This window comes from Paraglaciecola hydrolytica, from assembly GCF_001565895.1.
Classification (GTDB): domain Bacteria; phylum Pseudomonadota; class Gammaproteobacteria; order Enterobacterales; family Alteromonadaceae; genus Paraglaciecola; species Paraglaciecola hydrolytica.
Map to the genome: position 1 here is coordinate 244,308 of NZ_LSNE01000006.1, position 57,671 is coordinate 301,978.

48 protein-coding genes (2 of these 48 cut by a window edge) are annotated in these 57,671 nt (G+C 42.7%); 26 read left to right on the top strand and 22 right to left on the bottom strand.

Annotated elements, in window-relative coordinates:
* On the top strand, positions 1 to 909 hold the final stretch of the coding sequence (locus AX660_RS13125) for an efflux RND transporter permease subunit (protein WP_068377679.1). The gene continues 2,199 nt to the left of window position 1, outside the view; the window shows 909 of its 3,108 coding nt (coding positions 2,200-3,108); the start codon falls outside the window, past its left edge; it ends in the stop codon at positions 907 to 909.
* Positions 910 to 1,056: 147 nt separating this feature from the next.
* Here AX660_RS13125 and rpoD read toward each other — a convergent pair whose 3' ends face one another.
* The 4 genes from rpoD to rpsU all read right to left on the bottom strand — a co-directional run bounded on the left by rpoD (position 1,057) and on the right by rpsU (position 5,691).
* Positions 1,057 to 2,952: an RNA polymerase sigma factor RpoD gene (gene rpoD, locus AX660_RS13130; protein WP_268801382.1), complete on the bottom strand. Its 1,896-nt coding sequence runs from the start codon at positions 2,950 to 2,952 to the stop codon at positions 1,057 to 1,059.
* A gap of 92 nt (positions 2,953 to 3,044) precedes the next feature.
* Positions 3,045 to 4,811, bottom strand: a complete 1,767-nt coding sequence (dnaG, locus tag AX660_RS13135) for a DNA primase (RefSeq protein WP_068377680.1) — start codon at positions 4,809 to 4,811, stop codon at positions 3,045 to 3,047.
* A 135-nt stretch (positions 4,812 to 4,946) separates the two neighbouring features.
* Entirely contained in the window at positions 4,947 to 5,393 is a 447-nt protein-coding gene (locus AX660_RS13140; RefSeq protein WP_068377681.1) for a GatB/YqeY domain-containing protein, read from the bottom strand.
* Positions 5,394 to 5,475: 82 nt separating this feature from the next.
* Positions 5,476 to 5,691, bottom strand: a complete 216-nt coding sequence (rpsU, locus tag AX660_RS13145; protein WP_006991319.1) for a 30S ribosomal protein S21 — start codon at positions 5,689 to 5,691, stop codon at positions 5,476 to 5,478.
* 214 nt (positions 5,692 to 5,905) lie between these two features.
* Here rpsU and tsaD point away from each other — a divergent pair, with 214 nt between their 5' ends.
* Positions 5,906 to 6,919 carry a tRNA (adenosine(37)-N6)-threonylcarbamoyltransferase complex transferase subunit TsaD gene (gene tsaD, locus AX660_RS13150; protein WP_068377682.1) on the top strand — a complete coding sequence of 338 codons (1,014 nt, stop codon included), beginning with the start codon at positions 5,906 to 5,908 and terminating at the stop codon, positions 6,917 to 6,919.
* A gap of 6 nt (positions 6,920 to 6,925) precedes the next feature.
* On the opposite strand, the gene plsY is transcribed toward tsaD, so the two are convergent.
* Positions 6,926 to 7,519 (bottom strand): glycerol-3-phosphate 1-O-acyltransferase PlsY, encoded by a 594-nt coding sequence (gene plsY, locus AX660_RS13155; RefSeq protein WP_068377684.1) that lies wholly within the window; start codon positions 7,517 to 7,519, stop codon positions 6,926 to 6,928.
* Between the two features lie 76 nt (positions 7,520 to 7,595).
* Between plsY and folB the strand changes: the two genes are divergently transcribed.
* From folB to AX660_RS13175, 4 genes are read left to right on the top strand one after another with little or no spacing between them, the layout of a single operon-like run.
* On the top strand, positions 7,596 to 7,952 hold the full coding sequence (gene folB, locus AX660_RS13160) for a dihydroneopterin aldolase (protein ID WP_068377685.1): 357 nt from the start codon (positions 7,596 to 7,598) through the stop codon (positions 7,950 to 7,952).
* Entirely contained in the window at positions 7,949 to 8,464 is a 516-nt protein-coding gene (gene folK, locus AX660_RS13165) for a 2-amino-4-hydroxy-6-hydroxymethyldihydropteridine diphosphokinase (RefSeq protein ID WP_068377687.1), read from the top strand. Before folB ends, folK begins: the two co-directional genes overlap by 4 nt.
* 2 nt (positions 8,465 to 8,466) lie before the next feature.
* On the top strand, positions 8,467 to 9,267 hold the full coding sequence (locus AX660_RS13170; RefSeq protein WP_068377689.1) for an undecaprenyl-diphosphate phosphatase: 801 nt from the start codon (positions 8,467 to 8,469) through the stop codon (positions 9,265 to 9,267).
* A 19-nt stretch (positions 9,268 to 9,286) separates the two neighbouring features.
* The gene (locus tag AX660_RS13175) at positions 9,287 to 9,655 is read left to right on the top strand and encodes a histidine triad nucleotide-binding protein (protein ID WP_068377691.1); all 369 of its coding nucleotides are present in this window, start codon (positions 9,287 to 9,289) and stop codon (positions 9,653 to 9,655) included.
* 78 nt (positions 9,656 to 9,733) lie between these two features.
* Here AX660_RS13175 and AX660_RS13180 read toward each other — a convergent pair whose 3' ends face one another.
* The gene (locus AX660_RS13180; protein WP_068377693.1) at positions 9,734 to 11,422 is read right to left on the bottom strand and encodes a dipeptidyl-peptidase 3 family protein; all 1,689 of its coding nucleotides are present in this window, start codon (positions 11,420 to 11,422) and stop codon (positions 9,734 to 9,736) included.
* 344 nt (positions 11,423 to 11,766) lie between these two features.
* Here AX660_RS13180 and AX660_RS13185 point away from each other — a divergent pair, with 344 nt between their 5' ends.
* The gene (locus AX660_RS13185) at positions 11,767 to 12,603 is read left to right on the top strand and encodes an HDOD domain-containing protein (RefSeq protein WP_068377695.1); all 837 of its coding nucleotides are present in this window, start codon (positions 11,767 to 11,769) and stop codon (positions 12,601 to 12,603) included.
* 72 nt (positions 12,604 to 12,675) lie between these two features.
* On the opposite strand, the gene rdgC is transcribed toward AX660_RS13185, so the two are convergent.
* Together rdgC and AX660_RS13195 are read right to left on the bottom strand one after the other, a co-directional pair.
* Positions 12,676 to 13,578, bottom strand: coding sequence for a recombination-associated protein RdgC (rdgC, locus tag AX660_RS13190; protein WP_068377697.1), 903 nt, complete (start codon positions 13,576 to 13,578; stop codon positions 12,676 to 12,678).
* Positions 13,579 to 13,703: 125 nt separating this feature from the next.
* Positions 13,704 to 15,425 carry an ATP-binding protein gene (locus tag AX660_RS13195; protein ID WP_068377699.1) on the bottom strand — a complete coding sequence of 574 codons (1,722 nt, stop codon included), beginning with the start codon at positions 15,423 to 15,425 and terminating at the stop codon, positions 13,704 to 13,706.
* Between the two features lie 213 nt (positions 15,426 to 15,638).
* On the opposite strand from AX660_RS13195, the gene phoB reads away from it, so the two are divergent.
* From phoB to AX660_RS13255, 11 genes are all read left to right on the top strand, one after another.
* Complete coding sequence (phoB, locus tag AX660_RS13200) at positions 15,639 to 16,328, top strand: phosphate regulon transcriptional regulator PhoB (protein ID WP_068377701.1); 690 nt, start codon at positions 15,639 to 15,641, stop codon at positions 16,326 to 16,328.
* Positions 16,329 to 16,394: 66 nt separating this feature from the next.
* Positions 16,395 to 17,711 carry a phosphate regulon sensor histidine kinase PhoR gene (phoR, locus tag AX660_RS13205; protein ID WP_068377703.1) on the top strand — a complete coding sequence of 439 codons (1,317 nt, stop codon included), beginning with the start codon at positions 16,395 to 16,397 and terminating at the stop codon, positions 17,709 to 17,711.
* Positions 17,712 to 17,932: 221 nt separating this feature from the next.
* The gene (locus tag AX660_RS13210; RefSeq protein ID WP_068377705.1) at positions 17,933 to 19,552 is read left to right on the top strand and encodes a hypothetical protein; all 1,620 of its coding nucleotides are present in this window, start codon (positions 17,933 to 17,935) and stop codon (positions 19,550 to 19,552) included.
* A gap of 69 nt (positions 19,553 to 19,621) precedes the next feature.
* On the top strand, positions 19,622 to 22,309 hold the full coding sequence (locus AX660_RS13215) for a TonB-dependent receptor plug domain-containing protein (protein WP_068377706.1): 2,688 nt from the start codon (positions 19,622 to 19,624) through the stop codon (positions 22,307 to 22,309).
* 336 nt (positions 22,310 to 22,645) lie between these two features.
* On the top strand, positions 22,646 to 23,431 hold the full coding sequence (locus AX660_RS13220) for a DUF3450 domain-containing protein (protein WP_068377708.1): 786 nt from the start codon (positions 22,646 to 22,648) through the stop codon (positions 23,429 to 23,431).
* A 12-nt stretch (positions 23,432 to 23,443) separates the two neighbouring features.
* Positions 23,444 to 24,823, top strand: coding sequence for a MotA/TolQ/ExbB proton channel family protein (locus AX660_RS13225; RefSeq protein ID WP_068377710.1), 1,380 nt, complete (start codon positions 23,444 to 23,446; stop codon positions 24,821 to 24,823).
* Between the two features lie 5 nt (positions 24,824 to 24,828).
* Entirely contained in the window at positions 24,829 to 25,386 is a 558-nt protein-coding gene (locus AX660_RS13230; protein WP_068377712.1) for a MotA/TolQ/ExbB proton channel family protein, read from the top strand.
* A 28-nt stretch (positions 25,387 to 25,414) separates the two neighbouring features.
* Positions 25,415 to 25,822, top strand: coding sequence for an ExbD/TolR family protein (locus AX660_RS13235; RefSeq protein ID WP_068377714.1), 408 nt, complete (start codon positions 25,415 to 25,417; stop codon positions 25,820 to 25,822).
* Positions 25,823 to 25,825: 3 nt separating this feature from the next.
* The gene (locus AX660_RS13240) at positions 25,826 to 26,434 is read left to right on the top strand and encodes an energy transducer TonB (RefSeq protein WP_068377715.1); all 609 of its coding nucleotides are present in this window, start codon (positions 25,826 to 25,828) and stop codon (positions 26,432 to 26,434) included.
* A 3-nt stretch (positions 26,435 to 26,437) separates the two neighbouring features.
* The gene (locus AX660_RS13245) at positions 26,438 to 27,802 is read left to right on the top strand and encodes a tetratricopeptide repeat protein (RefSeq protein ID WP_131811801.1); all 1,365 of its coding nucleotides are present in this window, start codon (positions 26,438 to 26,440) and stop codon (positions 27,800 to 27,802) included.
* A 645-nt stretch (positions 27,803 to 28,447) separates the two neighbouring features.
* The gene (locus AX660_RS13255) at positions 28,448 to 30,574 is read left to right on the top strand and encodes an ATP-binding protein (RefSeq protein ID WP_068377719.1); all 2,127 of its coding nucleotides are present in this window, start codon (positions 28,448 to 28,450) and stop codon (positions 30,572 to 30,574) included.
* Between the two features lie 50 nt (positions 30,575 to 30,624).
* On the opposite strand, the gene AX660_RS13260 is transcribed toward AX660_RS13255, so the two are convergent.
* The 12 genes from AX660_RS13260 to AX660_RS13315 all read right to left on the bottom strand — a co-directional run bounded on the left by AX660_RS13260 (position 30,625) and on the right by AX660_RS13315 (position 48,092).
* The gene (locus AX660_RS13260) at positions 30,625 to 32,562 is read right to left on the bottom strand and encodes a hypothetical protein (RefSeq protein ID WP_068377721.1); all 1,938 of its coding nucleotides are present in this window, start codon (positions 32,560 to 32,562) and stop codon (positions 30,625 to 30,627) included.
* The gene (locus AX660_RS13265; RefSeq protein WP_068377723.1) at positions 32,559 to 34,913 is read right to left on the bottom strand and encodes a hypothetical protein; all 2,355 of its coding nucleotides are present in this window, start codon (positions 34,911 to 34,913) and stop codon (positions 32,559 to 32,561) included. The genes AX660_RS13260 and AX660_RS13265 overlap by 4 nt, the downstream gene beginning before the upstream one ends.
* A complete protein-coding gene (locus AX660_RS13270; RefSeq protein ID WP_068377725.1) occupies positions 34,914 to 36,296 on the bottom strand; it encodes a BatA domain-containing protein in 1,383 nt (460 codons plus the stop codon).
* Entirely contained in the window at positions 36,293 to 37,147 is an 855-nt protein-coding gene (locus AX660_RS13275) for a DUF58 domain-containing protein (RefSeq protein ID WP_235594741.1), read from the bottom strand. Before AX660_RS13275 ends, AX660_RS13270 begins: the two co-directional genes overlap by 4 nt.
* A gap of 96 nt (positions 37,148 to 37,243) precedes the next feature.
* Positions 37,244 to 38,257 carry an AAA family ATPase gene (locus AX660_RS13280; protein ID WP_068377727.1) on the bottom strand — a complete coding sequence of 338 codons (1,014 nt, stop codon included), beginning with the start codon at positions 38,255 to 38,257 and terminating at the stop codon, positions 37,244 to 37,246.
* Between the two features lie 165 nt (positions 38,258 to 38,422).
* Positions 38,423 to 39,130, bottom strand: a complete 708-nt coding sequence (locus tag AX660_RS13285) for a DUF4159 domain-containing protein (protein WP_068377729.1) — start codon at positions 39,128 to 39,130, stop codon at positions 38,423 to 38,425.
* Between the two features lie 77 nt (positions 39,131 to 39,207).
* On the bottom strand, positions 39,208 to 40,551 hold the full coding sequence (locus tag AX660_RS13290) for a TldD/PmbA family protein (protein WP_068377731.1): 1,344 nt from the start codon (positions 40,549 to 40,551) through the stop codon (positions 39,208 to 39,210).
* 33 nt (positions 40,552 to 40,584) lie between these two features.
* A complete protein-coding gene (locus AX660_RS13295; protein ID WP_068377733.1) occupies positions 40,585 to 42,213 on the bottom strand; it encodes a TldD/PmbA family protein in 1,629 nt (542 codons plus the stop codon).
* 243 nt (positions 42,214 to 42,456) lie between these two features.
* Positions 42,457 to 43,074 carry a hypothetical protein gene (locus tag AX660_RS23500; RefSeq protein ID WP_068377735.1) on the bottom strand — a complete coding sequence of 206 codons (618 nt, stop codon included), beginning with the start codon at positions 43,072 to 43,074 and terminating at the stop codon, positions 42,457 to 42,459.
* 40 nt (positions 43,075 to 43,114) lie between these two features.
* Complete coding sequence (locus AX660_RS13305; RefSeq protein ID WP_068377737.1) at positions 43,115 to 44,449, bottom strand: hypothetical protein; 1,335 nt, start codon at positions 44,447 to 44,449, stop codon at positions 43,115 to 43,117.
* Between the two features lie 260 nt (positions 44,450 to 44,709).
* On the bottom strand, positions 44,710 to 47,064 hold the full coding sequence (locus tag AX660_RS13310; RefSeq protein WP_068377739.1) for a response regulator: 2,355 nt from the start codon (positions 47,062 to 47,064) through the stop codon (positions 44,710 to 44,712).
* Complete coding sequence (locus AX660_RS13315; protein ID WP_068377740.1) at positions 47,061 to 48,092, bottom strand: ABC transporter substrate-binding protein; 1,032 nt, start codon at positions 48,090 to 48,092, stop codon at positions 47,061 to 47,063. The genes AX660_RS13310 and AX660_RS13315 overlap by 4 nt, the downstream gene beginning before the upstream one ends.
* Before the next feature lie 388 nt (positions 48,093 to 48,480).
* On the opposite strand from AX660_RS13315, the gene AX660_RS13320 reads away from it, so the two are divergent.
* The 8 genes from AX660_RS13320 to AX660_RS13355 all read left to right on the top strand — a co-directional run bounded on the left by AX660_RS13320 (position 48,481) and on the right by AX660_RS13355 (position 55,302).
* Positions 48,481 to 49,344, top strand: a complete 864-nt coding sequence (locus tag AX660_RS13320; RefSeq protein WP_068377742.1) for a hypothetical protein — start codon at positions 48,481 to 48,483, stop codon at positions 49,342 to 49,344.
* Between the two features lie 140 nt (positions 49,345 to 49,484).
* Complete coding sequence (locus AX660_RS13325; RefSeq protein ID WP_235594748.1) at positions 49,485 to 50,573, top strand: helix-turn-helix domain-containing protein; 1,089 nt, start codon at positions 49,485 to 49,487, stop codon at positions 50,571 to 50,573.
* A 72-nt stretch (positions 50,574 to 50,645) separates the two neighbouring features.
* Positions 50,646 to 51,317 (top strand): response regulator transcription factor, encoded by a 672-nt coding sequence (locus AX660_RS13330; protein ID WP_068377747.1) that lies wholly within the window; start codon positions 50,646 to 50,648, stop codon positions 51,315 to 51,317.
* Positions 51,318 to 52,523, top strand: a complete 1,206-nt coding sequence (locus AX660_RS13335) for a sensor histidine kinase (RefSeq protein WP_068377749.1) — start codon at positions 51,318 to 51,320, stop codon at positions 52,521 to 52,523. It begins immediately after the preceding gene.
* Between the two features lie 82 nt (positions 52,524 to 52,605).
* A complete protein-coding gene (locus AX660_RS13340; protein ID WP_068377750.1) occupies positions 52,606 to 53,688 on the top strand; it encodes a type 1 glutamine amidotransferase domain-containing protein in 1,083 nt (360 codons plus the stop codon).
* 191 nt (positions 53,689 to 53,879) lie between these two features.
* Positions 53,880 to 54,128, top strand: coding sequence for a DUF3297 family protein (locus tag AX660_RS13345; protein ID WP_068377752.1), 249 nt, complete (start codon positions 53,880 to 53,882; stop codon positions 54,126 to 54,128).
* 211 nt (positions 54,129 to 54,339) lie between these two features.
* Positions 54,340 to 54,834, top strand: coding sequence for a GNAT family N-acetyltransferase (locus AX660_RS13350; protein WP_068377754.1), 495 nt, complete (start codon positions 54,340 to 54,342; stop codon positions 54,832 to 54,834).
* Between the two features lie 30 nt (positions 54,835 to 54,864).
* Positions 54,865 to 55,302 (top strand): RidA family protein, encoded by a 438-nt coding sequence (locus tag AX660_RS13355; RefSeq protein WP_082768904.1) that lies wholly within the window; start codon positions 54,865 to 54,867, stop codon positions 55,300 to 55,302.
* Positions 55,303 to 55,324: 22 nt separating this feature from the next.
* On the opposite strand, the gene AX660_RS13360 is transcribed toward AX660_RS13355, so the two are convergent.
* Positions 55,325 to 56,491: a dipeptidase gene (locus AX660_RS13360; protein ID WP_201027446.1), complete on the bottom strand. Its 1,167-nt coding sequence runs from the start codon at positions 56,489 to 56,491 to the stop codon at positions 55,325 to 55,327.
* Positions 56,481 to 57,671: the 3' portion of an amidohydrolase family protein gene (locus AX660_RS13365; RefSeq protein ID WP_157884338.1), read on the bottom strand. It continues 237 nt past the right edge of the window; 1,191 of the gene's 1,428 nt are visible here — the last part of the coding sequence; the start codon falls outside the window, past its right edge — the gene reads right to left on this strand; it ends in the stop codon at positions 56,481 to 56,483. Before AX660_RS13365 ends, AX660_RS13360 begins: the two co-directional genes overlap by 11 nt.

Genomic DNA, 57,671 nt, shown 5'->3' on the forward strand with positions numbered 1-57,671 from the left:
CGCAGAGTCTCAACCTTCCTTGATAGAGGGCAAGAATATTATGTCATCATGGAAGGTAAAAAAGAGGACTATCGCAGTCCACAAAGTATCGACAACATTTATGTGCGTTCAAAAACCACTAATAAACTGATCCCACTGGATAATTTAGTCACGGTTGAGGAACGTGCCACGTCGTCAACTTTAAATCGTTACAACCGTATGCGAAGCATTACCATCAGCGCTAACCTCGCAGAAGGTTACACCGTGGGTGAGGCTTTGGAATATCTGCGTCACCTTGTTGACACTGAACTTCCAAGTGAGGTGTCAATTGATTACAAAGGTGAATCCCAGATGTACCAAGAGTCTGGTAGCTCGATCTTATTTATCTTTGCTTTAGCTCTAGCTATTACCTATTTAGTGCTGGCTGCGCAGTTCGAAAGTTGGATCCATCCCTTGGTCATTATGTTGACCGTACCAATGGCACTGGTGGGGGCCTTGATCGGTTTATACTTTGCTGGCATGACCATGAATATTTACAGTCAGATTGGCTTGGTGATGTTAATTGGTTTAGCGGCTAAAAATGGCATATTGATTGTTGAGTTTGCGAATCAGTTACGTGATGCGGGTCTTGAGTTTGAAGAAGCTTTACGACGTGCTGCGACCCAACGTTTAAGGCCCATAGTGATGACGGGGTTTACCACGGTGTTTAGTGCGTTGCCTTTGGTATTGGCCACAGGCGCAGGCGCCGAAAGTCGTACCGTTATCGGTATGGTTATATTTGCCGGTGTATTACTGTCAGCGTTTATGACCTTGTACATCGTGCCAACCGCCTATTATTTATTGGCTAAAAATACTCGTTCACCAAATGAATTAGCGGATAAAATTGAAAAACTTGAAGCTACAATCGTTTATAAAAAAGGTGACATGTAAGTTATACCAATACGAATGATAAGTGATGGACTGCGCTAATTAGGGCAGTTCATCAATGTCTAATACCAACTTCATTAAATAAATTCATAGGCAAAAATTGTGTAAAAAAAGCCCCGCATTTGCGGGGCTTTTTGTATGGGCATTGACTTAATCGTCTAAGAAGCTTTTCAGCTGTTCTGAACGACTTGGATGACGCAACTTACGTAAGGCTTTAGCTTCAATCTGACGAATACGCTCACGAGTAACATCAAACTGTTTGCCAACTTCTTCTAGGGTATGGTCGGTGTTCATATCGATACCAAAACGCATACGAAGTACTTTGGCTTCACGAGCTGTCAAACCAGCTAATACTTCTTGAGTCGCATCTTTCAAACTGCCACCTGTAGCAGAATCCAGCGGCTGAATAATCGTACTGTCTTCGATAAAGTCACCTAAATGTGAATCTTCATCATCACCTATGGGCGTTTCCATTGAGATTGGCTCTTTGGCGATTTTCAACACTTTACGGATTTTATCTTCCGGCATCATCATGCGTTCTGATAATTCTTCAGGAGTGGGTTCGCGTCCCATTTCCTGTAACATTTGACGACTGATACGGTTAAGTTTGTTAATCGTTTCAATCATGTGTACAGGAATACGGATAGTACGGGCTTGGTCAGCAATTGAACGGGTAATTGCTTGACGTATCCACCACGTAGCATAAGTAGAAAACTTATAACCACGACGGTATTCAAACTTATCTACTGCTTTCATCAAACCGATGTTGCCTTCTTGGATCAAATCCAAGAATTGCAAACCACGGTTGGTGTATTTTTTAGCAATAGAGATAACCAAACGTAAGTTGGCTTCAACCATTTCTTTTTTAGCGCGACGAGCTTTGGCTTCACCAATCGACATGCGACGGTTAATATCTTTGATATCAGCAATACATAAACCAGTTTCATCTTCGACTTGGTTCATTTTACTGATACTACGCTCTAATTCTTCTTGATGAACTTTCATATCTTCTGCGTAAGGCAGAGTTGAATTCAAAATTTTGAACAACCACTCGGTGCTGGTTTCATTGCCAGAAAACGCTTTGATAAAGTCTTTTTTCGGCATTTTTGCGTTCATCACACAGTGTTTCATCACTATGCGTTCTTGCACACGAACGCGATCCATCATGCCACGCATGTTTTTAACCATGCGATCAAATTGTTTAGGCGTTAATCTAAATTCTTTAAAAATTTCACTCAGGTCGAAAATCTCGGCACGAGCATCTTTATGCGAACGGCCTTTTTTAGCGATGACATCTCGAGTTTTTTCATACTGATGACGTAAGGCTGTGAATTTCTCACGAGCTAGCTCAGGATCGGGGCCGGTATCTTCTTCATCATCGGCATCCGAATCTTCATCGTCATCACCATCATCATCTTCGTCATCCAATTCTTTTTCGGATAATTCAGAACCAATATGAGTGGCTGTTGGTGCGATGTCTTGCTCGTTTGGATCAACAAAACCAATAATGATATCGCTAAGACGAATCTCTTCGGCCTCAAACATATCCCATTGGTCGAGTAAATAAGTGATTGCTTCAGGGTATTCTGCAACAGAACACTGAACCTGATTGATGCCTTCTTCGATGCGTTTGGCGATGACAATTTCACCTTCGCGGGTCAAAAGTTCAACCGTACCCATTTCGCGCATATACATACGCACTGGATCAGTTGTGCGACCTATTTCGCTTTCAACCGTGGCCAAAGCCTGAGCAGCTGCTTCCGCAACTTCCTCATCGGTATCACTTTCTTGCATCAATAATTCATCGGCATCAGGGGCTGATTCAAAGACCTTAATACCCATGTCATTGATCATGCGAATGATGTCTTCAATCTGGTCCGAATCGACTATGTCTTGAGGAAGGTGATCGTTAACCTCCGCAAAAGTCAAATAGCCTTGTTCTTTACCTTTAGCAATGAGGAGTTTTATCTGCGACTGCTTGCTTTGCACCATATACCTTACACTTTTTGAATTGGTTGAAAACGCACCAAAATCAAAAGTGGAAATTGACTTGGCGCCAGTAATTAGCTGATTTGCTCGAGGGCGTTAGCGAATTAGCCAGTATAGCAGACTTCGCCTCTCTATCGCTATATGTTGGGTTACTTTTGTTCTTTTACAAGTAGATTGAACTCTTGTTTTTCTTCACTGGTTAAATTTCTTAGCCTAGATATTGACATTAGTTCGCTCATTCGGCTCTTTAAGTGCCAATCTAGCAGCCTAGTAAAACTATCTTGAAATACTTTAACCGGGTATTGTTCGGCAAAATCAGTATTGAGTAGTTTAGCTAAATGACTGCTTTGTGGATGATGGCGAAATTCTTCTAGAACCTGAGCTGTATTAGCCTGTGGGTGATTTTTGCAGAAGGCAAAGACTTCATTAAGCAGACTGATGCCGGCGATATTGGTTTCGGCTAAAAAAGCGGGATCAGCTGATGCACATTGCTTGGCTAAAGCTGGACTATCCAATAACAATCTAAGCATCATACGCACAGGCGACATGGTACTTTTATTGAGTGTAGACATATCCACTTTTTTAACATTACCATGGGAATTAGCTTTGGCTATGTCACGCTCTAGCTTGTGGCGATGATGTTCGCCCATGTGTGCACTAAGATCAGAAGTCAAAATAGCGCGCTGATTGTCACCCACAATTTGTTCAATCAAAGGCATAGCCTGAGCTTTTAAAGCGGCTTTGCCTTCTGTACTACTAACATGATGGCGCTGCAATAAATTTTCAAAAAAGAAACGTGAAAGTGGCATTGACTCGTTTTGCAGTTTGGCTTCAAAAGCGTCTTTGCCTATCTGGCGTACTAGTGTGTCGGGATCTTCACCGTCGGGTAAAAACAAAAACTTCATTTCAACCCCATCCTTAAGATAGGGCAGTGCATTTTCAAGGGCGCGCCAAGCAGCTTCACGACCGGCCCTGTCTCCATCATAACAACAGATAATTTCATTGGTGGCACGAAATAACATCTGAATATGTTCAGCTGTAGTTGCTGTACCCAGTGATGCCACAGCATAGTCAATGCCAAATTGGGCAAGGGCAACCACGTCCATATAACCTTCAACTATCATTACTCTAGCTAGATTGCGGTGTGCCTGTTTAGCCTGATAAAAACCATAGAGTTCATGGCCTTTATGAAAAATGCGAGTTTCAGGTGAGTTGAGATATTTCGGACCGCCGTCTTCTAATACTCGCCCACCAAAACCGACCACCCGACCACGTTTATCTCGGATCGGAAACATAATGCGATCACGGAAGAAGTCAAAACGTCGACGATTGTCGTTTTCGGTAATGAGTTTTAGATCTAATAATTGTTGTTGTGCCTGCGGATTAGTACCAAAAGCACGTAACATGCCGTCCCATTCGGATGGGGCATAACCAATACCAAAAGCTTTAACGATATCACCGCTAAGTCCACGACCTTTGAGGTAGTTAACCGCTTTGTCTTTTTCACCATGGATTTTGAGTTGTTGCGCAAAAAACTTGGCGGCTTTTTCCATTAACTCGTAATCGTCTTGAATCTGTTGTTTTTGCTGAGCAGTGGGAGCTGGGGCTGAATTCTCTTCGCGTGGAACCTCAATGCTATGATAATTTGCAAGTTCTTCAATCGCTTCAGGGAATTCTAAGCGGTCATATTCCATCAAGAATGAAATGACGTTGCCATGGGCGCCACAACCAAAACAATGATAAAACTGCTTATCTTGGCTAACAGTGAAAGAGGGACTTTTTTCGTTATGAAAGGGACAGCAGGCTTGGTAATTACGACCGGCTTTTTTTAAACGCACACGGCTGTCTATTACTTCGACAATGTCGCTGCGTGCGATCATATCGTCAATAAATTCGCGCGGGATACGGCCAGCCATTAAACCACTCTTTTTAATTCGAAGGGGTGAACATAATGCCACAGCAAGATGCTAGGACTAAGCCTAAAAACAAATAAACCGCAAAATAAGCTGAGTTATTGTTGCGGTTTATCGATGAATATTTGACTGTGGAGATTAAGCGTTTAAGGTCGCTTTAATTTTCCCACTTAACAGGCCCATATCAACTCGCCCTTGTACCTTTGGTTTTAACCAAGCCATGACTTTACTCATGTCTTGCATACCAGCTGCTTGGGTTTCGGTGACTGCTTGAGCGACTAAAATAGATAACTCTTCGTCGCTTAGGGCTTGAGGCAAGAAATCTTGCAATACCTCAATTTCAGCTAGTTCGATGTCAACTAAGTCCTGACGCTTGGCTTGTTCAAATTGACTGGCTGCATCTTTTCTTTGTTTAACCATTTTGGTTAACAAAGCGATAATGTCGCTGTCATTGAGCTCAATACGCTCGTCAACTTCTCTTTGTTTCACACCAGCTAGAGCCATACGAATAGTGCCAAGGCGAATTTTGTCCTTGGCTCGCATAGCTTCTATTTGCGCATTTTTTAAATTATCTAACAAAGACATGATATGACTCGAAGAAAATCTGAAAATGATCTAGAAATAAAATATCACGAGACGCGTTAGTTCTAACGCGCCATCGGTGAGATTAATATAATCTGATGCGGCGTGCGTTTTCGCGAGATAACTTTTTCAATAAACGCTTTTTAGCTGCTGCTTTTTTACGTTTACGTTCCCACGTAGGTTTTTCAAAAAATTCACGACGACGAACTTCAGAAAGAACTCCTGCTTTTTCACATGAACGTTTAAAACGACGTAACGCAACATCAAAAGGTTCGTTCTCTCTAACTTTAACGATTGGCATTAAAATCTCACCTCAAAATAAAAACTTGATTTGCCAGCTCATTTGTCAGCTAGCGCGGTTAAAAATGGTGCGGAATTCTAATCATATCCGCATGTGATGTAAAGGCTTGATAACTTAAATATTCTATTTCTACCAAGAAATTTAAGTTAAATTTTGTGCTTGCGAGGCAAATCAGTACAATAGCGCCCAATTTGAGCAGTATTGGATAGTGCAAATGCGAGTGTTGGGCATAGAAACCTCATGTGATGAAACAGGCGTGGCGATTTATGATGAGGCTTTAGGTTTAATGTCTCATAAATTATATAGTCAGGTGAAGTTACACGCTGATTATGGTGGCGTTGTGCCTGAACTAGCCTCGCGGGATCACGTACGCAAATTGTTACCTTTGATTAATCAAGCGATGGCTGAGGCCAATTGTCAGCCCAGTGATATTAATGGTATTGCCTTTACTAAAGGCCCTGGTTTAGTTGGCGCATTGTTAGTGGGGTCATCTGTTGCGCGTAGTTTAGCTTATGCGTGGAAAGTACCTGCGGTAGGTGTACATCATATGGAAGGGCATTTATTGGCACCTATGTTGGATGAGCCTGCGCCTGAATTTCCTTTTGTCGCACTATTAGTGTCGGGAGGTCATTCGATGTTGGTTAGTGTAAAAGGTATCGGCTCTTATGAAATACTCGGTGAATCTGTTGATGATGCTGCAGGAGAAGCCTTTGATAAGACCGCTAAATTGCTCGGTTTAGATTATCCTGGTGGTCCGTTATTAGCGAAATTAGCCGATAGTGGCGAAGCGGGGCATTACCAATTTCCTCGTCCGATGACCGACAGGCCGGGTCTGGATTTTAGTTTTAGTGGCTTAAAAACCTTTGCAGCTAATACCATTCGAGCTGCAAACGATGATCCTCAAACTCGCGCCAATATAGCCTACGCATTTCAAGAAGCGGTGGTTGACACCTTAGTGATTAAATGTCGTCGCGCACTTAAACTAACCGGGCTTAAACGTTTAGTCATTGCGGGTGGAGTAAGTGCTAATAAGCAATTACGTGAATCACTGCAAGAAATGATGGTAAAGATGCAAGGCGAGGTGTTTTATCCACGCATGGAATTTTGTACAGATAATGGCGCGATGATCGCTTATGCCGGTTTACAACGTTTATGTGCGGGCGAAAGGGAACCCTTGTCTACTAAAGCACAACCTAGATGGCCACTGGATAGCCTCAATCCACTTTAATTAATATTAACTGTATTTCTGCCTTATTTTTGGTTCTTGCCCCTTAACGAGGCGGATTAAATTATCTTTGTGTCTGACGATAATAAGTACGGCGAGCATGGCGACCGGTAAAGCGTATGCCGCTTTGACAAACCATGTAATAAATGGGGCTAGGCTGACAGTTATGACCGCGGCTAACGAAGAATAACCACTGCAAAATAGTACTATTAGCCAAATGACGATCAACATCAAGGATAAATCTAAACCTATAGGTAATAAGGCGCCAAAAGCAGTAGCTACGGCTTTACCACCAGAAAATCCAAAAAACACAGGGAAAATATGCCCTAGGCAAACCGCCACGGCCACTAGGCCCAACTCGATGGGATTTAAGCCCAAAAAATAGGCGCCCCAAACTGAAACTGTACCTTTAAGAATATCAAACACCAATACCAATGCTGCTGGCAATTTACCGGCTATTCTTAGTACATTAGTGGCGCCCGGATTATGTGAGCCTTGTGTACGTGGATCATCCTTGCCAAACAAGCGACAAACGATAATGGCACTGGAAACAGAACCCACTAAATAGGCACAGGCAATAATTAAAATTGTCATTGCTGTCATATACTTGTCTTGGGCAAAAAGGTTACAATTTAGCAAGAATATATTAAAGCTCAGTAAAATACAGCGCGGATCAGCTATGGATAAAATTTACATTGAGGGCTTAGAGGTGTTCTCGTTAATTGGTGTGTATGATTGGGAGAGGGTAGCTAAGCAAAGATTGTTAGTAGATGTAAGCTTATATACCGATCTGTCAAAGGCAGCCAGCTCCGATAAAGTCGAACACACAGTCAACTATGCCGAGGTCGCTAGTTGTATTGAATTGGTCGCAAGCAACAGTAAATTTGAGCTGATTGAAGCCTTAGCCAATGAAATGATCAACACCATCTTTATACAATTTCCGCTCCTAAAAGTTTGTCTTAAATTAAGTAAACCCGATATCTTGCCCAATGCGCGTAATGTTGCGGTAGAGTTCACGCGGGACAATCCAAATTGAAGCATTTAGCCTCTGGTCAGCACCTAATTTATATTAGTGTTGGCAGCAATATTGAACGTGAGAAACATACTAAAGCTGGATTACAGGCGATGTATGAGGTTTTTGGACATTTACAACTCTCTCGAGTGTATGAGAGTGAGTCAGTGGGCTTTGCCGGACATAATTTTTATAATCTAGTGGTTAAAGCTCAAACAAGCCTAAGTATTGAACAAGTATGCCTAGCCTTAAAACAAATCGAAGATCAAAACAAAAGACAACGTGGTACCGCCAAGTTTTCACCACGAACCCTTGATTTAGATTTATTGTTATTTGACGATGTTGTAAGCCGAGATCCTGTTGAATTGCCCCGTTCAGAAATCTTGTTTAATGCTTTTGTATTACAACCATTGGCTGAAATAGCTGGTGAGCAAATTCACCCTGTGGTTGGCAGTACCTTTAGCACCCTGTGGCACGAATATGATAAATCCCAACAACAATTATGGCCGATTGAATTTACATGGAATGAAAATTAAACATGACTTTATTTGAAATTATTATATTAGCGATAATTCAGGGTTTAACTGAATTTTTACCTATATCCAGCTCTGCTCATCTTATTTTACCTTCAGCTGTGTTGGGCTGGCACAATCAGGGTTTAGCCTATGATGTGGCCGTGCATGTTGGCAGTCTGTTGGCCGTGATGATTTATTTTCGTAATGACATTAGCAGATTGACTGTCGCTTGGTTCAAACATGGTTTAAGTAAACAACAAAGCACTGACAGTAAACTGGCTTGGTGGGTCGTACTTGCAAGCATTCCTGCTATTATAATCGGTTTTTTACTGAAAGATTTTATTGAAGTCTATGGCCGTAGTGCACTAGTAATTGCCACCACAACTATCGTATTTGGTTTGTTGCTGTGGTATGCCGATAGAAAAGCCACGCTCGCCAAAAATATTACCCAGATTACCTGGAAAAATGCACTATTTATTGGTATTGCCCAAGCTATTGCGGTTATTCCCGGTACTTCAAGGTCAGGCATCACCATGACGGCCGGCCTGATGTTAGGCCTTGATCGTGAAAGTGCCGCACGTTTCTCCTTTTTATTGTCTATTCCTGTCATTTTAGGCGCAGGTTTGTTAGCCACAGTAGATTTGCTGCAAAGCCCTGATCCCGTGCAGTGGTTGGAATTGTTATTAGGTGCGGCTTTTTCCTTTGTATGTGCCTATGCTTGTATCTACCTATTTTTAGCCTGGATTTCACGTATTGGCATGTTGCCTTTTGTGATATATCGCTTGATTTTAGGCTCGTTATTACTACTGTATGTATTTTTTTGATTAAGGTAGACCACTCAACATGACTACTATTTTTAGTAAAATTATCGATAAATCTATTCCGGCAGACATTTTGTATGAAGATGAACTTGCCTTGGCATTTAAAGATATTAATCCACAAGCCCCTATTCATTTTTTAGTTATCCCTAAAAAAGCTATCGCTACAATTAATGACATTGAAGAAGCAGATAAAACATTGGTAGGCCATTTATATTGGGTCGCGGCCAAGTTGGCTGCAGAGATGGGTTTTGCCCAAGATGGTTACCGTGCGGTCATGAACTGCAATGAACACGGTGGCCAGACGGTTTACCATATTCATTTACATGTGTTGGCGGGTAAAGCCTTAGGTTGGCCTCCTTATCAAGACAAGCTAAAACCTAAGCTGGTTTAGATAGAAAATAGATTAGCTAAATAAAAAGCCCCAACATATAGATGATGTTGGGGCTTTTTTAATATTAAATATTGAACTTTACAGCCCTAAGACTTGAATGCCTTGTTCAAAGTCAATATCCACCGGAATCGCGGCCTGGGTTAAACGTTCCAAGTCAGCCGCAAGCTGAGGCTTGATAATACCTTTATCGGCTACCAATTGATTTACGCCGTCATAATTACCATCACCTTGTAAGGTTAGGATCAAGTTAGACAGAGCATCAACCGCCTCACTCATTTTATCCATATTAACCTGATACAAGCCTTGCTCATTGCGGCTAAAAGCTTGATGTTCGTTAAAAAAGTTAAAACGGATCATATTGGCTTTACCGTGGGCGGAGCTAGCGCCAAATCTTACTGAGCGAAAGATACCTGCCATAAAGGTCACATAATAGTCTTCTAGTTGACCTTCAGTAATCACGCCTTTGGCTAACAGTTGTTTTACCATATAGATACCTAGTATGTCGGCTTTGCCTTCTTCCAACGCTGAAGCATGTTCTTTTAAGGCTTGTCTGACGGTTTCTTCACTGCCTAATACAGTTTTGATACCTAAACCGTGAGCCACTTCATGAAACATGGTATTGGCAAAAAAGGCGGTAAAGGTAATGTGTTTGCGTTGTTCTGCTACAATTAGTTCATCGGCAATGGGCAACATGATGTTGTCAAACTTGGCCTGCATGGCATTTTTAAGTTGCAGGCGACGTGTACCTTTTTGCAGTTGCACTTCTTCATCATTAGGCAGGTTGATGGCAATGGTTTTACTACCTGCATTGGAGTGACCTGCATAATAAATTACATCATAGGCATTTAAGTCGGCGTCGGTTCCGGGCATCTGTGCTTTATATTGTTCAGCGACAGGCAAGCCTGTTTGCAGTTCAGGTAAAAATGCGGCGTATTTACTGAGCCTCTCGCTCCAACTCAAATCTTTAATTAATACATAGGCTTCAAAGGCTGCACGATAACCAAATAATTGATCTTCATAGGTTTCAATAGGGCCTATCACGAGTTCAATAGGATTGGTTTTCATGTCCATCCAAGCAAAGTCTGAGGCCTGATAGTCATTAGTGAGTAAGGCTTTTGCCCGTAATTGCAGATACTGCGCAAAACTCTGATCTTCTGCGAGTAAAGCGGCTTTTTCTAATAATGCAGCGACTTCTGTTAATTCTGCTTTAAACGCTTCTGAATAGGGAAGGGCGAATAGCTTGCCTGCTGCATCGCGTTTAACCATGGAATACAAGCCTTTTTTGTCGGTAAAATTAGCTTGTTCGAATTCAGCTTTAGTCATATCTGGCGGATAAAACTGCGCTCCAAGTGACTTTTCTGCGGTGTCGGATAAAAAGACATCATCACCGTCGAGTCTGTCCCAAGGACCGTAGTTGATGTCGGCAAACTGACGTGTTTTAGGATCGGCAATAGTCGCTAAAAATGCCTCTTTATTATCTCCAAAAGCTTGGCGCCAAAAAAGGTCATCCATGATGCTGGAAGCTTCGATTAACAGTTTAAGCATATCCCGTTGGGCTTGGCTGAGGTGGCTCAAATCAGTGTTTAAGCTGACTTTTTTGTAGATATCTAAACGTGAACTTTTACTTGTCAGTAACGTCAGTTCTACTCCGCTTGGAGAATCACCGGGTTGCACTGCTGATTTGTCAGCGGGATTGCATGCTAGCAAGCCAAGGGTAAGTACCAAGGCCCATGGTTTGGGACTTAAAATAGTGAGGGATATTGTCATATCTATACCTTGTAGTTATGGTGTTTTAACTGAATACCAATTTGATTTGTTTACTACCTGCAGTTAACGTTTCTGGCAGGCTTTGTCCAAGAATATAACAATTTTTTAGCAAAGAGCAGATTAAACCCCCATGGCTCGACATTAATTATGTGTTAGCATCTTTTTGCTTAACTTGTATTTACTATTTGTTGCATGGATAACGTTCGAACGGCAACATATTAATGAATATGGAAGATAAACAGGTCTTGGTTATTTAAAACCGTATTGACTAGCGTTACACTTAGCTTAATTCGATAAACTTTGCGCAACTGATTGATTTGTTGTGATTTAGAACAGGTAAATACATGTCTACAGAAAATGCTTTGCTGACAATATTGATAGAAAAGATCAATAACGATACCTTGGTTTTACCCACCTTGCCGGCAGTGGCTTTAAAAGTCAGAAAGGCAGCAGATGATCCCGATATCAACCTTAATGACATGGCAGATGTGATTGGACAAGATCCTTCACTTAGTGCGCGCATGATTAAAATTTCAAACAGTGCTTATTTAGGGCGTTCCGTTAAAGTAACCTCTACTACCCAAGCTGTCACACGCATTGGTTTACGCCAGATTAAAAATATTGCAACCGCATTGGCGATGGAGCAATTATTTGTATCCAAAAATGACATAGTTAAAGCGTATATGGAGCAGATTTGGTCTGACACAGTTGAAATTGTGGCAAGTTCCATGGCGGTATTACAAATTCATACTAAAGCGACTAAAAACCGTGCACTGAATTTAGATTCAATTATGTTGGCGGCGTTAGTGGCAAATATTGGTAGTTTACCGGTACTAACTGAAGCTGAGCGTCATGCTGATGTGTTTGGTAATCCAACCTTTTTGGATGTGGCGATCAGCAAGCTATCTGGCAAGATCGGCGAAAGCATAATGCAAGTGTGGGGTTTTGAGCCTGAGTTCATCATAGTAGCAAAGAGCTGGCGTGATCATAGTGTACAAACCGATGCTATCTCTTATTTAGATATAGTGCGTTTGGGCGCAGTGCTGTGTGGCAAATATGATAGTCGTAAAGATGCTTTGTTTGCCAACGCATTGGAAAAGAAAATTGTGCCTAGCTTGTCGTTGTTGTTATCCGATGAGTTTGATGAATATCGTGCTCACGCCAAACAAATTTTTGGCTAAGTGCTAATACAGATTGTTATATTTTAAGCCAGAGCTAACGAGAGCTCTGGCTTTATACTAAAACGTTAGTTTCTAGTCATCTGCATTTAACGTGAATATCTCTTTTAATCTTTCTGCAAATCTGACAATTTCACCTGACATTAAAGCAAAGTTAGCATCAAGTCTGGCTGCCACTTGATCCTTAGGGATATCAGCATTTTGCTCATGCATTACATCACTAAATTTGAGGCGTTTAATGGTCAAGTCTTCTTGGATCAGCGCAGATAAAGTTTCATCCCATTCCACTGCTAATTTTTGTACAACTTTACCACTTTGAATATGGTTAATGATTTCTTCACTGCCAAGATCTTGATTTTTACAACGCAAAACAGCGCCATCTTCTTCTAGCGCTTTTAACTCAGCCTCTTCAAGGATAACCACATCTTTTGGTAAGTCCTTACCTTGCAACCACTCAGTTAGGTGTGCTTGCACAGATTGGCGAGCCAAAGGCACGACAGGCAATGAACCCATTGCTTTGCGTAACATGGCCAAAAAGGCTTCTGCCTTGCCATCGGCCGAGGCATCAACTACCACTAAGTTATCCTTGGTAGAAATAAAACCGTGGATAAAACTATTTTTAGTAAAGGCCATAGGCAGCAAACGATGAATGATTTCCTGCTTCATATCTTGCTGGGCTTTTTTACCTACGGATGAGCCGGTTTCTGCTTCAATCTGCGCGACTTTTTCGGCTAGTTCAGCATTAACAACTACTGAAGGTAACAAACGCTCTTGTTTCTTAAGCGTAATCCAAATACGCCCATTAGCAGAATGTAACAAGGTCTTGCCTTGATTAAAGGGTGAGGTAAAGCCCATGGTGGCCATATCTTGACTACCACAAGGACGAAAAACGAACTCAGCCAGTTTTTCTTCTAAGTCTTCTTCTGTTATTTCCAATGCTTGGGTGAGAGCGTAAAGTTTGAGATTTTTAAACCACATAATAATTAAGTCCGATCAGATACAATGAATAACAGCCATCAGGCCATCGTCAAAAAGGGCTGTGAGACTAACAGTCTTTGTCCTTTTTGGCGATGCTGAACTTAAATTTTTATAACATAGAAGTACTAAAGTGGGATGGTAATTTTATAGCGTAAACCTTGGTGTACCTTGCTAAATGCTTGGATCTCACCTTTGAGGGTTTGGGTGACTAAGTTGTACATAATATGAGTGCCTAAGCCACTACCACCTTTACCACGGCGGGTAGTAAAAAAGGCATCAAAATGTTGTCCCAATGTGCCTTCGGGCAAACCTTGACCATCATCTTGATAGTCTATGATTAAATTATCTTCTTCACTATTGATATCTATTTTGATGGTGCCTTTAATTTTATTTTCAAAACCATGGATCAAAGAGTTCATGATCATGTTGGTAAAAATTTGTGCGATAACCCCTGGCGCACAATGAATAATCAAATTATCCGGACAATGAATTTCGATAGTGTGTTGAGTCTTTTTAAAGTTAGGCGCCAATGAATGCACTATCTCACCTAAATAGTGACGCATATTAATTTCACGCTCTGCTTCACTGGCTTGGTCAACTGCAACTTGTTTAAAGCTTGAGATTAAGTCTGAAGCACGATTAAGGTTGTTAGTCAGTAAGGTAATGGTTTGCTGTGCGTCAGTTAAAAAGGCTGTCATGGTGCTGCCGGTTAACGTTTTGTCTTCAAAGGCATGTTGTAAACTCACCACACGTTCCTGTAAAAAACTCGTCGCAGTAACACTTACACCTAAAGGCGTATTAACGTCATGGGCAATACCTGCAACCAAACCACCGAGAGAGGCCATACGCTCAGATTCTACCAGTTGATCTTTAGCTAACTGCAGGGTTTCCATTGATGTAGCAAGTTCTGAATTGCGCTTTCTTAATTCATCTTCGACAAATTGACGATTTTCATTTTCTTGGCGTAATTCACGTTGATTGATGAGCAGTTCATCTTTTTGTTGCTCTAAATCCAACATGATTTTACTGAGGGTCGCGGTTTTTTTGGCAACTTCTTCTTCGAGTGAAATATTTTGATCATCAAGGCGACGATTAGCAGCTTGTAATTCAGCCTGAGTGCCGGCCAGTTTAGACTGAAAACTCACTAAATCGTCGATTAAGTGGTTATATGAATCTTGTAACAGCTTTAATTCGTTGTCATCGTCAATGCTTAAATCGAGCTTTGATGATTCAGGATCATCGACATTAAATTCACTGATCTGTTGAGATAGTTCAGTGAGAGGTTTGGTTAACATATTACGAAAGGCGTTAATAAACAGAAACACCAAAAAAGCGGTTTTGATCAAGGCATTGCCAATTAAAAAGAAGATACCAACTTCAATACGACCAAAAATAATGGTGGAACTGGAATACAGGGTTACGTCACCAACTAATGAAGTACGACCTGAAAATTCAAAAATAAGGGGAAAGCTATAACCAAAAGTACCGCCTGGATGATCTTTAACTATACCTTTAGTGATGGACTCGGTAGCTTGTTTACTGGTGAGACCTAAATCCGCAATATAATTGCCGTTTTCATCTCTGATTTGCACACCTTCAACTATGGGTAATTCCATTAACCCAGTGGCGATAGATTTTGCTTGTGGAGTGTTGAGTTCCCAAATGGCACGGGTCAAACTGGTACTGAAGGTGTTTTTTAAGGTTTGTAATTCGTCTTCAATATGACTTTTAGCATTGAGGTATTCGGTAAAAACCTGTCCCACCGTGACTATCAGAGTTAAAACAAAATAAACGGACAATACTCTTGCGAGTAACCTTTTGGACAAACCCTGTTTAATTTCTGACATCTAAAAATCACTTTCCCTAATGGTAAAATAATGTTCAAAGAATATGCGTTATCTTTACAATTAACAAGAATTTAGCATGAATGTATTGAGTAGTAACCTAAGACAAACATGAAATATTAATTAAACAAATAAAACTCATTGTGAATACTTTCATAAAAGTGTCACATATAGTCTGAATAATTGCCGACTTTGAAGTTACAGGATAATACTAATATGGCAAAACGAATATTACTGGTAGAAGACGAAGCACCTATTCGCGAAATGCTCAAGTTTGTTTTAGAGCAATCTGGCTACGTTACCATTGAAGCAGAAGATTTTAATGTTGCCCTAGAGCGCATCGTCGAGCCTTATCCTGATTTGATTTTACTGGATTGGATGTTACCCGGTGGCTCTGGTGTGCAATTAGCCAAAAAGCTTAAACAACATGAATACACCCGTGATATTCCCATCATCATGTTAACGGCTCGCGGTGAAGAAGAAGACAAGGTTCGCGGTTTAGAGGCGGGAGCCGACGACTATGTGACTAAACCTTTTTCTCCTAAAGAATTGATTGCACGGGTAAAAGCAGTGATCCGCCGAGTAACCCCCACATCAAGTGAAGATGTGATTGAATATCAGGGTTTAAAACTGGATCCGGTGTCTCACCGAGTCACGGCGAATGAAACCCCTTTAGACATGGGACCAACTGAATTTAAGTTACTGCACTTTTTTATGACCCATGCTGAACGGGTCTATAGTCGAGAACAATTACTCGACAATGTCTGGGGTACTAATGTTTACGTGGAAGATCGTACAGTTGATGTGCACATCAGGCGCTTGCGTAAAGCTATTTCAGAATTTGGCCATGACAATATGATCCAAACGGTGCGTGGCGCAGGTTATCGTTTTTCCACAAAAGTGTAATAAAAGTGATGCACAATAAGCCAAATGTTGCAGCTTATGCTGTCGTAAAAGGATGATGTAATAACCATGGAAAAAAGCGTTGGCTGGGTCTTAAGTGCTATTTTTTTGTTAGTGTGGTTTAGCCTCGCTACTTTGTTAGGGCTGTATTTTGATCAATTGTGGATGGCCTTGGCTATTGCCGCATTTGGCTTAATTGCCAAACATTATTGGAATATATACTGGCTTAATCATTGGTTACGCCATAGTAAAAAAATGTCACCCACCCTCACTCGTGGGGTTTGGGGGCATATTTATAATGGTATATTTCAAGCGCAAACTAAAAGCCGTAATAAGCGTAAACAACTCAGTGAAATAATTGGGATATTTAAGGCTGGTTCAGAAGCCTTGCCTGATGCCGCAGTGGTAGTAAATAATAAAAATGAAATTGTGTGGTGTAATCGTCTGGCGCGTATCGAACTGGCATTAAATTGGCCAGAAAAACACGGTATTAAAATTGTAGATGTGATCCCACAAAGTGAATTCATCGAATTTATTCAAACCAAACGTTTTGAGTTCCCACTGGAGATAACCTCACCAGCCAATAGTCAAAAAATTCTTGAAGTACGTATTGTACCCTTTGTCGACAGTAATTTAATGTTACTTATTCGCGATGTGACACGTCTCACTCAAATTGAAAAGATGCGTAAAGACTTTGTGGCTAATGTATCCCACGAGCTACGTACTCCATTGACTGTAATTAACGGTTATTTGGAAATGCTACCTGATTCTGCCAATCTGCCCCCCTTAATGGTGAATAAAGCCATAGCTGAAATGCGTACTCAGTCGGTGAGAATGCAAACCCTCATCGAAGGATTGTTACAACTGTCACGTATAGAAGCAAGCAACGAGCGAGCTTTTGATAAGCTAGTGAATGTGCCGCAGTTATTGTGGCAGATTGAAACCGAAGCGCAGGCCCTCAATCGTGAAAAACAACACAAACTGTTTTTTGATATCGCGCCGCAGTTGTGCGTTTATGGTATTGAATCAGAATTACGCAGTGCGTTTTCTAACCTAATTTTTAACGCCATTCACTACACGACTGACAAAGGTGTGATTGAGGTGAAATGGCAAATGGTTAAAGACGGTGCGCGTTTTAGCGTAAAAGATAATGGCGACGGCATAGCCCCCAAGGATATTAACCGTCTTACGGAACGTTTTTATCGGGTTGATAAAGCCCGCTCGCGTAAAACTGGGGGGTCTGGTTTGGGCTTATCCATAGTCAAACACGTACTGACTCACCATAACTCCAACTTAAAAATCAGTAGCGCCGTTGGCGTGGGCAGCGATTTTTCCTGTGAATTTTCACCCGAACTGACGTTTGTAACCAGCAAACCTATTCACTAGTTTAATCTCAATATCCTGCAAAATAAGAAAAAGGCCAGCTAGATCCTAAAAAAGGCGTGGCGTTTATGCCTGAACAATCATTTTTCCCTCAATTATTAAACTTTTGTGACGGTAAGATAATGTAACAAAACTGTCACACCCATTGTTTACCCTTTGCCTCGTTTTTATAACTTCTAATTTAAAACGTAAATCTTACTACTTGATTGCATTCGGAGAACACAATGGAATTTAAACGCCTTTTTAACGCAAGCGCTATTGCTACAGCACTCATTTTGGCCGGTTGTGGTGGTGACATCAATATCACTCCTACGGTAGTGGATAACAGTACCACAACAGATAACAGCACTAATAACTCCAACAACACTACAACCACACCCCCTACTACTGTGGATGCTGAGTGTGCGAGCTACGAGAGCGCAGCTGGAACAGTTGAAGGTACTTTTGACGGTTTAGATTGTTTGTACAACGATTCTTTTGCTAGCAAAAATATTTCGATTAGCTCCAATATTACCTTTGAAGAGCTGCCAGATGGCGGTGTGCACGTATTTGAAGATGCTTTACAAATCGGTGTTGATGGCGACACGACCACGGGATTTGTGGTGCCAACCGCTGGCCCGACTATGACGGTTAAGCCTGGCGCTACCTTAGCCTTTAAATCAGGCGAAGCCATTATCCGTATCGCACGTGGTGCTAAAATCCAAGCAGTAGGTACGTCTGCTAAGCCTATTATTTTTACCTCCGCTTTTGCTTATGACCGCTTCGATGACGAAGGTAAAGGTCCTCTTTACGCTGACTGGGGTGGCATCATTATTAATGGTAATGCGATTACTGACCAATGTACTGATGCTGAGCGTACGGCAGCAACGTGTAACGTGCCGTCAGAAGGTATCACAAGTTATTTTGGTGGTAACAACAACGCCGATTCAAGCGGTAACATCAAATGGGCAAAAATCTGGTATGCAGGGTCTGGTCCTAAAGTAGGTGGTGATGGTGATGACTTAAACTCACTAACCCTTAACGCAGTCGGTTCAGGTTCTGAATTTGATTACATTCATATTCATCAAGGTTTTGATGATGGTGTGGAAATTTTTGGTGGTGCCACCACTCTTAAACATATCGTCGTAACCGATACTCAAGATGACTCATTTGACTTTGATGCCGGCTGGCAAGGTAAGGCACAATTCCTGTTTATCCAACACGGTACTGTCACAACACGTGATGGTGCAACGGTATCTATGGGTAACGGTGGTTTTGAGTCTGATGGTGTTAAAGGTGCATCAAGTGCACAAGTGGCTCCTTCTAATCCAACTATCGCTAACGTAACAGTAATTACCACTGATGGTTTATCTGTACGTGATGGTGACCCTTCCATTGCGTTTAAATTTGACGATGAATTTAATGCCAATTTGTACAATGTATTAATCACTAAGCCAGTAGCGACACAAACTTACTGTGTTACTTTCTCTTCTGATGGTGAAAAACAAGCTGACAAAATTATGTTCCATAATTCTGTGATGGCCTGTGACGTAGAATTTAGCGATGCCGATGGCACCTTTAACAGTGGTAAAGAAGCGGCTTCTTTAAGTGGTACAACCTTAACAGCGTGGTTTGATGGCACCAGTAACCAACGTATCGCAGCGAGTTCTGCGGTGTTGGCAGCCAATGGTTTTGCCACCGCTACAGCCTCAACTGACGTCACTATTACTGCCAATAATTTAAGTACTTTGGATTCTGGTTTCTTTGATTCTGTTAATTATATCGGAGCGGTATCTGACCAAGATACAAGCTCAAGCTGGTACAAATGGGTTGAAGCCGCTGTAACAGCTGCTGCACAAGATTAATCCATTTAACCTTGCATAAATAGGCGCACTTAGAGCGCCTATTTTTTGATATGAGAGCAGAATTTAATTATGAATAGTCAACCTAGTCTCAAAAAAATAGCACTTGCTGTGAGCATGGCAATATTGGCTACATCCAATGCGGCACTAGCTCAAGAGCAAGATGATAAAGTCCTCGATGAAGTTGTTACAACAGGCTCACGTTTACAAGGTAGTGCTTCGGCGGTTATAGAAGAGCGTAAAAATCAAGCTTTTGTGGCAGATATACTCGGAGCTGAACAATTATCTCGCACCGGCGACAGTGATGCCGCATCGGCCTTAAGGCGTGTAACGGGTTTAACCCTAGTAGATGGTAAGTTCATTTATGTACGTGGTTTGGGTGAGCGATATTCTAGTGCCAGATTAAACGGTGCAGCTATACCCAGTCCAGATTTAACCCGTAATGTACTGCCTTTAGATATTATTCCATCAAGTATTATTGAAAGTTTAGCCGTACAAAAAGCCTATTCACCGTCCATGCCTGCAGCGTTTGGTGGTGGCAGTATTGATATACGTACCAAAACCGTCCCAGCAGAATTTACCGCAGGGATAGAGTTGGGAGCAGGTTTCGATACATCAGCAAGGGATGGTAATACCTACAATCGTGAATCCAGTAGCATTCCTCAAGGGTTACAGGACGCCATCGTCTTGTATCGCGGTGATTTTTCAACGGGTAAGATTATTACTAAAAATAACTTAGTGGATAGCGAAACCGCGACACGTTCACAACAAGCTATAGCCATTAATAATCAGTTATTAGAGTCTTTACCGCGTAACTTTGCTCTGCAAGAAGAGTCATTAGACCCCGCCTACAATGTTAAAGCACATATAGGTAATAGCATTGATGAAGAATGGTTGGGGGGAACCTTAGGTTTCTTATTGTCAGCGTCTTATGATAATAGCTGGGATGCTGCCGATAAACGCACTGCAGTTATTGCTCAAAATATTGATGAAAACTGTGCTACCGAACTTAATACCCTAGAAGATGCAGCTGCCTCGTGTTTTAACACCGTCAAAGACAGTACAACGACTACACAAAACGAGCGTTATAACGGCGTATTGAATGTGGGGTATAAATTAGGTGCACATCAAGTGTCGTACACCAATTTGTATTTAGCCGACAATGAAGATGAGTCAGAAGTATCGTTATTACAAGCTCCGGCAGGTAGTACGGTTTATACCATCGTCAGTACCGGCAGGGCTAATCGCAGCCATGAGTTTAACTACGAAGAACGTGTCCTCAAGGTATCGCAGTTTGTTGGTAAACATACCTTTTTGGATTACGCAGGTTTAGGTGCCGATTGGCAATATACCCGTTCACATGCCAGCACTGACATTCCAACCAATGTAGAATTTAAGTTCAGAGATGACTATCAAGCAGGTCAATTATTCTCTTCGTCTATTACTGGTGATGATAACCGAGTGTTGTTTTCATATACGAATATGGATGACAGGGTAAACTCCTATGGTGGTAATTTGTCACTGCCGTTAACCTTGGGTGATTTCGACTTAGAATTTAAAGCGGGTTATGATTTTTCTGACCGTGCCCGTACTTATAATACTTCTAGTTTTGCGGTTAATAATGAGACCGGCTCGCAGATTGTCATTAACGATGGTAGTCAGTCTCCTTTAACTAACGGTGCTTATTTAACGGATGCCTTTATAGAAGGTCAACGTATCTTGGTTGACTTTAATGAACCTACTGCCCCTGATGCTGATGACTATTTAGCGGCGCAAAAAGTTGCCGCCGGTTACGGTATGTTTGATGTTTTTTATAAAGGCACCTGGCGCGTTAGCGGTGGTTTGCGTTATGAAGATTTCAAACAAACGTCGATAGGTACCTCTAGTTTGATTTTTAGTCAGCAAGATCTCGATATCTATTATGATCCGACTAAAATTGAAGCCGGTAGCATTCTTGCCGATGATCTTTATCCAGCATTATCATTTACTTATATTGGCGGTGAAGATTATCAAATTCGTCTTGGTTATGGCGAAACGATAGTACGTCCCGATTTACGTGAAGTTGTACCTGTCGCCTATTATGATCCATTAACCGATATCCGTACCTTTGGGCGTGTTGGTTTGCAGAGTAGCCCGATCAAAAACTATGACCTGCGTTTTGAACGTTACTTTTCTAATGGTGATAACTATTCTATAGCTGCATTTTATAAAGATATTACCGCGCCAATCGAAACCGTATTGCGTGTTGGTGATGAAGACTATTCAGCGACTTTTATCAATGGAGAGTCAGCCGAAGTCTATGGTATGGAATTTGAGTGGTTACATGATTTGAATTATGTCGCCAGCGGTTTTTTTACCTCGGGTAATATTACTTTAAGTAAATCGGAAGCTGTTATTGATGAAGCCTTTGCAGGCAGTTTGGCTAATGCAACTAAACCTATGACAGGCCATTCTGAATACGTGGTTAATTTACAACTTAACTATGACTCTGAAAATGGTGAACACTCTAGTTCTTTGGTTTATAACGTGTTTGGTGAAAGGATCTTAGCGGCCGGATTAGTAGGCAGTGACGATGCTTATGAGCAACCTTTCCATTCATTAGATGCGGTATATACCTATTATCCAAACTTTAATTCAACGATTAAATTTAAAGTTAAAAACATCTTAGGTGAAGACCAAGAAGTGACTCAGTCAGAGGTCATTGTTCGAGCCAAAGAAGTGGGTACTTCATTTAGCGTGAGTTACAACTACGCATTTTAGTTTCTAATGATGATTTGCAAGGGCTGCAATGCAGCCCTTTTTTATATTTTGGCCCACTATTTTTTGGTTTCGATCAATAGCCGCGTAGGGCTGCACATAAATGCAAAGGTGCAAAGAGAGCAACAAACACTCAGCAAGTCCCCCGATTCTATATAAATATTTCACTGAAATGACTGTCACAAAAACTTCATAAATATACTGCAGACCACTGTTTTCGTGCCCTTGACCGTGATCTCATGCTAAACGGTGTAATATTTCTGTCACATATAGCTATTATTCTTCGCCCAGTTTTATTGTCTCGGCTAACAGCTGATAATTAATTTTAGGGTTTGAAGAATGAAACGAGAATTCTCGACGAGCTTACGCTTAACCGCAGTTGCCGCTACAGTGATTGCGGGTTTGACCGTTACCACTAGCTATGCGCAGGAAGATAAAGATCTTAAACCTGCAGTTAAAACCGCCACACAAATCAATGAATCAGCTGCAAACTCACAGGTCAAAATCAATACTATTACCGATCAAATTGATAGCAAACTGCAACAGTTCAAAACCATCAATAAAGAGATTGATGGTTTAGACATATATAACAACCAATTGCGCAAACAAATCGATAGCCAAATGAAAGAGATGGCAGCACTAAATGCCTCTATTGATGATGTTAGTGTTATCGAACGTCAAATCACCCCATTAATGATGCGCATGATTGAAGGCCTTGAGCAATTTGTTGCTTTAGATGTGCCGTTTTTGGCAGAAGAGCGCAATCAACGTATCACTAGTTTAAAAGACATGATGGACAGAGCGGATATCGCTCCTTCTGAAAAATTCCGCCGAGTGATGGAAGCCTATCAAGTTGAGATGGATTACGGCCGTACATTAGAAGCCTATGCCGGTTTGCATACCATCGATGGCCAAGAGCGCAACGTTGACTTTTTACGGGTAGGTCGCACCGCTTTGATTTACCAAACACGTGATGCCGCATTGCAAGGTAGCTGGAACAAACAAAGCGGACAGTGGGAAGCACTGCCGTCGAGCTATCGTACGCAAGTCACTAAAGGGTTGCGTATGGCCAAAAAACAACTGGCGCCAGATTTATTAATGTTACCTGTTGCGATCACAGATTAAGGACTGAATACAATGAATAAGTTTATTAAACAACTCAGTCTGGTAGTTATCTTAAGTGGCTTTTCCACCTTAAGTTTGGCCGCAGACGATAACAAAGCCCTCGATTTAGATGCGCTGTTAAAACAATTAGAGCAAGGTAAGTTTCAACAAACTCAGCAAAATACCGCGCGCGAAAAAGAGTTTAGCCAAAAACGTGCTGAGCAGGATCAATTGCTAAAAGCTGCAGGCTCTGAGCGTGACGCTGCTTTAAAAACGTCAGAAAAGCTTGAAACCGAATTTGAAAACAACGAAATCAAGTTAGCCGGTTTAAATGACGCCATGACTAAACGTTTAGGCTCCTTAAAAGAATTGTTTGGGGTATTACAGCAAGTAGCGGGTGATACTAAAAGCAAATTTCAAAACTCGATTATCTCTGCACAAATCCCTGGTCGAGCCGAGTTTTTAAATGACTTAGCCCAGTCGATGGGCTCTAGCTCAAAGTTAGCTTCTATCGACGAAATCGAACGTGTTTGGTTTGAAATGCAACGTGAGATGACTGAATCCGGCAAGGTGACCACCTTTACTACTGACGTAATTGAAGCGGGTGGCCAAAAAGTTAACAAACAAGTTTTACGTGTAGGGCCTTTTGCTTTAGCGGCTGACGGTAAATACCTAGATTACGACGGTGTCACACAAACGGTTGAAGAATTAATTCGTCAACCAGCCAATCGTTATGGCGACAGTGCTTTGGCCTTACAACAGTCTAAAGGTGACTTAGTTGAGTTTGGTTTGGATCCAACGGGTGGCTCGATTCTTAAATTATTGGTTCAAGCACCTAGCTTGCAAGAGCGTGTTGATCAAGGCGGCTTGGTGGGTTACATCATCCTTATTGTTGGTGGCATTGCCTTACTCTTAGCCTTAGAGCGTTTAATTAGCCTGACTATCGTTAAAGCTAAGGTCGACAAACAATTAAAATCTGACGACTTTAAAGACAGCAACCCCTTGGGCCGCGTGATGAAGGTCAGAGATACCTATCCACAAGCGGATACGGAAGCCCTAGAGTTACATTTAACCGAAGCGATTTTAGGTGAGATACCTAAGCTAGGTCGTAACTTAACCATCATTAAAATCATCTCTGTCGTTGCACCTCTGATGGGTTTGTTAGGCACAGTGACAGGTATGATCAATACCTTCCAAGCGATTACCTTATTTGGTACCGGCGACCCTAAATTAATGGCGGGTGGTATTTCTACGGCCTTGGTAACGACGGTACTGGGCTTGGTTGTCGCTATCCCTGCCACTTTACTGTACGCCATGCTCAATACTCGCAGTAAAAACATCGTATTCATTTTGCAAGAACAAGCGGCTGGTGTGATTGCCGAGCGTGCTGAAAAAACGGCGGTTAGAGGCTAAGCATCATGGTTGAATTTTTCGAAGCCATTCGCGATTTTACTGAAACGGGCGGACAAGTTCTGCTCGTTATCGGCGGCTTGATTTTTGTCATGTGGATACTGATTTTAGAGCGCGTTTTATATGTGTTCATTTGGCATAAACAATACAAAAACCACATGATCGCTAAGTGGAATGCCCGTCAGGATCGCAGCTCATGGAATGCCGAACAAATTCGCCAGGCGATGATTTCGCGGGTGAGCTTAAAGCTCGGCAGCGGCATTACGGTTATTCAAGCCTTAGTGGCCTTGTGTCCCTTATTAGGTTTGATGGGCACGGTAACCGGCATGATTGAAGTCTTTGATGTAATGGCAATTTCCGGCTCAGGTAATGCCCGTTCAATGGCTTCTGGGGTGTCTAAAGCGACTATCCCTACGATGGCCGGAATGGTCGGGGCCTTATCTGGGGTATTTGCTTCAACGTGGCTAGCCCGAACCAATAAATCTGAGCGAACCCATATTGAAGATGCCATGAGCATGGACAGATGCATTAAGTCTGTCAAAGCACAGCCAATAGTAGCCAAATAGCCTAAGCGAACATTATAAAGAGAACTGTATGAAACAACATTTTCAAAACCTGATGGACGAAGAAGAAGCCGCAATTGACATGACACCCATGCTGGACGTGGTGTTTATCATGTTGATCTTTTTTATCGTTACCGCCTCTTTTGTTAAAGAAGCAGGCATTGACGTTAACCGTCCAGAAGCCGCTACCGCAGTGAAAAAAGACCGCGCTAACATTTTAGTGGCTATCAGCGATAAAGGCGAAATTTGGATCAATAAACGTCAAGTGGATGTGCGTGCAGTGCAAGCCAATATTGAACGTCTACATGCTGAAAACCCGCAAGGCACAGTGGTGATCCAGGCAGACAAAAAATCCACTACCGAAACCTTAATTAAGGTAATGGATGCGTCGCGTGCTGCTGGTATTACTGATGTTTCCATCGCAGCCCAAGAGCCCTAGAACATGCCTAGATATATCATTGCCATTATTCTTGCCGCTGCAGTGACCTTGGGATTGTTTTTTCTGATGCAATCCCTGATTAAAAGTGGTGGCAGTGCCTTAACTGATGCACCCAAGGGCAGTGTGCTGGACTTTGTGCGAGTCAAAAAAGACGAAGCGATAGAGAAAAAAGATCGCAAACCACAAAAGCCGTCCAAGCCAGAGCAACAACCACCACAAATGCAACAACCCCAGATGGACTCACCCAGCCCAGACAATGCCACCAGTGGTATGGACTTTGGAGCCGATGTGACCGCTGATTTGTCTTTAGATGGTGGTTTAGCTTTGGAATCGGGTGACGGTGAATATCTACCTATTGTACGAGTAGCTGCAGTTTATCCTCGCCGAGCGTTACAACGAGGCATAGAAGGCTTTGTAGATGTGGAATTTATCGTAACTAAACAAGGTTCGGTACGTGATCCAAAAGTAATACAAGCATCACCGGAAGGCATTTTTGAACAAGCCGCCATGGATGCCACCTTAAAATACAAATATAAACCCCGGGTAGTGAATGGCGAAGCGATGGAAGTTGCTGGTGTTGAAGTACGGGTTACCTTTGAGATTGGAGGATAAAATATGAGTCAGCAATTTAATGTAAAAACCACCATGCGTGCCTTGTCATTAGTATTAGGTTTGAGTTCAACCTTGTTGGCGCTTACCTATGCTAGCAATACTATGGCTGAAGAAACCGTCAGTGAACGCAAAACCCAGCGAGTACCTACCTTGCGTGCCAAGGTATATGACCAATTGTCTCGGGCTCAGACTTTTGCTGATGCGGGTGACAGCAAACAAGCCTTTGCAGTACTTGATGAAGTAAAAGGCAAAGCCAGTTCAATGAACAGTTATGAATTGGCCATGATGTATAACTTTTATGGTTTTATTAATTACAACCTAGAACAATTTGACCAAGCCATCGCAGCCTTTGAACAAGTGGTGCAGCAACAGCCTATTCCTACTTCTTTTGAGCAGGCGACATTATTTAGCCTTGCACAACTGCACATGATGCGTGGCAACTATGATAAAACCATAGTATTTATTGAAAAGTGGGAAACAATTCAAAAAGAAGTAACACCTGGCGCCGAAATTCCTGCTAAAAATCTCGTGCTTAAAGCGCAGGCTATGTACCAGAAACAAGATTATGCCAAGGCCTCAACTTATATTAATCAAGCAGTAGAGCAGCAAGAAAATAGCAAAGAAGGTTATCAGGTTGATGAAAACTGGTATGTCTTGCAACGTGCGGTTTATTACGAACTTAAACAACCTGAGCAAGTTAAAAATGTATTGTTGAAACTGGTTAAACAATATGAAAAACCTTCATATTGGATCCAGCTGGCCGGTATGTATGGCGAGTTAGGTGATGAAAAGCAACAGTTGGCTTATATGGAAATTGCCTATCAATTGGATTACATCGCCACTGGTTCAGACATCTTCAACTTGTCTCAACTTTATTATTATCACCAAATGCCGTTTAAGGCTGCCATGTTAATGGAAAGTGCCATCAAACAAGGTAAGTTGCCTGAAGATCAGCGTAATCTAACTTTCTTGGCCCAAGCTTGGAGTTTTGCTAAAGAAAATGACAAGGCCGTACCTGTGATGCTTGCCGCTGCCAAACTGTCTAAAGACGGTGAACTTGACGCTCAATTGGCGCAAATTTATCTTAATTTAGAGCTGTGGGAAAAGGCTATTACTGCCTCTGAAACGGCGCTGCAAAAAGGCGGCTTACGTAACGAAGGTACAGTGCATTTAGTCTTGGGTATGGCTCACTTTAATGTGGGTGATTACAACCTTGCGTTAAATGAACTGGCTCTAGCTGAAAAAGACAAAGGTAGTCAGGGAATGGCTAAACAATGGCTTAAGTTTGTACAAGCAGAAAAGCTTAGTAATGAGCGTTTACAAGCTCAAGTCGCACCAAGTTCTGCCCATGATCGATATCTTCCATGAGAGATAGGATTTATTAATTACCAATAAAAATGCAGCTAGAAAGCTGCATTTTTTTGTATATGAGCGTGCGCACTAATTTCTTCTCAGCCAAGCGGCTGTCAGCGCCTTGCAGCTACACTTCCAGCCACAATTCTTTTGACAAAAATACCTTTCGTCTGACTGAAAACACATTGGCGGTTTTTTGTTGGTATTTATCTCTGTCAGCGGAATAGCCCTACTAACATAAGCAGAGCGAATAACTACATGATTATTATCACTCACTTTTTCAGACTTCATCATAATATCCTCCGTTGGTTTGAAGTTGATATAGAGTTTGGGGTCATAAATAAAATCAGCAGGGACTAAAAGTGTAGGCTCAAATAATGAAAAATCTATGACAAAAGAGAGTTTTTTTACTCTTCTGTGGTTAAAGGGATTTTGTACTTAAATTGTGCATCTTATTGGCGACTATATTGTCAGAAATGTTTACGTTTTTAATAAAGTGGCTATTAATTGAGGTAGAGTCGAGTATTTAATCAAGTCAATAAATGGCGTGTGACTAACTCACCTATGTGACAACGCATAGGGCAAGATCACCATTTGTTCTTTAGGTCTCATATATAAGATGATATTTTTAATCCCATCTGTTTATTGCCGTGGTTTTATATGCAAGCAAACACCCCAAAGTTAAGCCATTCAGAGATTAGAAATGGTTTAATCAATACCGTTATTGGTAGCGCAGCATTATTAGTGGTATTTGCGGCGGCTGCATCATTGTTACGTATGCAAATCATAGGTTTTCAACCAGTAATGGTTGTTCATCTCATATTATCAGTGCTTATTTTAACATTGTTCATATGCAGAACCCGCATTCCCCTAAACATTCGGGCCAACATTATTTGTCTTTTCTTTTTTATTGCAGGCATAGGGGGACTGGTTTCGTTTGGATTGGCGGGTGCAGGGACCTTATTATTGTTAGGCGCCTGTATCTTTACCAGTTTATTGGTCAGCATGCGCTTTGCGGTTATTTATGCGTCTATCGGTGCTGCGGTGATAGCTACCATGATGTTATTAGCCATGATGGGTATGCTTAGTTTTACAGTGAGTCTGGGGGAGTATTTATTGTCTCCTGTTGCTTGGCTAAACAACTTGATTACATACAGTTATGTGGTGACGATAACTTTATTGATCATGCAACGATTTTCTGGCTACCTGAATAGTCTAGCGGCTTCCCAAGCTCAAATTATTAAATATCAAACTAAACAAATTAATACGTCAGAATCTATTTTGGAAGCGGTGGTCAATTGTCTTCCGTATGGGATTTTGTGGAAAGATACCCAGCTTCGTTACCTAGGGGCAAATAACTATTATTTGCAAGATGTAAAAATTAGAGATGCCACTAAAATCATAGGTAAAACAGATTACGAGTTATTCCCAAGGGAGTTGGTACAAAAGTATGTAGAAATCGATAAAAAATTGCTGACATCAACGGATAAAATTGAAAGTTATACAGAACAACATCGAGATAAAGAAGGCAATGCGGTTTATCTTTCTACCAGCCGACAAAGGCTATGCTCAAAAGATGGCGAGTTACTTGGGGTACTTAGCGCTTATCATGATATCACCGCCCGAACATTAATGGAGCAAGAGTTGCGAGATTCTAAGCTTTTGGCTGAAGAGGCCAGTTTGGCCAAATCTCAGTTTCTAGCCAATATGTCCCACGAAATTCGTACACCACTAAATGGTATCTTAGGTTTAATCGAGTTGAGTTTATCGACAGAGTTAAATAAAACCCAGCTTGAATATTTAAGTAAAGCCAGTCTTTCCGCTAAAACCTTACGCAATATTATCAATGATATTTTGGATATTTCTAAAATAGAAGCGGGGCAAATGGAACTAGAAAGTATCCCCTTTGACATGCATACCATTGTCCAGAATATCGAAAATCAATTTGCTCATATCGCCGAAACTAAAGGCATTGAGTTTGTCGTGCAATACCATGGACCTCAGCCCCTTTGGCTGCTTGGTGATCCCACACGTTTATTACAAATATTAATGAACCTGTGCGCCAACAGCATCAAATTCACTGAGCAAGGTCAGGTATTATTTGAATGTAAGGCCAGCATTGAACAACAACAGGTCAAGCTACAGTTAAAAATAAGTGATACTGGTATAGGTATGGATGACAAGGCTCTGCCTTTGTTGTTTAACAAATTTACTCAAATTGATAGCTCAACAAGTCGTAAGTTCGGTGGTACGGGCTTAGGTTTATCTATTGTAAAGGCCTTGGTGGATTTGATGTCGGGTAGCATCCAAGTAAGCAGTCAATTGGCCAAGGGCAGTTGTTTTGACGTTAATATTCAACTCCCTCTTGGTGAAGAAAAAAGCACCTCAAATAGTCAAGACGAGCTAGTCGATTTTAGTGGTAAAAAAATTCTGTTGGTAGAAGATAATCAAATTAACCGTTTGATTGTCAATGAATTATTAAACTCAGTTGGGGCGACGATCGTTAATGCAGAAGATGGGCAAATCGCCTTGGATGAACTGGCCAGTCAAGCGTTTGATTTGGTGTTAATGGATATCCAAATGCCGGTAATGGATGGCTGTACCGCAATTGGCAAAATTAAGGCTCAAGCTAAATATGCCGAGTTACCCATCATTGCGTTAACGGCCAACGCCATGCAACACGACATCGAACTGTATAAAAAGCTGGGTTTTTGCGCCCATGTGGCCAAACCCTTTGATTTTGAACTTTTATTACAGGTGATTAAAAAGCACTTGCCAGAGGCATAACTCGCGAGTGGTAATTGGCAGGGCAGCCTAAATGAGTGACAAACCTTTGCTTAAAACGTTTTACGTTCTACCCACAGTACACTGCAACAAACTAACCATAACAACCAGAACCAGAGTTTACTTAGAGGGCTGCGGTGTTCAATTGGCTGCGGCTGAGCAAAAGAATTACTGAGTTTGGCTTGATAGGCAGAAGCTTGGTGCTTTTGCTGCTGTTGCCAGGCTTGCCAATCGTTCTCAGCATAGACATATTGATTTTGCTGGGGGCTGATCTCAGTTTGGCTTTGGCTATCAGACTCATTAGAAACTAAATTAAGCTGTTGCCAGCCTAAGTGCTGCGGCCAGTAGCTGGCACAATACCGCCCTTGCTGCAGAGTATCTGCCACTAAATAGAGTTTGAGCGCTGCTGAGTTGTTGCTATTTTGCAGTTGCACCAGTGGATTAGTGGTTTGACTCAATACACAAGCTGCACTGGCTTGATTGAGCAATAACAGGTCTTCTGCACTTTGCGGTAACCAAATCGCAGAGTGGCGATTGGCGGCAAAAGACTTAAACAAATATTGCCAATAGCTACTGTATTGTGTCGCCAAGCCCGAGGTTTGCCATTGATGGGTATTGTTGAGCAGCGACACACCAATCTTACCTAAACCCATATTGAGTTTACTCACCAAACCTTGTTGCTGGTCGCCCATTACTAAGTTTGTTCCTGGTTCCGTTATAAGTTGCAAAGCTTGGGCTTGAATAGCCTGTTCAATTTGACTGTTGGGCCAGTGGGGCACCACGTTTTGCGCTTCACCTTGTCCAGCAATAGGACTTAAATTTATCTTGCTGGCAAGTTGTTGATCGTGCTGCAATAAAGCTGTTGGTAAAGTCTGATCGGCTAACAGCAACAAGCCTAAACCTAGTTGCACTGCTTGTTTTAGGGCGATCCACTTGGGCTGGCTGATTAAACTCAACGCGCGACCATCCATTACCACTAAATCAAATTGACTTAGCTTGTCCTGCGTCAAAGGCTCACTTTGGGTTTGGGCTTGCCCGACAAAATTAAAATGCTGAGTAAGATGTTTATTCTTGCTGATCTGGGTGATAACTGTGACGGGGTTGGCAAATGAGCCTGCCCATTCACGTAACTGACGAGTCTCAAAAGACGGGGCAGACTGGTAAATTAGCAGCTTGATTGCTTTCGCTTTTTGCACCGTAACAGCCAAATTTTCTTGGATAAGCGCTGCGCCATCGTGATCCTTTGAGCTTAAGCTGAGTTGATATAACCAGTTGCCTGTGGTCGGTGGCTGAGCCTTAAATTTAAAGGTTTCGTTCGAGCGTAAGTGTTGTTTCGCTAGTATGCTACCCATTGGGTCGATGAGGTTTAGCTCATACAAATCTGCGCTGTTTTTATCTTGGGCGGCTATGTGGAGTTGACCGGAGATTTCGAGGAATTCACCTTGTTGCAGTTGTTTATTCCAACGCATATTCACTAGGCCGCTTAGCTGCGTTGATGGAATAAAATCAATCTTAAGCTCAGGATTGTTAGATCTTAGAGCCTGCCATTGTGTTTGGCTTAAACCATCACCTATTACTGTGAGGTGTTGTAACGTTGGTAACCAATCAAATAATTGTGCAGGCTCGCTGATAACGTGCGCAGAGCTGAAATCCTCAGCGGCTAACGCGGCGACGTCATCCAATACAAATAATTTAGCGTCAGCTTGTTCTTCGAGCTTTTGCTGGTTTTCAGCACTCAGTGGCAAACTGCCTGTGGTGAATAACCAGGCTTGGGATAATTGAGTTTTGTTTAGTTTGATATCACTGATAAGCCCCACCACAGCGATGCTGGCGAGGATATTAAGTGCAATTACCAAGACTAAGCGTTTAGGCTGGTCACTTAGGCGTTTGCTCGCAAGATAGATGCTTACCCCAGTACATAGAATAAGTGCACTCAAACCCATGACTAACCAGACAGGGTGGAGGTTAGCGAAAATCAGTGACCAACTCATTGCTTCTGCTCTCTTAGTAAAATCAGTTGATCTTGCAAAAATTGCTGATAGTCAGTCACGGCCGGATTAGCTAACAGAAACCCTGTTGTTTGTTGAGTGGGCGAGGCCACAACCGCAGGTAACAAGCTCCATAGTTTTTGCTGGAGTTGTTTGATACATGAGTGGCAATCTTGCTTAAGTTGTGTGCTATCAATACTTAATTTTTCTAAGGTGGCGATATGTTGAATGTTATCTGGAGCGCTTTCGAGTTCGCCTTGCAGTAGTCTTGTTAGTGCTTGGTATTGCAGGGCGTTAACATCACTCGATTTATTGCTGTTATCAAAGCTTAGGGCTGAATCTAAGTAAAATTGTAAGGTATTAATGCTGTCGCTGAGCAGTTGCTGCTGGGCAAAAGGCATTACCGACTGTTGCTGTTGGCTGGTCTCCTTAATGTCCTTAAGCTCACCTTGATAACGCCGTGACTCACTCACGGGGGGCGGCTCAAAGCCCAAACGTTTAACATAAATCCGCTCAGCTTGTTTCGCCTGAGTCAAAAATTTAAGGGCTTGTTTTTCATAGGGTAGGGCTTGGGCAGGCTCAGACATCATTAAATGCAATTCGGCATTCCACATATTGGCAATGGCTTGTTTCATTAAGGCTGTGGGGCTGGGTTGACCTTTAAAGCCAGTAAAGCCTAACTCGGCTTCACCGTGGTTGTGGCCATACTGAGCGATGAGCGCGCTGGCACCTGATCTATCTAAAGTGTCTTGCGGCTCTGGCTCATGTTCGTGAGTTTCGGCAGAGGCATGGTCATTGTGGTCATCATCGTCTTCGCCATGGTCATCTTCATGCAGTTGTTCTGGAAGAGCAGGGCCTGCCTCCATCGTGTGCAAGGTTCCTTCTGCAAACTCATCACCTACATATTGGCCGTATTTTTGTTTGAGGTCGCTTTGGGCAAAACCCAGTTCAGTGGATAGTCGTTTAAATTCAACAAGTTCAAGTCGCTCCTTGTCGACCAAGAGCTGTTCGGTTTCGATTATGATTTGGCGTTGACTCTTAAAATACTCAGTCATCACATCCATTAAAATGCCATCCGTCGCCAATTCACTTTGCTCTTCTTCCAACCAACGGATAATTTTACTCGGTGAGCGAGTCAGTTGTGGTTCTGGCTCGCGGTTATCCGACGCCAGAACACTGAAATACATTTCATCCCCTGGCTCCATATCCAGTTCAATGAGCTTCCAGCGTTTGAAATAATGGGTTTTACCCTCAATGAGCTCCATACGGTCAAACTCAAATTCTTGATCTCTGAACTTCACCCCTTCGCCCGAACCTTTGGCTATAGATGCCTGAATCCTGACTTTGCTTAGGGCAAAATCATCCGTGACAAGCACTTCTGTTTCTAACTCGGCTAAACCATCTTTGGCAATTTCGGTGGTAGTTGAGGTAGGCCTTAAAAAGCGAATTTGTGGGGCCTTATCTGCGGTGACCTTGAGCGTGTATACACCATCTAATTTGCTAGTGGGAGAGCTACCTCTAGCTGAACTTATCGTGTAAATCGCTGACTGGTTAATGGTGGTACTGGCAGTGAATAAACCTGAATCTTGGGCTGTTAGTGGCAGAGTTTCACCACTGCTTAGCTCAATTTTGTAGTTAGTGTCAGAGCTGGTTTGTTTAAAGGCGAGTTGCCACTTTACGACAGATCCGGCAAGTAGACTGATATTGAGCTCTTCTGAATCTTGTATGGGCAACTGCGCATAAATGGGGGGCTGCACAGAGATTTTAAGCGAGCTAATACCATCAGGCAGCTCTGCTTGCTGTTCAGTTTGCTTTAAATCTGTCGTCGTTTGAATAGAGTCCCAAACCGGTAATTCAAGTTTGTCAGCCAACACATAAACAGTAATAAGCACAATCAAACAGACAACACTCAGTATTAGGGGATATTTAAGGCCATAGTCTGTGTTAGCTAACGCTTTGTTACGCTCAAGTAGGGTGGTTAACAAGGCACTGACTTTGTTTTGTTGTAGCTGTTGCAGCAAGCTGAGTTCTTGGGGATTGCGGCTGAGAAGCTGAGCACTTTCTTCTAACTCGGGGTAACAGCGATTAAGGTGCAGTAAATAATTCTGCAGATGAATGTCGGCTAACTCTGTTGAGCGCACTAAGCGCCATATGATGATACTGGCAATAGCCACTGCACCAAGGCTGCTATACAGAAAACTTGAGCTAAAAGCATAGGTAAGTGCTAGCACTACAAGCACTGCAGGCAGGCTTTGCAGTAGGCGGTATAGGATCACTTGCTGACGATGTTGTTGCAGTTGGCTGTGTAGGCGAGTTAACAATTGCGCTTGAGCTGGAATAGCATGTGAGGTCATTTATTGTCCCCCATCTACTGTGGTTATGTTGGTGCTACGGCTCTTTTTACTGTAAATCCGTTCAACACTAAACAGTATTAATAACAGGATAGCCAGTAAGCTCATCAGGCTTGAGTGTTGCTGACTATTGGGGCTAATGCTGCGTGTTGGCTGCGGCTGACTCGCTACTGGTTTTGCCGTAATTTGTTGTTGCTCGATAACCTGCCGCGCCAGCTTTTGTTGCTCTGGAATAGCCTTATATAGCCACTCGCCCAGTATCAAAGGAAAGGTAGGCAGTTCGACTAGGGTGTTCCAGTCTGGATTAAAACGTGAATAAAACTGCAAGAGCTTAGTCTGTTTTATATTAAGTTGGCTTAATAGGGGTAAACCTAAGGAGGTTTGCCATAACACCTCACTCAGTTCAGCATTAAATGCGGGGTTGGCTGCGGTCGCTAGCACATCACCCTTAAGTTCAGCTAACAGCAGAGTAGGGTAAGCTAGTTGCCAAAGGTCTTTGCGACTAATTTGTGGTGCATCCATCAATATCACGTTTTGGTCAGTGCTGTGGGCGACTAATTCAGGCGCTAAGGGCGCAGAGCTTAACCACAAGATCAATTGAGCCTGTGGTAAAACATTGTTTGTCAGTGTTTGTGCAAAAGCGGTCTCAGTTAGTGTACTCACCTGAATAGGCATGGCACTTTGTTTTTGTAAGGCGCTAAGTGCGGCATTAATATAACTGGCATCACGTTGGCGGTCGTTTTGATAAATCAGCAAAATAGCCAAAGGCTCTGGAGCAGAGTTGTTGTTGATATTCAGAACCTGCCAGTCGATAGGCTGAGTGAGCGCCACTTTTTCACCGACAAACTGACTAGCACGGTTGCTGGTATAAACCACCAAAGGGGTTTGCGCATCACGGCCAAGTGCATGGCTTTGGACTTTTGCCCATATATTCAGGGTGTGTTGCGATTTTTGTGTTTGCCAATTCAATATGTCTTGTTCACTGAGCTCTTGGCTTAACGTTGCAGGGCTATCTAATAAGATGGCTTGTTGCTTACCAAGGCGGGTCGCAATTTGCTGCTTTTCAGCTTTGTTACTGTTATTCAGCCAATCCTGAGTCAGCATAATGACTTCAGTTTCTGATTGGCTTGGCGGCCAAAAAGGCGAGCTCAATAACGCCGCGGCTGTGAGTAACATCAGTAAACGCAAGAGCAGTAATACACGCTGAGTCAAACGTAATTCAGAAGTGGGTTGGGGTTTAGTGTTACGCAGCAATGCCACATGAGCAAAGGTGACTAACTTGCCACGGCTGCGATTAAGCAAGTGAATAATGATGGGGATGAGCACAGCCAAGGCTGTCAGCGCATACCAAGGTTGCTGCCATAACAAACCCAAGCTTTCGTTCATCGTTTACGCTGCCTGGCAGTTAAAAACTGATGTAAGGTGCTATCCAGTGGCTGATCAATATTGGCACGCAGGTGCTGAATTTGCAGTTGTTTAAGTTGAGTGCTCAACTGCTGGTTAAAGTCTTGCCTCGTGGCCAAGTAAGCACTTTTGACATCCTTAGCGGACACCAGTACTTGTTTTTTACTTTCTAAATCTTCAAAGCGAATTTGGCCTTTATAAGGAAATTCCACTTCGTCATCACACTCAAGCTGCACTGCCACTACATCGGTTTTCGCCGGATTGAGTTTTTGCATAAACTCAGTGATTTCTTGTTGTTTTTGATAAAAATCGCTGACCACTATGACCAAGGAATTATGTTGGAGATGGGCCAACTTGTTTTGCAAGGTGTGTACTGGGGGAAATATGCCGCCTGAACTGACAGTGGCCAGTTGCAACAAAACCTTACGCCAATGTTGCCCACCGCCATAAGCGGGTAAAAAATGGGTTTTTTCACTGGATATAGCCAACAAACCCACGGCATCACCTTGCTGGTGGGCGAGGTAAGAAACGGTTGCTAACAAGGTGCGGGCATAATCGAGTTTATGCCAAGTTTTATCCTGTTGTTTACTTACATGTTCAGAGCCTTGCAGCATCGAGAGGCTAGCATCAATCACTAACCACACATTAATATTGCTTTCACGTTGGGCTTCTCGCACAAAATATTTATCTGAGCGGGCAAACAACTTCCAGTCAATTTTACTCAGCGCATCACCGGGTTCGTAACTGCGATACTGGCTAAACTCCACGCCAGTGCCTTTTTGGGTACTGTGGTGAATGCCATGCAAAAAGCCCTGCGCTAAAGTTTTGGCCACTAAAGGCAAATCCTTGACGCGCGCTAAGGTCAGTGGCTCAAACAGTGAGTTTTTCCCTGATGAAGACGATGTTGAAGCTGGTGTTGTCACTTTTGTTTATTGACCTAAAGGACTAGTGGGCGGGCTGATATCTTTAAGCAAGGCATCGATCACGCTATCGGTTTGTTTGTTTTCCGCCTCGGCCTGAAAATTCAATAAAATGCGGTGGCGTAATACACTGTGAGCTACCGCTTTAATATCGTCTACCGTGGTAGCAAAACGTCCCTCTAAAAAGGCACGGGCTTTGGCGCACAGGATCAAGGCTTGTCCGGCACGAGGGCCTGCGCCCCAACGTACAAACTCGGTGACACTTGCACTAGGACTGTCATCGGGGCGAGTCGCACGCACTAAACGGCTAACATAGTCATATAAAGGATCGGCCACTTCTACATCACGTACTAACTTTTGTAAGGCAATAATATCGTCGGCATGTAATACCGCATTAATCTGGCTGATGACATTACCTGTGGTGCGGCGTAATACTTCAATTTCGTCTGCAGCACTAGGGTAACCCACACGGATAAACAATAAAAAACGGTCAAGCTGAGCTTCAGGCAGGGGATAGGTGCCTGCTTGTTCAACCGGGTTTTGCGTGGCTAAGACAAAAAAGGGTTTGGGTAAGTCATAACTTTGACCGGCGTAACTGACCTTTTTTTCTTGCATGGCTTCAAGCAAGGCCGCCTGAGTTTTAGGTGGCGTACGGTTAATTTCATCGGCCAACAAAATATTGGTAAATACCGGACCTTGCTGAAATTTAAAAAAGCGCTCGCCACTGTCGTGATCAGTCTCCAAAATTTCAGTACCGATAATATCGCTAGGCATCAAATCTGGGGTAAATTGCACCCGGGTAAAGTTTAGTTCTAAACTCTGGGCCAAAGAGCTAACCATTAAGGTTTTAGCCAAACCGGGCACACCTTCTAATAAACAATGACCACCGGCCAACATGCCCATCAGCAGTTGCTGGATAACCTCAGACTGACCCACAATCACCTTACCGACTTCGGCACTCACCTTGGATAATTTTTGTTGAAGTTCGCCAACTTGCTGGGCACTTATAGTCTGTTTGTTCATGTTAATTCTTATATTAATTAAGTAGTTAGAAACTAGTAACTAGTTTCTGCTTTTGCACCAACGTTTAACTCGTTTTTGACGGCATAAATGCCGACCTACATTTCATCGGAGCTCTGCATGTAATGTCTTTATCTAGCCTCTATTTACTAGTCACTAGTTTCTGCTTTAAGCCGTCATCGCATAGATCACTATATTGACTGCAAACTTGGTATTATCCACGCGCAAAAAACGTTTGTTTCTAAAATCGTAATCCCATTCACAACCGAGATCTTTGTTGCTGTATAACACCGCAATGCGGCCGTTGATTTCGATGGCTTTTAAGTAGTTATGCACTAAATCATCGCCCCAACCATTTAACTCTATGGAGGTGCGGGGTGGGCCGTCAAATTCAAAAAAGCTGGTATAGAGAGCATGATCATTAGGGATTTTTTGTAGAGCTTCATCACCAAACAATTCAGCCATTTGCCTCTCAAATGACTTAGCAAACATGCCATCGATGTCATGGTTGCAGTCATCCACAAAGATAAAACCGCCATTTTCCACATAACGTTTAAAGTTGTGTTTTTCTTCTTGGCTAAACTGTACCAGTCGATGGCCGGCCATATAACAAAAGGGCGCCGTTAACATGGCTGGATCAGCTAAGGCTACGATGCGTTCATTTAAATCCACCCGCAAACTGGTGTATTCAATCAGCGAATTAAGCACATTGGCAGGCATGCGTTCGTCAACTTCCCAATCACCTGACTCGTAACTTAAACGCGTAAATACAAAGTCATATTCTGGGTTATAGGCTGCCATTGCCAGCTTAGGTAACACTAGACTGGACGCAAACATTGAGCAGGTTTGGATAAACTGGCGACGGTTAAATGGCATGAAAAACGATGGTCTCAATGGATTAAGCCAATCGACATAAAAGCCGATCGGCCTAAGCTTATTTACTTGCTGAGAGATTAAACCGCGTCAGACAAAGAGCTGAAGGTAAAATCACGAATTTTCATGGGTGGAACCATATCACCTTCAATACGCACCGATTCACCTAAAGCCTCAATGTTGTTTAACATTACTATGGGGCTTTCGTTAAAACGGAAGTTTTTGATGGGATATTTGATCTTGCCATTTTCGATATAAAACGTGCCGTCACGAGTTAAACCTGTGTACAACAAGGTTTGTGGATCAAGAGCGCGGATATACCATAAGCGAGTCACTAACACACCACGGCGAGTATTTTTGATCATGTCTTCGAGGGATTCATTACCCCCAGCCATGATAAAAGTACCATTTTGTGGAATGTAAGGCATGCCGGTTTTTTTCGCCCAATAAGGAGTGTTAGGCATATTGGCGATAACACCATCTTTGACCCAGTCCATGCGTTTACGTGGGTAACCGTCGCCACCAAAGGGGGCAGAAGGGGCAATAGGGTGCTGAGGATCGGAATAAATGTGTACCCGTTCATCAAACATTTTCATGCCCAATTTGTTTTTTGGGGCTGTAGTCGCGTCTTCGCCTTCTTTCGCTTTATAACTTAAAAAGCTACGGCCTTCGTCAGCACTGCGTTGAGCAAAGCTGCGCATCATGTTGCCGATCAGCGTATTACTCGCAGCGGGCTCTAAAATAACCGTGTATTTACCCGGCTCCATTTCTTTAACATCAACGGATGATTTAGCTTTGTGGATGGCAATGTTTGAAGCTTTGGCGGTATCCAGTAACTTAACATCACTGTAATTGCGCGTTACCCAACCAGAACCTTTGCCATCTTCAGTACGGATAGTGACCGAAAAATCTACATTGGTAGAGGTATTGTAAGCAAATAAACCTGCACTGTTCATGATGGCGCTAAAACGGGTGGTCTCTTCTAAAAAGCCGGCGGCAACCAGTTTGTCTTTTTTCGAAGGAGCAATACTGTTTTGTGCGGCTTGAGCGCGATCTTCCGGGGTAACCTTCGCCGTCGACTCAAAATAAGTATTGGATTTTTCATACTCTTGTTTGCCAAAAATGGGCATAAACTCTTCGTTTTCTGGCGCCAGTTTGGCTAGCTCTTCCGAGCGACGTACGACTTTTTCGAGTGAGGCATCATCAAATTCATTGATGGTGGCTGTGCCGGTACGTTTACCAAAAGTCGATTGCACAGCCAGTACTACATCGCTCTCTTCACCGGCGGTAGACACGGTATTACGGGCATAACGAATATTGCCACCTATGTTGCCATCCAGATTACATTCAATGGAATCGGCTTTGGAATACTTAAGCACTTTAGTTAAAAGTGTTTTGGCGGTTTGTTCAGATAAAATTGTCATTGGGCTTAGTCCTATAATTCGTTTCAGCGTCAACTACACGTTACGTGCGGTGTTGATGACGTTAATATTATTAAATCGAGTGGTGGGGCAACCGTGCGATACCGCACTAACCTGTGAAGGTTGACCTTTACCATCGAAGAACGAACCGCCTAAGCGATAATCAGATTTACCGGCCAACTGGGTGCAGTTATTCCAGAATTCCTGAGTATTAGACTGATAAGCCACATCTTCAATTTGATCGACAATTTTACCGTCTTTAATTTCGTAAAATAATTGGCCACCAAATTGGAAGTTATAACGTTGCTGATCGATGGAAAACGAACCACGGCCGGCAATGTAAATACCTTTTTCGACATCTTTGATCACATCATCTGCAGAGAGATCTTTTTCATTGGGTTTTAATGACACGTTAGACATACGTTGAAACTGCACGTCTTTCCAACTTTGTGAATAGCTACAGCCATGGGATTCTTTTTGGCCAAGCATATGTACTTGATCACGGGTGGCTTGATAGTTAACCAAGATACCGTTTTTAACCAAATCCCACTCTTTGGTTTTAACGCCTTCATCGTCATAGCCCACATTACCCAGTGAATAATCCTGAGTTTTATCGGCAAACAAGTTAACGATGTCAGAACCGTATTGAAATTTACCACTTTGCCATTTATCCAAAGTAGCAAAACTGGTACCTGCATAGTTGGCTTCGTACCCTAAGACGCGGTCTAATTCCAGTGGGTGACCCACTGACTCATGGATGGTTAACATCAAATGAGCAGGATCGAGTACTAAATCGTATTTACCTGGCTCAACGGATTTGGCTTTTAGTTTGGCTTTTAATTGCTGACCCGCCAGTTTGGCATCTTCGAGTATGTCGTAAGAATTACCATAGCCAACGCTCGCGCCCGTCACATGGATTTTATCTTTTTCTAGGCCATCTAAATATTCAAAGCCCATACCGACCGGGTTACCTAAACCGCTACGCTGTTTAAAGCCTTTTTCACCTATTGCGGTTGCGGTAAATGGTGCCCACAAACGATGGATATCTTGATCAATATAAGAGCCATCAGTGGAAGCAAAATACTTTTGCTCGTTAACTAAAAAGAGAGTGGAATTAATAAAGTTAGCGCCGTTTTCCATGGCCGCTGCGTTCACTGCCAGCAACAAATCAACCTTGTCTTTAATGGGGATTTCCATGGCGTTCTTTTTAATTGGCGTTTGCCAGCTTACTTCACCCACACCTTTAACCGGTGCTAATTGCACAGGCGTTGTTTGGAATTTTGAGTTAGCTATGGCCACAGCTACTGCGCGTTCGGCAGTTTTTGCCACACTGTCGGGAGTCATATTAGATGTAGAGGCAAAACCCCACGTACCGTTAGCGATGACTCGCACACCAATACCGGCGGACTCGGTATTAACGATATTATCCACGCGGTTTTCGTTGGTTCTAACAAACTGGTTTAGATAACGACCAATACGGGCATCGGCATAAGTCGCGCCCTTAGCTTTGGCCGCGTTTAAAGCGATGTCAGCTAGTTTCTTCTTATAAGCCACGTCCATGGGCTTATCTAACAATTGCTCTGCGCTGATGGCTATGCCAGACATAGGTAACATTAAGCCACCCATACCTATGCCACCGAGTTTAATAAAATCTCGTCTTTCCATTGGATATTCCTCTGCCTTTTTATTTTCTTTTTATATTATTTTTTTACGTAATTTTTCATAATCGCTAGTTTCTCAGTGTATTGCAATCCTTGAAAAAACCTCAAGGGATAAGCTGTCTATTTTGTGCGATGAAAAGTCACAAGTGCTCACATTTTAAACGATGGTAAAGGTGGCCATTGCTAAGGAGCTGCGCTGGGCCAGTTGAACAACAACAGGCCTAGTGTTTAGTGGGTATGTTAGGCATCAACTAGGCTGATCTATATGGTACCTTTTATTCATTAAGCAGTAGGTCAAAGGCGGCATTAAATAAAGAACACTTAACCACATTAATGCGATCACCGGACCAGATTGTTTGAGTGCGACCTCGTTAACTTGAAAATAAACAAAGCCGCCAATATAAGGTATTAACACAATCACTAGAGCGCTAAGGGCGAAGGTTGTGCTTGAGAAAAGATACTTTTTGTCCAGAGCGTATACCAAGCTAAAGCTCAGCACTGCATAAATAATCGCATCCACATGAAACAACATGACCAAACTGAAATGACTCAGCAAACCAGCTCCCACACTTTGCCATAACTCAGGTGCAAAAAAGAGTTGATGGATATGACCGTTTGTCCAATATGCTTGCTGAAATACCGAGGATTCGGCCACCGATAAAAAATTGATCGCGATGATTAACATTGCCACGACACTCACGCAAAACGCTACCAATAAGGCTGAATATACACGTTGTTTTGTCATTAAAAATCTCCAAGAGCGAGACATGCTTTTGCTAACGCCGTAAGCCTGCTCTTTTAAGCTGGCAATACTGAGTAAAACAAAGTGTTCAAACTCACCTAAATAACTTTGTTTATTTGGCATAGTCGTTTCTGGTTATTTAATAATAACTTTTAAATAGATATTACTGCCCACTTAGCATTTTATAATCTGGCAAGGGGGTAGTAGAAACCGCAATCAACTCGCGCATAAAATCAATCACTTGCTCGCCCCAGATATCGTTGTGGCCATCCATCAAGTCCTCGGATACTTTAATATTCATATAGGGATTAAGCGGAGTCGTGCGCTGCTTACTGATCAGGTTAACAGAACTATAAATGCTGGGTTGTGTTGGATCAGACGCCGACCAATCAGCATAGGCTCGTTCTAATTCAAACTTTTTCTCACTGCCATTGGGTAATAACTCAAGTAGGTGAGTTTGGTAAGGCTTAAAGTGGCCAATGGCTGTTCTGTCGGCTTCGCCTTGCGCAATATTCACAGTAAGCATATTGCCACTACCAGTACCTTTACATTCATGACGTTGCATAGTGCGATGACTTTCAAAAAAAGTTGAAAATATTCGCCCTGCTGGAAAAGCCAGTTTGGTGGCGTAGTCCGTTTCCGAGGTCAGGATGGCCAGTTTAGGTAACTGGCCTTGCTGATATTTGCGACATTTGTCTTGGGATAGTTCCATGAGTGATGAAAATCGCAGTGCTTCAAAGGCAGGATTCATCAAAATCACCAAATCGCCAAAACCATCAGCATATTGTTGATAGTTTTTGTCTTGTTGTGAATCAATAAAACGCTCTGCCATAATTTTTTGTAACGCGCTAAATACTACAGCACCACCAAAACTGTGGCCTATAGTCACTAATCGATTGGCAGACGGTTGACCTTCGTCATAGCTATTACGCACATTTTTCAACTCCTCCAGCTTGAGTAAGGCCTCTGTAATCCCTTTGTGACCTACCTCATGGGCAGTCGCTTTGCGATCCCAAAACGTAACCGTATTTAGATATTCAATGTTTAAAGAGTCACCACGCCAGCCAATATATACACCGAGTATCAGACGCTTTTTACGCATAAACTTCTGACTGTAATCATTTTCTCTGGCTGAAATAGTACTGAGTAATTTGCGGAATTCCTGAATATTACCGTCTTCGGGTTTAGCACTGTGATGCCAGCCGTGCACAAACGTGACGATCACCACCTCCTGTTGGCCTGCTAAGTTGTAATAATTATCCAGTATTGCGTCTTGTTGAATGCGGTCACGTAATTGCCCCTGATCATCATATTCAATAAAACCCAATCGATACTCATTTTCTGCACCTGGGTAGGCAATTTGGCTGGCATTATTAGAGCAATCTCCCTTTTTGCCATAGACACATTCATCCTTATAAACATTGCGATAGATATCGTTGTGACTGCAGCCAGTAATGGAAAACGCTAACAATAAAGTGATGATTAAAGATTTATCCATAACATATCCTTTTTATCTTAAAATTTATAATTCCCTTTTTCCTACGAGTGACCAATACACTGGCATATTGAATATTGCGTAATTGTCGTTTGGCTAGACTTAGTATTGGCTTTAGGCAGATGGAATTTATGCTTCACTCACACAAAATGGCGGAGCGCTCCCTAAACATAGGCTATGTTTAGGTTTAAGCATAACTGTCAGGTCAATTAAGCCATGTCAGCATCGGTAGCGTGGTGTCGAATTACCAGCCTATAGTATTTTTATAGTTTTCCATGTTCGCCTTTTATCGGCTTATCCCGTTGCTCCAACAGGGCCATAATCGTCGATAACTCAGTAGGTTTGGTCAAGTGATAATCAAAGCCCGCATCCTTAGACTTAGTGCGGTCACTATCCGCGCCCCATCCGGTCAAGGCGATTAGAGTAGTATTTATCAGAGTGGGGATTTTTCGAATTGCTTGGGCAGTCTCGAAACCATTCATAACAGGCATGCCAATATCGAGAAAAACAACGTCTGGTGTGAGTGTTGTTGCCACTTCCAGCCCCTTTTTACCGTCAAGTGCAACTTGCACTGTATGACCACTCGCTTCGAGGAGCATGGCCAAGCAGGTGGCTGCTTCTTCATTATCATCCACCACTAAAATGCTTAGTGGTTTAGCGTTATCCTTGGCAGTTTTGTCGGTTTGATTAGATATTTTGGCGTCGAGATCGTCCTCAACCATGGAACGAACTTTCTCTACAAAACTTGCCATCAAAAAAGGCTTTGTCATGATTTGCGTACCGGACTCCAGCATGTCGTGGTTAGCCATCGTATTTTGCGCATAACCAGTAATAAATAGCACCTTGAGATCCGGTCGTTTCATGCGCGCGGCATCAGCCAGTTGACGACCGTTCATTCCATTGGGAAGGCCTATATCGGTGACTAACAAATTAAATTCTTCGCTTGCTTGCAAAAACTTCATTGCATTGGGACCATCCTCGGCTTCAAGCACCTGATAGCCGAGTTCACGGATCATTTCAACCACCAAGGAGCGCAACTCCAACTCATCGTCTACCACTAACACCCTTGCTTGCCTTGTTGTGTCTGCTAGTGGAAGGGCGCTAGGGGATTCAAGGACAGTTGCTACTTTTTTGCCAGCCTGCAAAGCAGGCTTAAAACGTGGCAAATACAACAACACGGTGGTACCTGCCCCCGGTGCTGAACGAATGCGAACATGTCCTTCGGACTGCTTGATAAAGCCATAGATCATCGATAAACCAAGTCCTGTGCCTTGGCCGGTTGGCTTTGTAGTGAAAAATGGATCGAATGCCCGTGCCATTATTTGTTCTGGCATACCACTACCGGTATCGATTATTCGTAAACAGACATACTCACCAGGCTCAATCTCTTCTGACAGACCGGTTTTTTCATCTATGACGATGTTAGCGGTTTCAATCGTCAGTGTTCCACCATCGGGCATGGCGTCACGACTGTTGATGACGAGGTTTAATAAGGCATTTTCCAATTGATGCATGTCGGACAAGATATGCCACACCCTATTTTCCTGATTAAAAACCAAATTGATTTGTGGTCCTACGGATTGCTCAATTAATGGCATCATCGATGTCGCTAACACGTTGACATCGGTTAATTTGGGATCAAGTGCTTGCTGGCGCGAAAAAGCCAACAGACGATGGGTAAGTGATGCTGCGCGATCGGTCAAAGACAAAGTCGAGTCGATGTGGTGGCCGATTTCTTGGGTGCGATTTTGTGTAATGCGCATGCGCATGATTTCAAGATTGCCTTGCATGCCAGCCAAAATATTATTGAAATCATGGGCAATACCCCCAGTCAGTTGACCTATCGCTTCCATTTTTTGCGCTTGGCGCAGTTTTTCATGGGTGTTTTTTAACTCGGAAGTCACATTTTGTAGGCGGGCCGCCATGGTATTTAAGGCCTCTGACAGAACACCTATTTCATTGTTTGGTGCTTCTTCGATACGATGCCCCAAGTCTCCATATCCAAACGCTTCGGTTGCTTCTACCAGTTTTTGTAGTGGCAACGATAGATTGCGCCTTACTACATATAAGGCCGCGAGAAATATACAGGTCAGTAAGGCAAGTGCCAGTACACTAAACATCACGGCACGTCGCACGTAATGTTGATCGGCTTGCAGCGTGTTTTGCCGAACGAGGGCAACTTCACCTAGCTGCTCTTCGTACATAATGAACAATCGGTCGATTAACATTTGCTGCTGCAGACGCTGACCTTCATCGTTACCGGGTATGCCTAATTGTTGCAACTGTAAAAACAGCTTACCTATCACACTATGGCGAGTACGCAGTGACGCTATTTCTTGTGGTGGTGCGACATCGCTGGGTTTGATGTTTTGTAAGGCTGCCAATATGGCGGTGTTTCGGGCGTGCCATTGTCGCAGTGGACGCGCGCTGAAATATTTCAGGTATTCGTCGGTACGAATTTGTAATTCGGCAGTACCGCTCACGACGGCATACAGTTGTTGACGCTGTTCGTTTGAATCTTGTAGTGCTGAGTAGGCAAAAAATACTGAGCCTGACAGAATGACAAACGCCGCTCCCGCTGCAAATAAAGTGAGTTGAACTGATGTTGTGATCTTCATCTGGTAATTCTGACCGCAGAAGGTTTGACCGACTGCAGAGCGGAAAACGATAGGTAGTCGAGAAAGTCCGGCAATGGCGCCACAGGTGTTAGCTCACCACTAGGTACATTACCATGTGAGCGAATCCATAATAACTCCCGCTCCAGAGTTGTGATTAGCGCTTGGGGTAGTTGAACGTCGAAAGTATATTGTTCCCATGATTCATCCAAATCGGCACGGGACATTTCCATCTCTTGTGCCAATATGTCGAGGCTAGCCTCGTGATTTTCGCCAATGAGTGTCAGGGCATCGAGTAAGGCGAGTAATAGTTTTTCAGCTACTCGTGGTCGCGTAATCGGAAAGTTCTGATTGGAAGTGAGAGTCCAGTGCGTCGTATGGAGTGAAGGCGCAAATACGATACCAGACTCTCCAAGCGCTTGCGCCGCGCGCTTGTCCCAAGGTGCAAATAGCGCGACCGCATCCACATCGCCGCTGAGGAGTGCGCTTTGGCTATCTTGTATAGTGATACTTTTCATATGGACTTTGTTACGGGCTAAATTTGCGTTGGTTAACAAGGCCTCCAAATAAAACTGTGCACTAGTACCTGGTAAAAAACCAATGGTTTTGTCTTGCAGATCAGCAGGTTGTGAGATGCCGCGATCCCGTCGTGCCACCACGGAATGCTCGTAATTGCTTTTCGCAATAACTGCGAGGATACGCGGCTGAGCGCTTCTGGTTACTATATACGCCAGTGGTAGTGTGGCAACAGCAGCGATATCGGCTTTGCCTGCCAATGTCATCTCGAGAGCTTCCTTGCCCGTCGCGGTTATTTCTAGTTGGACCTCAAGTCCGTGTTTTGCAAATAAATTATTATGTTTGGCTAAAATTACTAAGCTTGAAAACGGGATCCGTGGTGTTGCTAGTACCAGTTTTTCGAGGGGCAATGGCTCCGCTCTAGAATATAAATGTCCTTTAAAAAAGTATAAAGTCGCGGTCGCTGCACCAATGAGTAAGGATGCAAGCAAATAAAAGCGAATGCCAAAATGCATCTATCTTTCCTTAATGAGAATACAAAGAATAACAGCGTAGAGAGTCGAAAGAATAAACGCTAAGTCCGCGCTAAGCAATCAGCTGCAATGTGCCCAGTCAACGTGCGGCAAAATTGCCTATAGGAATTACCTCTACTCCCTCATTGCGCATTGAGAAAAAAGTATAAGTAGTAAATGCCTTTCTTCTATTTTCAACAGACACGACTTAAGTTGTAAAAAACATCATAGCGAATGTAACGCTTTAGCTGAGAGGCTTACCGCACCACAAAATGGCGTGAATATACGCTGAATTTGTCATTTTCGACAGAGATTTACAGGATTCGACTTCTTTTGATGCAAGCTTTGTCCGCAGCTTATATTGAGCGCAGCTAAACAAGGAACATTAATCATGCAATCGTACAATTTATTATTGAACAAAATATTAATCATCATCGTTATCCTAATTGGAGGTCTGTTTACCCATATCGCTATCGCCGATCCGAGTCATGCTAAAGCAAACGCTTCAAAGTCACATTTGGCCCGCGAGTTAATAGGCGGAAAATTAGTGTTGCAAATAGAAACAGTGAGTGGCACCGATATCAGTGATGTTCCGAATAAAGGTGTTGTGGTTCAGCATTACATCGATAAAAACAAGCTGACTTATTCAGGAGTAGGGGACGAACGTTTTTTAACAGGAGCCGCTAATTATTCGGTTAAGGACGTAAGTCACAATAAAGTTAAAGAAGTATCAGTGGACCACGCAACAGGGCAAAAGAGCCAAACGACTTACCATTTTAGTGACCCGACTCAAGGTGAATGGAAACGTCGTTTTGACAACAGTGATACCATCATCAGTGGCCATTTTAGTTTTACGCATAAAACGTCGCTGCTGCTGGAACCCTTGGTGCCTAAAGTTCAGGGTGGTAAAACGCTGGTATTAACGGTATTGCATTCAACCAGTAAGGTTTTACCTACTGGCACTTATCCCGCTGCTGGTGCGGTTATATTGCAGTTTTATTTAGCTGATGGTACCTATACCGCCAAGGGTTATGGTCCGGGCACTGTCGATCATTTTGGCAGCTATAAAACCACAATGGTAGCGCCTAAGGTGCAGGTGGAGCAGACCTTACAGACTATTCCAGAGCTTAATTATATTGCACCCTATACCCTGATATATCACTATGAGACTGCTTTTTCTGGTACTTGGTACCAAAGTTTTGCAGACGGTTTGATTGTATTTTCCGGTACCTTTAGCAGCTTTGATAGTGAATAGTTTGTTGGCAATATAAAAGCACATTGCACTTTGCTTTATTTACAGTGGTTTAATTGAGATGGTTTAAGCGAGATTCGAATTTGCTTAAGCCAATTAGGCATAAATATAGGGTTGTTCATGGAGTGGTTTGTTTGGGTGCTGTGATAGAGGAATTACTCAAAGTTTGGTTTATATTTTCAGCGAGCATTGGATTGTGGACCTTTTCCAACCTGCTGTTTATGAAAAATGCGAATCGCAGAAGCAATGCCATATTAATTATATTTGTTGCAGTGTTATTAGTACCTTCAATCAATGCTTATATCCAATTAACTCAACGTGAGCCCTTTAGCGCATTGCAAATAGTGAGTCAGAATTTAACCTGGTTATATGGCCCCTTGTTATATTTGTTAGTTAAAAAAACCTTATTGCATCCTTTGCATTGGCCTGCTGTGTGTTTGCATTTGAGCCCGAGTTTATTTATTAATATTGATAAGCAGTTTGGGGCGATACTGACAGATCAATCCCTGACTTTTTATAGTCTATTGTTTGCCTACACACTGTTTTACATCGGCATAACTATTCGTTTGATTTATGTTGAAAAAACGCGTTTTTCACGCCTACTTAGTGGCCATCAAAATTCCCGCTATTTTTGGCTACTCTTTATTAGTTTTGGTTTTTTTGCTCTCATTGTGCTCGATGTCAGTATTATTTTAATGTTTTACAATAATAGCTTTCCTGACCTACGTATAGCGGCATTTATCGCTTGTTGTATCAATGTTTACGTTTGTATTATTGCTTTGTTTACCGTACATCAACCGCAAATTTTTCAGTGTTCGCCCGCCTCTTTGAGTAAAGAAAATGAAGACGACCTTAAAATGCCTAGAAACGTTGAACTTAGCTCTGAGGCGGCGCAACAATTAAATGCGCAATTGGCAGAGTTAGTCGTATCCCATCAACCCCATCTAGATGATGATATTTCCCTTAGCAAATTGGCTGCCTTATTAGGCGTTACTAGAAATCAACTTTCTGAGTTGTTTAACGTACACAACGCCACGACTTTTTATGATTTTTTAAATGAATTACGCTATCAAGAATCACTTAGTTTACTCACACAAGGTGGAGCCGAAAATTCTATTGGCGACATTGCCTATCAAGCTGGCTTTAACAACAGAAATACCTTTTATAAAGTGTTTAAGGACAAAAAGGGCATTACACCTGCCGAGTTTAGAAAACACCAACGTCATGGATGACATGCGGTATTTCACCGATATTTCACTTGGGTTAAGCTAGTCTTATGCGGTTCTGTCATATTTGATAACTACATGAATATTTTATTGGTTGAAGATAATCACACAATAGCCCGTCAATTGGCTGAGTTTTTGAACCTTCACACTTGGCAGGTCGAACATGCCCACTGTGGCAAACAGGCTATCCAGTGGGCACAGGACAATTTATATGATGTGGTGTTATTAGATCTCAATTTACCCGATATGGATGGTTTACAAGTCTGTGAAACCATCAAGCAACTAGCGCCTAATAATCCACCCATATTAATGTTAACCGCCAGAGACAGTTTTGCAGACAAAGTGCGTGGTTTTAACCAAGGTGCAGATGACTATCTGACTAAACCCTTTGATTTACGTGAAGTGGTCCTGCGTTGTGAAGCTTTGGCACGCCGTCATACCTTACATCGCCAAGCGAAAATGAGTTTAGGAGAGCTGACTTTGGATAACAACCAGCAGCAAGTCACTCGTCAACAGCGTGAAATTAAACTGACGCAGATTGGTTTTAAGATCCTCCATGAACTGATGTTGGTGCATCCTGCGGCTCTTTCAAAAAGGATGTTGAGCCATAAGATATGGCAAGACAATCCGCCGCAGACTGAGGCCTTAAAATCACATATTTATGCTTTGCGTAACGCCTTAGATAAACCCTTTGAACATAAAATGTTATTGACGGTAGCCAATGTAGGTTATCGCTTGGATATCGGATAGATGCCAGTTAAACATCCCTTAAGACGCAGAACCATATTGTTGTTTGTCGGCTTTACGATGTTGCTTGGCGCACTTTTTACTGCTGGAAGTTTTGTTATTGCCTATGTCATTGAAGATGAACTGATTGACCGTTTGTTGATGCAAGAGATTAGCTATCTGCAACAGGCCGATAATGCCAGTATGTTTCCTCGCTACCCGTATTTTTCAGTTCATCAGAGTGTAAATACAATGCCCTCAAACATTGTTGAGGCCTTGCAATTGCGCCCCAATATACAAGAAATATTCACCGCTGATCAAAGCCATTACCATCTTCGCCAATTTCTGTTGGCTGACAAACCTTCTTATTTATTGGCTGAAGTGAGTAGTTTGCTGACGGTAAGTCAGCATCGTGGGCAAATTAGCATGCTCATGTTGTATATCAGTTTGTTTGCTATTGCTTTAGCGGCATGGATTGCCTTTAAAATTGCTAATTATACCAGTCGGCCTTTGGTTAGGCTCACTGATGAGCTTGCCAAATATCCTCACACCCACAGTCAGATAACATTGTCTGCTGCCACACAAAATAACGAAATTGGTTATTTGGCTAATGCCATTCAAAGCACGATGAATGAGTTGAGTTTTGCATTACAGCGTGAAACCGAATTTACCCGTGATGTCAGTCATGAACTACGCACACCTATGACGGTCATCAATAACCTGCTGCAGTTAGCTCACCATCGAGGCTGGCAAGCAGGGGATAACGTCGAACTACAACAACAATTGCAATTGATGCAACAAGTAGTTGATGTATTGTTGACCTTGGCTCGTCAACAACATGTCAAGTGTGAAAGACTTTTACTTCTTCCCATCATTGAAGATGCGGTTTTAGAGCAACTTCCGTTGTTAGAGGCAGCTGAAATTCAAGCACAAATTGTGTTGCCAGAAACCCTCGCCGTACAAGGCAACGCTCAGTTAGTAAGATTATTACTTAAAGTGTTGTTGGAAAATTCCGCTCAACATGGTGTTAAGGGCGATGTGGTATTTCGATACAGCAACCCGCAACTCCATATTGAAAACTCCCATGTTGGCAACAATCGGTTGCGTGAAGGAATAGGCTTACGTCTTGCTGAAAAAATCGCAAGTAGCATGGGCTGGCAGCTGCATGCAAACAACACTGAAAATAATTTTTTGATTATCATTACTTTCGAAACACTCGGCGCAATTTAAATCACTTAAATCCCCAAATTTCACCTGCTCTTCACCGCTAGCACACTAAGCTACTCCCGAATTAATTTGGGAGTACAAGCTTATGTGGAAAAAAGTATTGTGGACAATTTTGTTGGTGGTAATCGTTATCATTGGTTCAGGCTATTGGTTTTTTGGCTTAGTTGAAAAACACCCAGATATTGCTGCCTTAAAAGCCACACAGCCTGACCAGCTTGAATATCTAAAACATGCTGTTGATATTAAACGCGGGCGCATTTTAATCGTGGTCACCAGTACCAACAAAATGGGTGATACGGACAAATATACCGGCTATGAGCTCACAGAATTATCTCGAGCTTATTATATCTTTGAGGTTAATGGTTTTGCGGTTGATATCGCCAGTCCCTTAGGGGGCCGTCCCCCTGTTGTTATCGACAATGATGACATGGGCGAATTGGATTATGCCTTTTTAAACGATGAACTGGCGCAAAACAAAGTTCGTCACTCATTGGCATTGAGCACAGTTGATCCTGATAATTATGCTGCGGTGTACTTTGTGGGTGGTAAAGGTGCCATGTTTGACTTTCCTGATAATCAGGCGATTCAGCAGTTGGTGCAGAATTATGCTGAGCAAGGCAAAGTGATAGGTGCAGTCTGCCATGGTCCGGCAGCCTTGGTAAATGTGAGTCTCAGTAATGGTGCACCGATGTTACAAGGCAGGGAAGTGGTGAGTTTTACCAATGCGGAAGAGCTTTTTTTGATCCCCGAGGCAGCAACGATTTTTCCTTTTTTACTCGAGAGTAAGTTACAACAACAAGGAGCAAGGTTTAGCGGCGGGCCAAATTATCTAGAACAAGTTGTAGTCGATAACAAGCTCGTCACCGGGCAAAACCCTTGGTCGGTATGGTTGCTTGCTGAGTCGATGATCCAAGCCTTAGGTTATGAGCCAGTGCTGCGTCAACTCGACAGGCAAGAACACTCGGTAAAACTACTGCAGATTTATCATGATTATGGTTTTGAGATGGCCGCCACAGAGCTAAACCTTATGCTCAATTCGGCTAAACAATATCCCGATCGTAATTTGATATTAATGCATGGCATTGTTGGTGTTATGCAAGGTGATTTTGGTAAAGCCATCGATCTCGTGCGCTTAGCCCATAGGGTTAAAAATTGGTCTAGCAGTTAATATTCATTTGTTAGCGGTTTGAAGAAAGAGTAACGGGCTCTTTCGGATGTGAGACATAGACGTCATGGATGACGTAAGCGCAGCGCATGCCCTGTCGCGAAGCGATAAGCGCACACAGCGCATTGCGAGCTTGAGCGCCGCGTCTATATTGTCTAAACTGTCGCACTTTTTATTTAATCTAGGTCACCAATATGAACGACACAACAACTCCGCCGGCTTTACCTGATCGCCTTTCAAATAATCCTCGCAGTAAATTTTATGTGGAAGAAATTTTAGAACTTAACGTGGGTATTCGTTTAAATGGCAAAGAGCGTACTAATGTTGAGGAATATTGTATCAGTGAAGGTTGGGTGAAAATCGCATCACCTAAGGCTTTGGATCGTAAAGGCCAACCTTTATTAATGACCTTTAAAGGTGTTGTTGAAGCGTTTTATAAATAAATTTCTAGCCAAAGGGCTTGTACCTATTGGTTTATTAAACCCACTTTGGTTAAGGCCCTAGTGGGTTTTTTTTAAGAAAAAGTAACCTTATAGGTGAGTTATCTCAAATCAAACCGTACAAGCTGTATAGATATTACAAAGCAGATTTATGCTGGGATCGGCTAGCAACTTGCTGGTAAGCTAGCTTTAAATTGTAAAAAAAGAATGTCAAATGAGCATAGAAATAGTCATTGCAGATTATGCTAATGAGCAACATAAAACCGCTATACCCGCGTTACTGAATGCTTATGCGTCTGATCCTATGGGCGGCGGTAAACCATTAACTGAGCATGTAAGACGTAATTTAGTGAATGAGCTGGCTAAAATACCCCATGCTTTTTCGGTCTTAGCTTTTGTTGATGGTGAACCTGCAGGCCTGACAAATTGTTTTGCAGCCTTTTCGACTTTTGCCTGTAAACCTTTGATTAATATTCACGATCTTATGGTGTTGCAAAACTATCGGGGCTTGGGGCTGAGTCAGCTGATGCTGGCTAAAGTAGAAGAAATCGCCCGAGCTAAGGACTGTTGCAAGGTTACCCTTGAAGTGCTGAGTAACAACGCCATCGCTAAATCTGCTTATCTTAAGTATGGTTTTTCCGGCTATGAGTTAGATCCTCAGGCTGGCAACGCTGTGTTTTGGCAAAAATCGTTAAACTCAACAAATTGAATCCTACGTTTTAATTAAGCAGAGAAAATCATGAATTACATCATTAAATTAGGCTGTGTACTGATTTTGGCTTTTAGCACATTAAATGTGTTGGCAGAGGGCGTGACTTTTTATCCTCACTCTAATCCTAACTTACCTTTTTCTACCGCGACTCAGGTGGGCAATATAGTGTATTTATCGGGCCAGATAGGTGACAAAGATGGCATGTTATCCAGCGATATGGCTACCCAGGCCCATCAAGTTATGCTTAATATTCAAGCCGCCACCAAGGCTACTGGTGTGACGATGGCAGATATTTTTAAGTGTACAGTTATGATTGATGATATGGCGCAGTGGAAGGCTTTTAGCGATATCTATATCACTTACTTTGATAAAACCACATTGCCCGCACGCAGTGCTTTTGGCGCAGATGGACTGGCAATGAATGCCATGTTTGAAGTGGAGTGTATGGCGTATAAAGCGCAATAGTAAAATTAATAACGCTTAAGCTTTACCAAAGACGCTGGGTAAATGCATAAAAGTTTTTACCCAGAATGCCGTCAATTTGTCTGGTAGTGAGTTTGACCTTACTTAATAAGTCAACGAGTTTGGCAAACTGTTCAGGACCACGCAAATCTTCAATAAAGGGCAGGGTGTTTGGCCCTTCACCCTTAGCTGCTATGCCTGCAGCCACTCGTTCGGCGTTTTCTTTTTTAAGAGCCTGTTTGTATTTGTCCAAGTCGTCATAACTTGTCACGCCACCATCAGTGCCTATGCCCACATGTTCACTGCCACACACCTTGACCGCATGTACGATATGACGCACTACATCATCGGCTGTGGCATTAGGCTTAGTGCTTAAAAAAGGCATAAAATAAATGCCGACAAAACCACCTTTTTCAGCAATTAAACGTAACTCTTGGTCGCTTTTATTACGGGGTAAATCCACCAGAGCACGGCAACCGGTATGACTTATGGCAATGGGTTGCTCTGAGATGTTAATGGCATCTAAACATGTTTTTTCGCCACTGTGGGACAAATCGATAATAACCTTGTGTTGGTTCATTTGTTTAACGATGTCTCTGCCAAAAGCGGTCAATCCTGAGTCTTGTGGTTCCATACAACCACTGCCGAGTTGATTTTGACGATTATAAGTAAGCTGCATAATTCGTACGCCCAAATCGCTGAACAGTTTAACGCGCTCCACTTTGTCGCCCAACATGGCACAGTTTTGAAAACCGTACATGATGCCCACCTTGTTTTGCTGCTGGGCCAACAACAAGTCATTAGCGTTAAATACTTTAAGTAAATCTTGTGGATACTGGCGAATTATTCTGTCCCAAGTGGCTATCTCGCTAACACTGTGTTCAAAGGGCTCATATGGCCCTGCCACATAACCTAAGGTTAAATTAATGGCGGTGAGTCCAGACTTTCTGGCATCGTCAAATGCCCGTTGGTCAAGCTTAATGCTAGCTGGAGTATGAGGGATATCGGCTAAATTAGGATTTTCAATGCCACCCAAGGTATTGATAATCATGGGTTTACTTAATTTTTTCTGAGTTGAGTTGGATGTAGCTTGCGCAGATTTAGCTAACAGCGCACTGGCTCCCAGTGCTGCTGCACCCCCCAAGCACTGACGACGGCTAATATTGATGCCCATTAGCGGTTTATTGTTCATCGGGCATTTCCAGCTCAGTAATGTTTGGCATGTCCTGGGGTTTAAGCATAAAGCCGCGTTTTACCGTCATATACTGATCTCTGAGCTTGCTGATATCTGCGCTGGGATCGGCATTTAAAATCAACATATTGGCCAGTTTACCTGCAGTTATACTACCAATGTTGTCTTGCTGTTTAAGTATATAAGCGCCGTTTAGGGTGGCTGCTTGAATGACAGCTAAAGGCGACAACTTAGTATGTTTAGCCAACAGTTCCAATTCATCAAACAGGGCAGGGAAAGCCGAGCTACGTGGCATGATATGGTCGGTGCCTGTGGCTATCTTCACGCCTTTATTGATGGCTTGTTGGGTGAGTGTTGCCGCAAGTGACAAGGAGCAATGGGGTTTGGGGCTCATCTGTGGATTAGCGGCGAGACGCTGATCATATTGTTGATAAACGGTGAGGGTGGCATCCAAATAAATGTTTTGTTGTTGCATCGAAGCAAACAACGTTTCCATTAAATGATTATCGCCAGTTTGTAGTAGGGCAGCGTTGACCGGAAAACGGTTTTTGTAAGTTAAAGGTTTGGGATCAGAAGCCTGATAAGCCAAATAACAAGTATGAGAAATTACATCGACACCCGCTGCCACCACATCTTTAGGTTCAGTCGGAAATACCATGCCATGAGCCCAAATTGCCATGCCTTGTTGATGTGCCGCTTGGGTAATTTTGCTGAGAAGTTCTGGTTTTAAGTTATCGTAGAGTTTAATCGCCATGGCACCACTGCCCTTGGCTTTGGCGATGGCAATAGTTAAATCTGTTTCATCGCTAATGGCCTGCATCCAAGGGCCAGTACCGGGTTTGATGCCGCCGTTGGCGGCGATAGTACGAGGATCATTAAAAAAGTCCGGGCCGGCAAATAAAGCGGCTGAATAAATATCTGGAGCGGCTATCTCGCCTGCGATGGATGCTCTGGCATATTCGGTAATAGGGCGTAAATCATCGGCCATAATACGAATGCCTGTAATGCCGTGATAGGCCTGTCGGCGCATTGTCGCTTTGGCAAACAAGTCATTAGGCGGTGTGGCTAAGTGCACGTGGCTATCTATTAATCCGGGCAGCAGATATTTGTCACTGAGGTTGATCACTTGCGCCGATTTTAATTCATTGGCAGAGATTTGATTGGCAGGTTTTAGAGCTTG

Excerpts from the sequence above, each read along its gene's own strand:
- AX660_RS13185 (WP_068377695.1), top strand. The coding sequence starts at position 11,767 with ATGTCTACAGAAAATGCTTTGCTGACAATATTGATAGAAAAGATCAAT.
- AX660_RS13345 (WP_068377752.1), top strand. The coding sequence starts at position 53,880 with ATGAACGACACAACAACTCCGCCGGCTTTACCTGATCGCCTTTCAAAT.
- AX660_RS13350 (WP_068377754.1), top strand. The coding sequence starts at position 54,340 with ATGAGCATAGAAATAGTCATTGCAGATTATGCTAATGAGCAACATAAA.
- AX660_RS13225 (WP_068377710.1), top strand. The coding sequence starts at position 23,444 with ATGAATAAGTTTATTAAACAACTCAGTCTGGTAGTTATCTTAAGTGGC.
- AX660_RS13140 (WP_068377681.1), bottom strand. The coding sequence starts at position 5,393 with ATGTCTTTGTTAGATAATTTAAAAAATGCGCAAATAGAAGCTATGCGA.
- AX660_RS13245 (WP_131811801.1), top strand. The coding sequence starts at position 26,438 with ATGAGTCAGCAATTTAATGTAAAAACCACCATGCGTGCCTTGTCATTA.
- AX660_RS13235 (WP_068377714.1), top strand. The coding sequence starts at position 25,415 with ATGAAACAACATTTTCAAAACCTGATGGACGAAGAAGAAGCCGCAATT.
- AX660_RS13330 (WP_068377747.1), top strand. The coding sequence starts at position 50,646 with ATGAATATTTTATTGGTTGAAGATAATCACACAATAGCCCGTCAATTG.
- AX660_RS13230 (WP_068377712.1), top strand. The coding sequence starts at position 24,829 with ATGGTTGAATTTTTCGAAGCCATTCGCGATTTTACTGAAACGGGCGGA.
- AX660_RS23500 (WP_068377735.1), bottom strand. The coding sequence starts at position 43,074 with ATGCCAAATAAACAAAGTTATTTAGGTGAGTTTGAACACTTTGTTTTA.
- AX660_RS13240 (WP_068377715.1), top strand. The coding sequence starts at position 25,826 with ATGCCTAGATATATCATTGCCATTATTCTTGCCGCTGCAGTGACCTTG.
- AX660_RS13215 (WP_068377706.1), top strand. The coding sequence starts at position 19,622 with ATGAATAGTCAACCTAGTCTCAAAAAAATAGCACTTGCTGTGAGCATG.
- phoB (WP_068377701.1), top strand. The coding sequence starts at position 15,639 with ATGGCAAAACGAATATTACTGGTAGAAGACGAAGCACCTATTCGCGAA.
- AX660_RS13305 (WP_068377737.1), bottom strand. The coding sequence starts at position 44,449 with ATGGATAAATCTTTAATCATCACTTTATTGTTAGCGTTTTCCATTACT.
- AX660_RS13220 (WP_068377708.1), top strand. The coding sequence starts at position 22,646 with ATGAAACGAGAATTCTCGACGAGCTTACGCTTAACCGCAGTTGCCGCT.
- AX660_RS13255 (WP_068377719.1), top strand. The coding sequence starts at position 28,448 with ATGCAAGCAAACACCCCAAAGTTAAGCCATTCAGAGATTAGAAATGGT.
- dnaG (WP_068377680.1), bottom strand. The coding sequence starts at position 4,811 with ATGGCTGGCCGTATCCCGCGCGAATTTATTGACGATATGATCGCACGC.
- tsaD (WP_068377682.1), top strand. The coding sequence starts at position 5,906 with ATGCGAGTGTTGGGCATAGAAACCTCATGTGATGAAACAGGCGTGGCG.
- AX660_RS13315 (WP_068377740.1), bottom strand. The coding sequence starts at position 48,092 with ATGCATTTTGGCATTCGCTTTTATTTGCTTGCATCCTTACTCATTGGT.
- AX660_RS13355 (WP_082768904.1), top strand. The coding sequence starts at position 54,865 with ATGAATTACATCATTAAATTAGGCTGTGTACTGATTTTGGCTTTTAGC.
- AX660_RS13310 (WP_068377739.1), bottom strand. The coding sequence starts at position 47,064 with ATGAAGATCACAACATCAGTTCAACTCACTTTATTTGCAGCGGGAGCG.
- rdgC (WP_068377697.1), bottom strand. The coding sequence starts at position 13,578 with ATGTGGTTTAAAAATCTCAAACTTTACGCTCTCACCCAAGCATTGGAA.
- AX660_RS13340 (WP_068377750.1), top strand. The coding sequence starts at position 52,606 with ATGTGGAAAAAAGTATTGTGGACAATTTTGTTGGTGGTAATCGTTATC.
- rpsU (WP_006991319.1), bottom strand. The coding sequence starts at position 5,691 with ATGCCAATCGTTAAAGTTAGAGAGAACGAACCTTTTGATGTTGCGTTA.
- AX660_RS13175 (WP_068377691.1), top strand. The coding sequence starts at position 9,287 with ATGACTACTATTTTTAGTAAAATTATCGATAAATCTATTCCGGCAGAC.
- AX660_RS13270 (WP_068377725.1), bottom strand. The coding sequence starts at position 36,296 with ATGAACGAAAGCTTGGGTTTGTTATGGCAGCAACCTTGGTATGCGCTG.
- AX660_RS13265 (WP_068377723.1), bottom strand. The coding sequence starts at position 34,913 with ATGACCTCACATGCTATTCCAGCTCAAGCGCAATTGTTAACTCGCCTA.
- AX660_RS13170 (WP_068377689.1), top strand. The coding sequence starts at position 8,467 with ATGACTTTATTTGAAATTATTATATTAGCGATAATTCAGGGTTTAACT.
- AX660_RS13210 (WP_068377705.1), top strand. The coding sequence starts at position 17,933 with ATGGAATTTAAACGCCTTTTTAACGCAAGCGCTATTGCTACAGCACTC.
- AX660_RS13260 (WP_068377721.1), bottom strand. The coding sequence starts at position 32,562 with ATGAGTTGGTCACTGATTTTCGCTAACCTCCACCCTGTCTGGTTAGTC.
- AX660_RS13290 (WP_068377731.1), bottom strand. The coding sequence starts at position 40,551 with ATGACAATTTTATCTGAACAAACCGCCAAAACACTTTTAACTAAAGTG.
- AX660_RS13320 (WP_068377742.1), top strand. The coding sequence starts at position 48,481 with ATGCAATCGTACAATTTATTATTGAACAAAATATTAATCATCATCGTT.
- phoR (WP_068377703.1), top strand. The coding sequence starts at position 16,395 with ATGGAAAAAAGCGTTGGCTGGGTCTTAAGTGCTATTTTTTTGTTAGTG.
- AX660_RS13280 (WP_068377727.1), bottom strand. The coding sequence starts at position 38,257 with ATGAACAAACAGACTATAAGTGCCCAGCAAGTTGGCGAACTTCAACAA.
- folB (WP_068377685.1), top strand. The coding sequence starts at position 7,596 with ATGGATAAAATTTACATTGAGGGCTTAGAGGTGTTCTCGTTAATTGGT.
- AX660_RS13335 (WP_068377749.1), top strand. The coding sequence starts at position 51,318 with ATGCCAGTTAAACATCCCTTAAGACGCAGAACCATATTGTTGTTTGTC.
- plsY (WP_068377684.1), bottom strand. The coding sequence starts at position 7,519 with ATGACAGCAATGACAATTTTAATTATTGCCTGTGCCTATTTAGTGGGT.
- AX660_RS13180 (WP_068377693.1), bottom strand. The coding sequence starts at position 11,422 with ATGACAATATCCCTCACTATTTTAAGTCCCAAACCATGGGCCTTGGTA.
- AX660_RS13285 (WP_068377729.1), bottom strand. The coding sequence starts at position 39,130 with ATGCCATTTAACCGTCGCCAGTTTATCCAAACCTGCTCAATGTTTGCG.
- AX660_RS13195 (WP_068377699.1), bottom strand. The coding sequence starts at position 15,425 with ATGTCAGAAATTAAACAGGGTTTGTCCAAAAGGTTACTCGCAAGAGTA.
- AX660_RS13295 (WP_068377733.1), bottom strand. The coding sequence starts at position 42,213 with ATGGAAAGACGAGATTTTATTAAACTCGGTGGCATAGGTATGGGTGGC.
- AX660_RS13360 (WP_201027446.1), bottom strand. The coding sequence starts at position 56,491 with ATGAACAATAAACCGCTAATGGGCATCAATATTAGCCGTCGTCAGTGC.